The 55112-nt window shown below is 72.7% G+C and carries 55 protein-coding genes and 1 tRNA gene (1 of these 56 running past the window's edge); 32 read left to right on the top strand and 24 right to left on the bottom strand.

The features are described from left to right. From BM237_RS26170 to BM237_RS26145, 6 genes are all read right to left on the bottom strand, one after another. Positions 1-600 carry the beginning of a glutamine synthetase family protein gene (locus BM237_RS26170; protein ID WP_245794053.1) on the bottom strand. The gene continues 783 nt to the left of window position 1, outside the view, so the window shows 600 of its 1383 coding nt (coding positions 1-600); the start codon lies at positions 598-600; the stop codon falls past the left edge of the window. After that, positions 597-2486 (bottom strand): IucA/IucC family protein, encoded by a 1890-nt coding sequence (locus BM237_RS26165; RefSeq protein WP_093852209.1) that lies wholly within the window; start codon positions 2484-2486, stop codon positions 597-599. The genes BM237_RS26170 and BM237_RS26165 overlap by 4 nt, the downstream gene beginning before the upstream one ends. After that, positions 2483-3919: a lysine N(6)-hydroxylase/L-ornithine N(5)-oxygenase family protein gene (locus tag BM237_RS26160; RefSeq protein WP_093852208.1), complete on the bottom strand. Its 1437-nt coding sequence runs from the start codon at positions 3917-3919 to the stop codon at positions 2483-2485. The genes BM237_RS26165 and BM237_RS26160 overlap by 4 nt, the downstream gene beginning before the upstream one ends. Then, on the bottom strand, positions 3916-5814 hold the full coding sequence (locus BM237_RS26155) for an IucA/IucC family protein (protein WP_093852207.1): 1899 nt from the start codon (positions 5812-5814) through the stop codon (positions 3916-3918). The genes BM237_RS26160 and BM237_RS26155 overlap by 4 nt, the downstream gene beginning before the upstream one ends. After that, complete coding sequence (locus tag BM237_RS26150) at positions 5811-7526, bottom strand: pyridoxal phosphate-dependent decarboxylase family protein (RefSeq protein ID WP_342746261.1); 1716 nt, start codon at positions 7524-7526, stop codon at positions 5811-5813. Before BM237_RS26150 ends, BM237_RS26155 begins: the two co-directional genes overlap by 4 nt. A gap of 183 nt (positions 7527-7709) precedes the next feature. Further along, a complete protein-coding gene (locus tag BM237_RS26145; protein ID WP_217655933.1) occupies positions 7710-9032 on the bottom strand; it encodes a type III PLP-dependent enzyme domain-containing protein in 1323 nt (440 codons plus the stop codon). A 381-nt stretch (positions 9033-9413) separates the two neighbouring features. Between BM237_RS26145 and BM237_RS26140 the strand changes: the two genes are divergently transcribed. From BM237_RS26140 to BM237_RS26125, 4 genes are all read left to right on the top strand, one after another. Next, positions 9414-9749, top strand: coding sequence for a hypothetical protein (locus BM237_RS26140; RefSeq protein ID WP_093852206.1), 336 nt, complete (start codon positions 9414-9416; stop codon positions 9747-9749). A gap of 207 nt (positions 9750-9956) precedes the next feature. Then, a complete protein-coding gene (locus tag BM237_RS30140; RefSeq protein WP_245794052.1) occupies positions 9957-10241 on the top strand; it encodes a hypothetical protein in 285 nt (94 codons plus the stop codon). Positions 10242-10491: 250 nt separating this feature from the next. Continuing rightward, complete coding sequence (gene gdhA / locus BM237_RS26130; protein ID WP_245794051.1) at positions 10492-11817, top strand: NADP-specific glutamate dehydrogenase; 1326 nt, start codon at positions 10492-10494, stop codon at positions 11815-11817. Positions 11818-12026: 209 nt separating this feature from the next. Continuing rightward, positions 12027-14081, top strand: a complete 2055-nt coding sequence (locus BM237_RS26125; protein WP_093852205.1) for a TerD family protein — start codon at positions 12027-12029, stop codon at positions 14079-14081. Between the two features lie 135 nt (positions 14082-14216). On the opposite strand, the gene BM237_RS26120 is transcribed toward BM237_RS26125, so the two are convergent. Both BM237_RS26120 and BM237_RS26115 read right to left on the bottom strand, forming a co-directional pair. After that, on the bottom strand, positions 14217-14969 hold the full coding sequence (locus tag BM237_RS26120; protein WP_175541138.1) for a sulfite exporter TauE/SafE family protein: 753 nt from the start codon (positions 14967-14969) through the stop codon (positions 14217-14219). After that, positions 14966-15466, bottom strand: a complete 501-nt coding sequence (locus tag BM237_RS26115) for an FBP domain-containing protein (protein ID WP_093852203.1) — start codon at positions 15464-15466, stop codon at positions 14966-14968. The genes BM237_RS26120 and BM237_RS26115 overlap by 4 nt, the downstream gene beginning before the upstream one ends. A gap of 253 nt (positions 15467-15719) precedes the next feature. Here BM237_RS26115 and BM237_RS26110 point away from each other — a divergent pair, with 253 nt between their 5' ends. Continuing rightward, on the top strand, positions 15720-17054 hold the full coding sequence (locus BM237_RS26110) for a hypothetical protein (RefSeq protein ID WP_093852202.1): 1335 nt from the start codon (positions 15720-15722) through the stop codon (positions 17052-17054). A gap of 43 nt (positions 17055-17097) precedes the next feature. Here BM237_RS26110 and BM237_RS29450 read toward each other — a convergent pair whose 3' ends face one another. Next, a complete protein-coding gene (locus BM237_RS29450) occupies positions 17098-19191 on the bottom strand; it encodes a SpoIIE family protein phosphatase (RefSeq protein ID WP_175541137.1) in 2094 nt (697 codons plus the stop codon). 13 nt (positions 19192-19204) lie between these two features. Then, positions 19205-20425 (bottom strand): acyl-CoA dehydrogenase family protein, encoded by a 1221-nt coding sequence (locus BM237_RS26100; RefSeq protein ID WP_217655932.1) that lies wholly within the window; start codon positions 20423-20425, stop codon positions 19205-19207. 563 nt (positions 20426-20988) lie between these two features. Between BM237_RS26100 and BM237_RS26095 the strand changes: the two genes are divergently transcribed. Continuing rightward, entirely contained in the window at positions 20989-22530 is a 1542-nt protein-coding gene (locus BM237_RS26095; RefSeq protein WP_281253974.1) for a hypothetical protein, read from the top strand. Positions 22531-22597: 67 nt separating this feature from the next. Here the strand turns inward: BM237_RS26095 and BM237_RS26090 are convergent, their stop codons facing one another. From BM237_RS26090 to BM237_RS26075, 3 genes are all read right to left on the bottom strand, one after another. Further along, positions 22598-24766, bottom strand: a complete 2169-nt coding sequence (locus tag BM237_RS26090; RefSeq protein ID WP_107415260.1) for an FtsX-like permease family protein — start codon at positions 24764-24766, stop codon at positions 22598-22600. Then, entirely contained in the window at positions 24763-25485 is a 723-nt protein-coding gene (locus tag BM237_RS26080; protein WP_093852197.1) for an ABC transporter ATP-binding protein, read from the bottom strand. The genes BM237_RS26090 and BM237_RS26080 overlap by 4 nt, the downstream gene beginning before the upstream one ends. Before the next feature lie 139 nt (positions 25486-25624). After that, positions 25625-25978, bottom strand: coding sequence for a hypothetical protein (locus BM237_RS26075; protein WP_093852196.1), 354 nt, complete (start codon positions 25976-25978; stop codon positions 25625-25627). Positions 25979-26238: 260 nt separating this feature from the next. Between BM237_RS26075 and BM237_RS26070 the strand changes: the two genes are divergently transcribed. The 5 genes from BM237_RS26070 to BM237_RS26050 all read left to right on the top strand — a co-directional run bounded on the left by BM237_RS26070 (position 26239) and on the right by BM237_RS26050 (position 30032). Further along, positions 26239-26907, top strand: a complete 669-nt coding sequence (locus tag BM237_RS26070; RefSeq protein ID WP_175541136.1) for a helix-turn-helix transcriptional regulator — start codon at positions 26239-26241, stop codon at positions 26905-26907. A gap of 281 nt (positions 26908-27188) precedes the next feature. Beyond that, a complete protein-coding gene (locus tag BM237_RS26065) occupies positions 27189-27773 on the top strand; it encodes a potassium channel family protein (RefSeq protein ID WP_093852194.1) in 585 nt (194 codons plus the stop codon). Positions 27774-27935: 162 nt separating this feature from the next. Next, positions 27936-28340, top strand: coding sequence for a VOC family protein (locus BM237_RS26060; protein ID WP_093852193.1), 405 nt, complete (start codon positions 27936-27938; stop codon positions 28338-28340). Between the two features lie 33 nt (positions 28341-28373). Beyond that, entirely contained in the window at positions 28374-29231 is an 858-nt protein-coding gene (locus BM237_RS26055; protein WP_139238184.1) for a hypothetical protein, read from the top strand. Between the two features lie 372 nt (positions 29232-29603). Continuing rightward, the gene (locus BM237_RS26050) at positions 29604-30032 is read left to right on the top strand and encodes a hypothetical protein (RefSeq protein WP_139238183.1); all 429 of its coding nucleotides are present in this window, start codon (positions 29604-29606) and stop codon (positions 30030-30032) included. Between the two features lie 167 nt (positions 30033-30199). Here the strand turns inward: BM237_RS26050 and BM237_RS26045 are convergent, their stop codons facing one another. Beyond that, the gene (locus tag BM237_RS26045) at positions 30200-30988 is read right to left on the bottom strand and encodes a GntR family transcriptional regulator (RefSeq protein WP_093852190.1); all 789 of its coding nucleotides are present in this window, start codon (positions 30986-30988) and stop codon (positions 30200-30202) included. 126 nt (positions 30989-31114) lie between these two features. Between BM237_RS26045 and BM237_RS26040 the strand changes: the two genes are divergently transcribed. Then, complete coding sequence (locus tag BM237_RS26040; RefSeq protein ID WP_139238182.1) at positions 31115-31357, top strand: hypothetical protein; 243 nt, start codon at positions 31115-31117, stop codon at positions 31355-31357. 154 nt (positions 31358-31511) lie between these two features. Here BM237_RS26040 and BM237_RS26035 read toward each other — a convergent pair whose 3' ends face one another. Then, the gene (locus tag BM237_RS26035) at positions 31512-31952 is read right to left on the bottom strand and encodes a hypothetical protein (protein ID WP_093852188.1); all 441 of its coding nucleotides are present in this window, start codon (positions 31950-31952) and stop codon (positions 31512-31514) included. Between BM237_RS26035 and BM237_RS29445 the strand changes: the two genes are divergently transcribed. The 3 genes from BM237_RS29445 to BM237_RS29045 all read left to right on the top strand — a co-directional run bounded on the left by BM237_RS29445 (position 31932) and on the right by BM237_RS29045 (position 34107). Beyond that, positions 31932-32093: a hypothetical protein gene (locus BM237_RS29445; RefSeq protein ID WP_175541135.1), complete on the top strand. Its 162-nt coding sequence runs from the start codon at positions 31932-31934 to the stop codon at positions 32091-32093. The two genes, BM237_RS26035 and BM237_RS29445, sit on opposite strands and share 21 nt — an antisense overlap. A gap of 72 nt (positions 32094-32165) precedes the next feature. Continuing rightward, complete coding sequence (locus tag BM237_RS26030) at positions 32166-32495, top strand: deoxyxylulose-5-phosphate synthase (protein WP_093852187.1); 330 nt, start codon at positions 32166-32168, stop codon at positions 32493-32495. Positions 32496-33258: 763 nt separating this feature from the next. Further along, complete coding sequence (locus BM237_RS29045; RefSeq protein ID WP_139238181.1) at positions 33259-34107, top strand: hypothetical protein; 849 nt, start codon at positions 33259-33261, stop codon at positions 34105-34107. A gap of 539 nt (positions 34108-34646) precedes the next feature. On the opposite strand, the gene BM237_RS29040 is transcribed toward BM237_RS29045, so the two are convergent. The 5 genes from BM237_RS29040 to BM237_RS26005 form a co-directional block, all read right to left on the bottom strand. Beyond that, positions 34647-35177 (bottom strand): DUF8453 domain-containing protein, encoded by a 531-nt coding sequence (locus BM237_RS29040; RefSeq protein WP_139238180.1) that lies wholly within the window; start codon positions 35175-35177, stop codon positions 34647-34649. 368 nt (positions 35178-35545) lie between these two features. Next, a complete protein-coding gene (locus BM237_RS26020) occupies positions 35546-35833 on the bottom strand; it encodes a hypothetical protein (RefSeq protein ID WP_093852185.1) in 288 nt (95 codons plus the stop codon). Further along, on the bottom strand, positions 35830-36141 hold the full coding sequence (locus BM237_RS26015) for a hypothetical protein (RefSeq protein WP_093852184.1): 312 nt from the start codon (positions 36139-36141) through the stop codon (positions 35830-35832). The genes BM237_RS26020 and BM237_RS26015 overlap by 4 nt, the downstream gene beginning before the upstream one ends. Next, positions 36135-36560, bottom strand: coding sequence for an ATP-binding protein (locus BM237_RS26010; RefSeq protein ID WP_093852183.1), 426 nt, complete (start codon positions 36558-36560; stop codon positions 36135-36137). Before BM237_RS26010 ends, BM237_RS26015 begins: the two co-directional genes overlap by 7 nt. 46 nt (positions 36561-36606) lie before the next feature. Beyond that, a complete protein-coding gene (locus BM237_RS26005) occupies positions 36607-37014 on the bottom strand; it encodes an NUDIX hydrolase (protein ID WP_093852226.1) in 408 nt (135 codons plus the stop codon). 110 nt (positions 37015-37124) lie between these two features. On the opposite strand from BM237_RS26005, the gene BM237_RS26000 reads away from it, so the two are divergent. The 11 genes from BM237_RS26000 (at position 37125) to BM237_RS25955 (ending at position 44298) form a co-directional block, all read left to right on the top strand. After that, positions 37125-37913 carry a GntR family transcriptional regulator gene (locus BM237_RS26000; protein ID WP_093852182.1) on the top strand — a complete coding sequence of 263 codons (789 nt, stop codon included), beginning with the start codon at positions 37125-37127 and terminating at the stop codon, positions 37911-37913. A gap of 205 nt (positions 37914-38118) precedes the next feature. Continuing rightward, positions 38119-38469: an SCO3933 family regulatory protein gene (locus BM237_RS25995; protein WP_093852181.1), complete on the top strand. Its 351-nt coding sequence runs from the start codon at positions 38119-38121 to the stop codon at positions 38467-38469. A gap of 3 nt (positions 38470-38472) precedes the next feature. Then, complete coding sequence (locus BM237_RS25990) at positions 38473-39852, top strand: FtsK/SpoIIIE domain-containing protein (RefSeq protein WP_093852180.1); 1380 nt, start codon at positions 38473-38475, stop codon at positions 39850-39852. Positions 39853-39937: 85 nt separating this feature from the next. Beyond that, positions 39938-40576: a DUF2637 domain-containing protein gene (locus BM237_RS25985; protein WP_093852179.1), complete on the top strand. Its 639-nt coding sequence runs from the start codon at positions 39938-39940 to the stop codon at positions 40574-40576. Between the two features lie 15 nt (positions 40577-40591). Continuing rightward, positions 40592-40768 carry a hypothetical protein gene (locus BM237_RS29440; protein WP_175541134.1) on the top strand — a complete coding sequence of 59 codons (177 nt, stop codon included), beginning with the start codon at positions 40592-40594 and terminating at the stop codon, positions 40766-40768. A 5-nt stretch (positions 40769-40773) separates the two neighbouring features. Beyond that, the gene (locus BM237_RS25980; protein ID WP_093852178.1) at positions 40774-40965 is read left to right on the top strand and encodes a mobile element transfer protein; all 192 of its coding nucleotides are present in this window, start codon (positions 40774-40776) and stop codon (positions 40963-40965) included. Between the two features lie 13 nt (positions 40966-40978). Next, positions 40979-41173 carry a hypothetical protein gene (locus tag BM237_RS25975; RefSeq protein WP_093852177.1) on the top strand — a complete coding sequence of 65 codons (195 nt, stop codon included), beginning with the start codon at positions 40979-40981 and terminating at the stop codon, positions 41171-41173. A 15-nt stretch (positions 41174-41188) separates the two neighbouring features. Further along, positions 41189-41449: a SpdD protein gene (locus BM237_RS25970; protein ID WP_093852176.1), complete on the top strand. Its 261-nt coding sequence runs from the start codon at positions 41189-41191 to the stop codon at positions 41447-41449. 139 nt (positions 41450-41588) lie between these two features. Further along, on the top strand, positions 41589-42914 hold the full coding sequence (locus BM237_RS25965; protein WP_093852175.1) for a replication initiator: 1326 nt from the start codon (positions 41589-41591) through the stop codon (positions 42912-42914). Further along, positions 42911-43123 carry a helix-turn-helix domain-containing protein gene (locus BM237_RS25960; RefSeq protein WP_093852174.1) on the top strand — a complete coding sequence of 71 codons (213 nt, stop codon included), beginning with the start codon at positions 42911-42913 and terminating at the stop codon, positions 43121-43123. The genes BM237_RS25965 and BM237_RS25960 overlap by 4 nt, the downstream gene beginning before the upstream one ends. Then, a complete protein-coding gene (locus tag BM237_RS25955; RefSeq protein ID WP_093852173.1) occupies positions 43123-44298 on the top strand; it encodes a tyrosine-type recombinase/integrase in 1176 nt (391 codons plus the stop codon). Before BM237_RS25960 ends, BM237_RS25955 begins: the two co-directional genes overlap by 1 nt. A gap of 61 nt (positions 44299-44359) precedes the next feature. Here BM237_RS25955 and BM237_RS25950 read toward each other — a convergent pair. After that, positions 44360-44433, bottom strand: a tRNA-Gly gene (locus BM237_RS25950). A gap of 233 nt (positions 44434-44666) precedes the next feature. Between BM237_RS25950 and BM237_RS25945 the strand changes: the two genes are divergently transcribed. From BM237_RS25945 to BM237_RS25935, 3 genes are all read left to right on the top strand, one after another. Continuing rightward, positions 44667-44855, top strand: a complete 189-nt coding sequence (locus BM237_RS25945; RefSeq protein ID WP_093852172.1) for a hypothetical protein — start codon at positions 44667-44669, stop codon at positions 44853-44855. A 102-nt stretch (positions 44856-44957) separates the two neighbouring features. Beyond that, positions 44958-45533: a dCTP deaminase gene (gene dcd / locus BM237_RS25940; protein ID WP_093657735.1), complete on the top strand. Its 576-nt coding sequence runs from the start codon at positions 44958-44960 to the stop codon at positions 45531-45533. Positions 45534-45561: 28 nt separating this feature from the next. Continuing rightward, positions 45562-46059, top strand: a complete 498-nt coding sequence (locus BM237_RS25935; RefSeq protein ID WP_093852171.1) for a phosphoribosyltransferase — start codon at positions 45562-45564, stop codon at positions 46057-46059. Between the two features lie 103 nt (positions 46060-46162). Here the strand turns inward: BM237_RS25935 and BM237_RS25930 are convergent, their stop codons facing one another. Together BM237_RS25930 and BM237_RS25925 are read right to left on the bottom strand one after the other, a co-directional pair. Beyond that, complete coding sequence (locus tag BM237_RS25930; protein ID WP_093852170.1) at positions 46163-47206, bottom strand: Yip1 family protein; 1044 nt, start codon at positions 47204-47206, stop codon at positions 46163-46165. Between the two features lie 198 nt (positions 47207-47404). Then, complete coding sequence (locus BM237_RS25925) at positions 47405-48877, bottom strand: FG-GAP-like repeat-containing protein (RefSeq protein WP_093852169.1); 1473 nt, start codon at positions 48875-48877, stop codon at positions 47405-47407. Between the two features lie 222 nt (positions 48878-49099). On the opposite strand from BM237_RS25925, the gene BM237_RS25920 reads away from it, so the two are divergent. Continuing rightward, positions 49100-49615 (top strand): hypothetical protein, encoded by a 516-nt coding sequence (locus BM237_RS25920; protein WP_093852168.1) that lies wholly within the window; start codon positions 49100-49102, stop codon positions 49613-49615. Positions 49616-49759: 144 nt separating this feature from the next. On the opposite strand, the gene BM237_RS25915 is transcribed toward BM237_RS25920, so the two are convergent. After that, entirely contained in the window at positions 49760-52024 is a 2265-nt protein-coding gene (locus BM237_RS25915) for a (Fe-S)-binding protein (RefSeq protein ID WP_093852167.1), read from the bottom strand. 293 nt (positions 52025-52317) lie between these two features. On the opposite strand from BM237_RS25915, the gene BM237_RS25910 reads away from it, so the two are divergent. After that, positions 52318-53544, top strand: coding sequence for a PP2C family protein-serine/threonine phosphatase (locus tag BM237_RS25910; RefSeq protein WP_175541133.1), 1227 nt, complete (start codon positions 52318-52320; stop codon positions 53542-53544). Between the two features lie 252 nt (positions 53545-53796). Then, positions 53797-55112 (top strand): molecular chaperone DnaK (gene dnaK, locus BM237_RS25905; RefSeq protein ID WP_093852165.1); only part of this gene is annotated, 1316 nt, incomplete at its 3' end.

Raw genomic sequence — 55112 nt, 5'->3', positions numbered from 1 at the left:
CATCGCGCGGCGGATGCGGCGGGCGACCGGCTCGACCTCCTCCAGGCCCTGGAGGGAGTAGTCGGTGTTGTAGCGGGCGGCGGGGCGCAGGCCGGTGTAGCGGCGCTCCCAGGCCTCCCGGTAGGAGGCGGTGAACAGCAGGAACTCCAGCTCGGTGCCGGCGTACGCGGTCAGGCCGCGGGCGGCCAGCCGGTCGAGCTGGGTGCGCAGGACGTGGCGGGGGGCGACGGCGACGGGCTCGCGCTCGTGGTTGTGCTCGGGGCCGGCGCCGGGCCACACCGCGTCGGCCAGTACGAGGGCGGTGCCCTCGTCCCAGGGCAGGAGGGTGCGCAGGGTGGCCGGGTCGGGGCGCAGGGCGAAGTCGCCGAAGCCGCTGTCCCAGGCGTCGACGGCGTAGCCGGGGCCGGTGTCCATCTCCACGTCGGTGGCGAGCAGGTAGACGCAGGCGCCGAAGCCGTCGCGGGCGGCCTCGTCCAGGAAGTAGGGCACGGACAGGCGGCTGCCCATCAGCCGCCCCTGGAGGTCGGGCACGGCGACGATCACCTCCTCCACGCGTCCCGCCTCGGCCTCGGCGCGCAGCCGCTCGTACGGGTCGGTCACCTGGACTCCTCGGTGGAAGCGGCTGGTTCGGCTGGTTCGGCGGGCTCGGCTGGTTCGGCGGGTTCGGTGAGGGGCGCCGCGTCGGCCAGGGGGTTGGGGACGGTGCCGTGGACGACGTCGAAGCCCTCGTCGCGTTCGGCGCGGTCGTGGAAGCCGCCGCCCAGTAGTTGCTCGCGGTTGAGGGCGACCCGGTCGAAGGACGGCGCGAGCAGGTCGAACTCCTCGAACCGGTCGGCCAGTTCGGGGAAGCGGGCGTGGTAGCGGACGGTCTCGGCGCGCACCAGGGACCAGAAGTCCGCCTCGGGGACGCCCAGATGCTCCTCCACCAGGGGCGCCAGGAAGCGGAAGTGGCCCGCGAAGACGGCGCTCAGCAGCGAGTGCGCCAGCTCGTGCGCCGGCCAGCGCAGCAGTACGGCGTCGGCGCGCGGCGGCAGCCCGGCGTACTCGGGGCGGCGGCCGGGCAGCAGGTTGACGTCCTCGGCGAAGTCCTTGAGCGCGATGCCGACGGGTACCTCGGAGGCGTCGTGGAGAAGCACGGTGTTCTCGCCGTGCGGGCAGAAGGCGATGCCGTGGCGGTACAGGCAGTGCAGCAGCCCGGGCAGCAGGGCGGCCAGGAAGCGGGCCAGCCAGGCGCGCGGGGGCAGGCCGGAACGTTCCACCAGTTCGGCGACCAGCGCTTTGCCGTCCGAGCCGGTCTTGAGCAGGGCGGCCATCGTGCGGGCCCGCTCGCCCTCGCGCAGCAGGGCGGTCACCGGCTCGCGCCACACCGCGCCCAGCAGCTCGTGGTAGCGGTAGGGGGCGTCGGTCACCGACTCGTACAGCGGGTGGCGCACGGCGACGGAGGCCACCTCGCCCAGGGGGTGGAAGCGCAGCTCTTCGCGGAGGTAGGGGTCGCCGTCGCGTATGGCGTGCAGCCAGGCGCTGATGTCGGGCGCGGCCCGCGTCGGTTCGGTGGACAGCCCGCGCCACACCAGGGTGTTGCGGATCAGCAGCGGCACCTTGACGTTGCGGCGGCCGGGGTGGTCGAGGTTGGCGAGGGTGCGGATCGACTGCAGGGGCCGGTAGCGGTCCGGGCCCTCGCCGAGGGGGACGATCCGGCTGTCGGCGAGGTAGGGGGCGAAGAGGGTGGCCACGGCCTCGTCCCAGTGGAAGGGGTGGACCGGCAGCCAGACGAAGTCGCCCGGGGAGTGGGGGCCTTGGGCGCAGGCGTCGGCGAGGGTGGCGGTGAAACGTTCGCGCACGGCCGCGTCCAGCTCCTCGGACAGCAGCGTGTCCGCGTCCAGGCCCGGTGCGCCCGGATACCCCGAATACGAGGCCAGGGTGGTGTGGACGGCCGCCCAGCGCAGCCGCACCTCGCCGGCCGCCTCGGGGGCGTAGGCGGCGGCGTCGGAGGCGGAGAAGCCCAGGCGGCCCTTGTTGAGCAGCATGCAGGGGTGGCCGTCCTGGTGGGACTCCAGTTCCAGGTAGTCCAGGTCGGCCAGGCCGGCGGCGGGCAGGTCGCGGGATATGACGTGGGCCTCGGCGCGGCGGGTCGCGGTCAGCTCGCGCAGCACCTCGGCGGTGGTGGGGCCGTCCCAGCCCAGCACTTCGCGGGCGTCGAGCAGCAGCCGCTCCGGGCCCGCCTCCCCCGTCTCCTCCCCCGGGCCGCCGCCGGGTGCGGGCCGGCGGCGCAGGGTGCCGGGGACCAGGCGCCAGGAGCCGAAGGAGCCGCGGGCGGCGCGGAAGGTCCAGCACACCCCGCCCTCCAGGTCCAGCCGGTACGCGTCGGGGGAGGCGGCGGGGTCGGGCTGGGGGACGAGCAGCTCCTCGTAGGCGAACTCCTCGACGGCCCTGGTCAGCAGTCTGCGCCCGGCCTCCAGCCAGGCGTCGCGGGAGACGGCGCTCATCGGGCCGCCTCCCCGGCGCGCGCCCCGGGCTCGGGAGCGCCGGGCTCGCGCGCCCCGGCCCCGGGAGCGCCGAAGGTCGTCCAGGCAGCCCGGTCGGGCACGGGCAGCACGGTGCGCCCGGCGGCGGAGTTGAGGATCACCGCCGCCCGCCAGGCGCCGAGGGTCAGGTCCGGCGCGCCCACGCCGTGGGTGTGCATCTCGGCGTTCTGCACGTACAGCGCGCCGGTGACGCTCTCGTCGAGCGCGACGCGGTAGTCGCCGCCGACGCGGTAGCGGCCGCGCGCGTCCCAGTCGACGAGCTTGTCCAGCGGGTCCAGGCAGGCCGGGCGCACGGCGGCGTAGCCGGTGGCCGCGACGACCGCCGAGGTGCGCACCTCGAACTCCGTGCCCTGCCCGGTGTGGCGGCAGCCCAGCACGTAGCCGCGGCCTTCGGAGTCCTCCACGGGGCGCACGGCGGTGATCTCCACGCCCGGGTGGAGGTCGGCGCGCGGCCGGCCGCCGCCGATGGTCCGCTCGTACAGCTCGTCGTGGATCTCGCCGAGGGTCTGCTCGCTGACGCCCTTGTAGAGCTGCCACTGCTCGCGCACCAGCCGGTCGCGGACGGCCTCGGGCAGGGTGCGGAAGTAGCGCACGTAGTCCGGGGTGAAGTGCTCCAGGCCGATCTTGGAGTACTCCATGGGCGCGAACGCCGGGGTGCGCGCCAGCCAGCGCACGTACGGGCCGCCGCGCCCCTCGCCGTCCTGGTGCCGCAGCAGGTCGAGCACGACCTCCGCGCCGGACTGCCCCGCCCCGACCACCGTCACGTCGTCCCTCCCGGCGAGGGCGGCGCGGTGGGTTCGGTAGTCGGCGCTGTGCAGCACGCGCCCGGCGTGCGCGGGTGTGAGCAGGGGGCGCAGCGGCTCGGGCACGACCGGGGTGGTGCCGACGCCGAGCACGACCCGCCGGGCCAGTACGCGCTCCTCCCGGCCGCCGTCCCGGTCCCCGCCGGAAGGCGCGCCGGAGGGCCGGTGGGTGACGGCGAACGCCTCGGCCGAGGCGTCCCACTCCACCGCCGTCACCTCCGCGCCGAAGCGGCACGAGGGCAGGCGCTCGGCGACCCAGCGGCAGTAGTGGTCGTACTCGCGGCGCGGGATGTGGAAGCGCTCGGAGAAGAAGAACGGGAACAGCCGCCCGTGCTCGCGCAGGTAGTTCAGGTACGACCAGTGGCTGGTGGGGTCGGCCATCGTCACCAGGTCGGCCATGAAGGGCACCTGCAGGACGGTGCCCTCCAGCAGCAGACCGGGGTGCCAGGAGAAGGCGGGACGGCGGTCCAGGAAGAGGGTGCCCAGCCCCGGCACGCCGTCGCAGAGCGCGGCCAGGGAGAGGTTGAACGGGCCGATGCCGACGCCGACGAGGTCGTGCACGCCGTGCGGCGGGGTGGAGTGGTCGGTCACCGCTGTGCCTCCGCGAGGGGGTTGGGAAGGTCGATGTAGACGGACTGGGTGTGGACGTCGCCGACCAGCTCGTCGAGCCCGTCCACACAGGTCAGGAAGTTGGCCTTGCAGCGCAGCGACGGCGCGTCCAGCAGCGTCTCCAGCAGGCCCTTGGCGCCCGGCTCGGCGGCGCGCAGCCGCTCCAGAGCGCCGCGCAGCACGCGCAGCAGGCGCTCCTCGCGGGCCAGGCCGAACGAGCCGAACGCGCCCACCAGGCCCAGCAGGTTGCTGATCCCCAGGTAGTAGGCGACGCGCTCGTCGACGAAGGAGTCCTCGAAGACCAGCTCCACCCCCTCGTACAGGCCCGGCACCAGCCGCTCCAGCGAGGCGGCGCGGGAGGCGGCGACGTAGTAGCCCTGGCTGTCGCGGTAGCGGCCCGCCACCGGCAGCCCGTCGGAGCCCAGCGCCACCAGGGTGTTCTGGTGGTGCGGCTCCAGGGCGATCCCGTGGTGGGCATGGAGGCGGATCAGGGGGACGGCCAGCACGTCGAGGTAGCGCAGCAGCCAGCGCTCGGCGGCCTCGGCGGCGGAGACCCCGTGGGCGCGGGCGGTGCGCGCCACCGCCTCGCACAGCGCGGCGCGGTACGGCGGCGGGGAGCCGTCGCCGGGGCCGGTGCGCTCGGCCAGCAGACCGGCCACGCACAGCGCCTCGCCGGCTCCGTTCCCGGTCCCGTTCCCGGTTCCGCCCCGGAAGGGGTTGTCGCGTATGGCCGTCTCCAGCCCCGTCTCCGGTCCCGCTTCCGGGACGCCGCCACCGCTCCCGCCATCGCGGCCCACCGACACCCAGGCGAAGTCGCGCAGGATGCCGAACTCCGGGTGCTCGGCGCGCAGCCACCCGCCCGGACCGGGGCAGGCCGGTGATCCGGCGGCCAGCAGCCGCGCGGCCCGCACCCCCAGCCGCAGCTCGCCGCGGAGGTTGTTGCGGCGGGAGTTGGTGATCCGCATGCCGAGCGACAGCTTCAGCATCGCCTCCGCGTCCGGCCGGTGCACCGTCCGCAGCGAGGAGGTGGGATACCAGGCGGGGCCGGCCGGCCCCAGCGGGCGCAGCAGCCCGGCCTCCAGCAGCGCGGCGGTCTCCGGGCGGCGTACGGCCTCGCGCGCCTGCCAGGGGTGGGCGGGCACCGGCATCATGCCGGCGGGCACCTCCACACCCGCCGCCAGGGACCGCAGCAGCTCGGGGACAGGGCGGCCGTCCGCGCTCTCGCCGACGACCGCGTCCGGGTGCGCGGCGAACCAGTGCAGCGGGAAGGAGCCGCGCAACTCCGGGGAATACGAATCCAGTTCGGCGTCCGACGCCTCCCCCCGGCTCTTGGGCGCGGGATGGAGGGGGTGGCCCAGCAGCAGCGCCTGCTCGGCGTCCAGGAACGGCGTCGGGCCGGCCGTGCCCGGGGGCTCCGCGCGGCGCCGGGCCAGATGGACGGCGGTACGGCGGGCCGAGTCCAGCACCCGGGCCACCGCGTCGCCCCCGTCCAGGAGGGAGCGGCCGCGCCGCAGCGTGTGCTCCCGGACCAGCCCCGCCGCCGCCAGCGCGATGTCCGCCGGGAGGCTGCCGCCCCGCTCGGAGGTGACCACGCGCGCCTCGCCGAAGCGGTGCCAGCCGGTCGCGGACCGGTAGCGCACCGGGACGCGCAGCGTCATCCTGCTCAGCGGCAGCACCAGGTGCAGCGACTGCCCGGCGGCCGGTACCTCGGTGCCGGTCTCGCGGACGTACGCGCGCAGCAGCCGCTCGGTCGCGGCGGTGGCGGCGGCGCGCTGCGGGTCGGGGTGGTCGAGCGGGTCGGGGCCGCCGTGCGGGCCGGGGCCGTGCGGGCCGCCGCCGTGCGCGGGCGGGTTTCCGCCCAGGGGGCCCGGGGTCACCGGGGGTCCTCCCCGGCCCGCTCCTCCGCCAGGCCCGCCCCGGCGACCGCGTCCAGCAGCCGTTCGACGTCGGAGGGCGTCGCGTGCGGGTTGAGCAGGGTGAGCTTCAGCCGTACCCGGCCCGGCCCCTCGCCCGGCAGCTCGGTGCGGCCGACGACCGCGAGGCCCTCGCGCAGCAGCCTGCGCCGCAGGGCGGCGTTGATCCGGTCGGTCCGCTCGGGATCGCTGTGCCCGGGACCGCCGTGCCCGCGCGGCACGTAGCGGAAGAGGAACGCCGTCAGCACCGGGTCGGCGTGCAGCTCCAGCCGGGGGTGGGCGCGCACCGCGGCCGCCCCGGCCAGCGCGAGGTCGTGGCAGGCGTCCACCAGCCGTCCCAGGCCCTCCCGGCCCAGCGTGCGCAGGGTGACGGCGATGGAGAAGCCGTCCGCGCGGCGGGTGGTGCGCAGCGACAGGCCGAGCAGGCTGGGGTAGCCGGCCTCCTCGTCGTCGCCCGGGTTGAGGTAGGCCGCGCGGCGGGCGAGCGAGGCGTACGTCTGCGCGCGCCGGACGAGGAAGACGCCCGCCGCGACCGGCTGCCAGCCCAGCTTGTGCCAGTCCAGGGAGACTGAGTCGGCCAGCTCGACGCCGTCCAGCAGCGGGGCCAGGCGGTCCGACAGCAGCGCGCCGCCGCCGTAGGCCGCGTCCACGTGGAACCAGGCGCCGTACTCGGCGGCCAGGCGCGCGCACTCGGGCAGCGGGTCCACCGTGCCGGTGTCGGTCGTCCCGGCGGTGGCGACGACGGCGACGGGCAGCTCGCCGGCGTCCGCGCACCGCCTCAGGGCGCCGGCCAGCGCGCCGGGCTCCATGCGCTGGGCGTGGTCGATGCCGACGGGCACCACCGCGTCCTCGCCCAGGCCCAGCAGGGCGGCGGCGCGCTGTACGGAGAAGTGCGCGGCGGCGGAGGTGAACACGCGGGGGCGCGGGCCGGTGCGCGGCACGCCCTCCAGCTCGATCTGCCGCCCCGATACGCGCCCCATCACCCGGTCGCGGGCCAGCATCAGGCCCATCAGGTTGGACTCGGTGCCGCCGGAGGTCAGCACTCCGGCGGCCTCCTCGCCGTACCCCACCAGCCCGGCCAGCTCCGCCAGCAGCAGCGTCTCCAGGGTGGTGGCGGCCGGCGCCTGGTCCCAGGAGTCCTGCGAGGGGTTGAGCGCGCAGACGGCCAGGTCGGCGGCGACGGCGACGGCCAGCGGCGGGCAGTGCAGATGGGCCGCGCACAGCGGATCGGCCGGATCGGCGCTGCCGTACGCCAGCAGCGAGGTCAGCCGGGGCAGGGCCGCCGCGCCGCGGGCCGCCGCGTACTCCCCGGCGACGCGAGCGGCCAGCTCGCCGGGTTCGAGCGCCGGCACGGGGCCGCCCCGCCGGGCCGCGCCCTCCTCCAGCGCCGCGAGCGCGGCGCGCAGCAACGGCTCCAGGGCGCCGGGGCCGTCCACGGAGCCGGACAGGGCGGAGCCGGGCAGGGCGGTGCCGGGCGGCGGGGCGGTGGCGCGCGGTTCGGTGCCGGGAGGTTCGGTGCCGGGGGGTTCCGTACCGGTGTGGGCGGCGGACGCCAGCAGCCCGTCGACGAGGGCGCGCAGCGCCTCGGCCCGGCCGCCGGCCTCCCGGGCGCCCGGGACGGAGGCGACGCCCGGCGCCGGGGAGCCCGCCTCCGCCGCGCGGACGCGGCCCGTCACGCCGCCCGCCCGGTGGGCGCGGCAGCGGGGCCGGTGGCCACGGGGCCGGTGGCCGCGGCGGCGGCCGGTGTCGGAGGTGCGGTGGGCACGGTCATGGCGTTCTCGCTCCGTTACTCCGTCGCTCCGTCGGGAGGAAGGCGTCGGCGGTACGGCCCGGCGGCCGTCTCCGGGGGTGGTCGGTGGTCACAGCAGGTGGCGTTCCGCGACGGGGTGGCCGAGGAAGCCGTGCATCGCGAACTCCCAGCCGTAGGAGCCCGCGTAGGGGAAAACGACCAGATCCCCCGCTCGGACTCGGTCCACCCGGACATCGCGCAGCAGGGTGTCCTCCGGAGTGCACAGCTCGCCGACGACGGTGACGCGCTCACCGGCCGCCTCCGGGCGCGGCAGGCCGTCGGGCCAGCGGTCGACGGGCAGGACGACGATGTTGTGCACCAGGTCCCAGGAGGTGGGGAGCTGGAAGTGGTTGATGCCGCCGCGCAGTACGGCGAAGGCGGTGCCGTAGCTGTGCTTGACGTCGGTGACCTCGGCCGCGTACCAGCCGCAGTCGGCCACCAGGAAGCGGCCCGGCTCCAGGACCACCCGCACGCCCGGCGGCGGCTCGCACTCCGCGACCAGCTCGCCGAAGCGGGAGACGTCGAAGGGCCGCTCGCCCGCGAGCTCCTCGAAGGCCACCCCTATGCCGCCGCCGACGTCGACCATGCGCAGGTCCACGCCGTGCCTGCGGGCGGTCGCCGCGCTCCACTCCACACACCGGCGCAGGTGGGCGGCCTGGGAATCGGCGTCGAGGTTGTTGGAGGCGGCGTGGACGTGGAAGCCCGTGACGTCCAGGCCCGGCAGCCGCAGCGCCTGCTCCAGTACCCCGGGCACGTCCGGCTCGGGCACCCCGAACTGCGACGGCCGGCCGCCCATGCGCAGCGATCCCGAGGCCGGAGCGGCGGTGGCACCGGCAGTGGGGGCGTCGGCCGGGTTGACGCGCAGCGCCACCCGGGCGGTGGTGCCCTCGGCGACGGCGATACGGCTGATGCGGTGCAGCTCCAGCAGGCTCTCGGCGTTGATCGCCTCGACCCCGGCGCGCACCAGGGCGGTCAGTACGGGCACGGACTTGGCCGGCCCGGCGGCGACGACGGGAACGACGGGAACGACGGTGGCCGGGGAGGCGGGGGAGTCCGGCGTGCCCCCGAGACCGTCCCGCTCCCGCAGGGCGGCCAGGGCCAGCTCCAGCTCGGTGCGGGAGGCGACCTCGAAGCCGTCCACGTACGGGGCCAGCGCCCGTACGACGCCGGGGAAGGAGTTGGCCTTCACCGCGTAGTGGACGGCCGCCCACTTCGGCAGCGCCGCGCGCAGCTCGCGGGCGCGCGCGGCGGCGGCCTGACCGTCGTAGAGGTAGGCGGAGACGGGCGTCTCGCCCTCCGCCAGCTCCAGCAGGCGCCGGCGGACCGGCTCGGGCAGGACCTCGGAGGGGTAGGCGGAACGCGGGGCGGCGGAGGGCGGGAGAACGATGGACACGGGCTCTACCTCGCTGGGTGCGGCACGGTCGGGGAGGCGGTGCGGTCTCGGGGGAGGCGGTGCGGTCGTCCGGTGCGCGGCGTCAGCCGCCGTCGGAAGCGCTCACGTCCCCTCCCTCCGGGTGCGTGCCCGGGCCGCCTGAGCGACCGTCAATTTAGGTGAGGCTAACCTAATGGCTTCCCTCGGCCCGTCCAAGAGCGCCGCGCGGCGCGCAGGCGCTCGTACCCCGCTTCCCGCGCGGGTGCCCGCGCACGCGCGCCGGAGACCCCAAAGACTTCGAATCCCTTACCAGCCGGAGCGTTTGTAGTCCTGGGTGGCAGTCACCGGTCGGTGCCGAGGAGAACGCGACGCAGGGCGTAATACGCGTCCTGCAATGCATTCATGGCCAAGACGAGGATCGGCATCAGCCTGGACGGCGAGCATGCCGAGCGCATCAGAGCCCATGCCGAGCGTGCGGGCATGGACGTCTCCGCCTGCCTGGTCAACGCCGCCACACGGCAGGTGGCGGAGACCGAGGCCATGGAGGGCCGGTTCTCCCACATCGACGCGGTGATCGCCGCGGCCGAGGCGGAGGCCGCCGAACTGCCCGCGCTTCCCGAGCCCGGCGACGACGATCTCACCGGGGCGGAGCGGCGGGGGGTGCGCGAAGCCGTGGGACTCGTTCTCGGGGGTGACGCGCCCATCAGGGTCGACAGCCACCCCGGGAACGCGGCGTGACCGCACGGGTGCCGGTGTACGACACCGGAATGCTCGTCGCGCCGGCCGACCGCAAGGCGAAGGCGGCACGCCTTCACGCCGCCATGGGGGAGGCGCCGCACCGGGCCGTGGTACCCGGCCCGGTGCCGGCTCGGGTATGGCGTCCCAGTCCGGCGACGGTCCACGCGCCGGCTTCGGCGCTGAAGGGCTGTACGGTTCCGCAGGCGCGTGGCTGACGAGCCGGCCATGCGTCCCACCGAGGTCGGCCGGACGGCGTGCATCACCTGCGTGACGGGACCGGACCTCGCCGACCGGCGGCGTATCGGCGCGGCCCTGGGGAAGGCGGAGCTCCCGCCGAGGAAGCGTCCGGACGCGGTGGACGCGGTGGACGCGCTGGTGGCGCTGTCGGCCGTCCGGCACGGCAGCGCGGTGGTCTTCACCAGTGACCCTGGCGATATCGGGGCGTATCTCCAGGTGATGAACGCCCATGATGTCCATATCGTTCCGGTCTGAGGCGGTCCTGTGTCCCGGTGCGGCGTCCGCGCCGCCCCGCCGCACCGGTTTCCGGCCATGGGGCCGGGGTACCCGGGGCACCCCGGGAGGAATTCGCGGCCGAGGCGTGTCACGCTTGAAGTCCGCCACGTCGACGAAGACGCCGAGCACCCGATTTCCACAGGGGTGCTCGGCGTCATGCGTTTCACGGGTTCCGCAGGGGTCAGCGGAACCGGCGGGACAACAGGAGCCGCACCTTCTAGGAGTACGCGTGATCGAGAAGATCTACGACCGGATACTGCATCGCAATCCCGGCGAGAAGGAGTTCCACCAGGCCGTGTGGGAGGTCCTGGAATCCCTCGAACCGGTCTTCGCCCGGCGTCCCGAGCTGCTGGACGAATCTCTCATCGAGCGCCTGTGCGAGCCTGAGCGGCAGATCATCTTCCGCGTCCCGTGGAGCGACGACTCCGGGAGGACCCACGTCAACCGCGGTTTCCGGGTGGAGTTCAACAGCGCCCTCGGCCCGTACAAGGGCGGCCTGCGCTTCCACCCGTCCGTCAACCTGGGGGTCATCAAGTTCCTGGGCTTCGAGCAGACCTTCAAGAACGCCCTGACCGGCATGCCGATCGGTGGGGGCAAGGGCGGCAGCGACTTCGACCCCAAGGGCAGGTCGGACGCGGAGGTCATGCGCTTCTGCCAGTCCTTCATGACCGAGCTCTACCGCCACCTGGGTGAGTACACGGACATCCCGGCGGGCGACATCGGGGTCGGCGGCCGCGAGATCGGCTACCTCTTCGGCCAGTACCGCCGGATCACCAACCGCTGGGAGGCCGGCGTCCTGACCGGCAAGGGCGTCCTGTGGGGCGGGTCGCAGGCCCGTACCGAGGCCACCGGCTACGGCCTGGTCGTCTTCACCGAGGAGATGCTCAAGACGCGCGGCGAGACCCTGGAGGGCAAGCGCGTGGTCGTCTCCGGCTCCGGCAACGTGGCCATCTACGCCATGGAGAAGGCGCGGCAGCTCGGCGCCGTCCCGATCGCCTGCTCCGACTCCGGCGGCTACGTCGTCGCGGAGCAGGGCATCGATCTGGAGCTGCTCAAGCAGGTCAAGCTCACCGAGCGCGGCCGGCTGTCCGAGTACGCCGAGCGCGGCGGGGCGCGCTTCGTCCCCGGCGGCCGGGTCTGGGAGGTGCCGTGCGAGGTGGCGCTGCCCTCTGCCACCCAGAACGAGCTGGACGAGAAGGACGCCGCGACGCTGGTGCGCAACGGCGTGCAGGCGGTCGGAGAGGGTGCGAACATGCCCACCACCCCGGGGGGCGTACGCGTGCTGCGCGAGGCCGGCGTGCTGTTCGGCCCCGGCAAGGCGGCCAACGCCGGCGGTGTGGCCACCAGTGCCCTGGAGATGCAGCAGAACGCCTCGCGCGACTCGTGGACCTTCGAGCACACCGAGGCCCGGCTGACCGAGATCATGCGGCACATCCACAACCTGTGCCACACCACCGCCGAGCGCTACGGCCGCCCCGGCGACTACGTGGCCGGCGCCAACATCGCCGGCTTCGAGCTGGTGGAGGAGGGCATGGTGGCGCAGGGCCTGATCTGAGTCGTATGACGGGCGGGTGACCGACGGCCCGGGGCGGGAACCGAGGCCTGTCCCGGGCCGTCGTCCGCACCACTTGCCCGGTTCCCCGGCGGAACGCGGCTTTCCGGATTAGGGTTCACCCTGCGCACAAGGGGAGTGTGCGCCACGTCACGGAACAGCGAGCGGTCGGTCGCCGGTGCCCCGGCGCGGCCGTGTACTTGGGGGGGCACATGCACAAGATGGTCAAGGGCTCCAACGTCGACCTGGCGGCTCTGAGCGAGGACACGGGCTCCGTGGTGCTGAGCCTGAACTGGAGCAGCGCCACAGGGGACGGGGACGCGGACGTCTCGGTCCTGCTTCTGGGCGCCGACGGCAAGGTGCGCAGCGATGCGGACTTCTTCTTCTACAACAACCCGGTCGCCGCCGACGGCGGCGTTCAACTACTGGGGAAAACTCCGACGGCGAACGGCAGCGAGGACCGCATCAGCCTCGATCTGGCCGCGATGCCAACGGACGTGGAGCGCATCGTCGTCGGGGCGAGCCGCTACGGCGGTGCCCGGTTCGGCGCCCTCGAAGGCCTTGGGGTGGTGCTCGCCGACAGTACCGGCGAGGCCCTGCTCGAATTCTCGGTCGATGACGCCGGTGCGGAAAGCGCCTTCATCTTCGGTGAGCTCTACCGGCGAGGAGGGGGCTGGAAGTTCCGGGCGGTCGGTCAGGGCTATGAGACCGGCCTGGCGGGTCTGGCGACCGATTTCGGAATCGACGTCGAGGACGACGCGGCTGAGGACGACGCGGGCGGGGAGGGCGTGGTCGGGGACGAAGCGCCGGAGCCCGAACCGGGACCGCGGACGGACACCGCGGTGGGCGCGGAGGCTCCCACCGGGCCGCTGCCGGGCGTCCCCGGACAGGCGACTCGCCGGGAGTCGGCGCCGGTGGCGGACGAGTCCCCGGCACGACGCCCCCGCACGGCCCGGAAGAAGATCACGCTGCCCAGGGTCGCCAAGAAGTCCCTGGCCGAGAACGAATCCTGGAGGCCCGCCCGACTCTTCCCCGTCTCCTCGCTGAAGAGCGACAGGGAGCGTGAGACGCGGGCGACTTCGATCCTGCTGTCGGTGATGGCCCAGGTACCGGAATTCGGCCGCCGCATCACCGCCGCCTTCGGCGCCCCGGCAGGCCGGATGGAGACGTTCACCGAGGTCTCGCTGCCGCACGGGGACTCCCCGAAGCGGCCGGACGGCGTGATCAGGGTCGAGCGCGCGGGCAGGCTCTGGACAGCCCTGGTGGAGACCAAGACCAACGGCAACCCGCTCAGGGCGGAACAGGTCCAGGACTACATGGACATCGCCGCACGGCGCGGCTACGAGGCCGTGATCACGCTGTCCAACGACGTGGCCCTGGAGGGCAGCCCCCTGGTCGATGTCAGGATCGACCGCCGGCGCAAGCACAAGGTCGCCCTGCGACACCTGTCCTGGGCCGAGGTGGCGCACCAGGCCCAGATGCTGATCCGCCACGAGGGCGTCGGCAACGCCGCTCACGCATGGCTTCTCCAGGAGCTCCTGCACTATCTCCAGCACGAGAACTCCGGCTGCCACGGCTTCCAGAACATGGGCCCGGCCTGGGTGCCGGTACGCAACGCGATCGACACAGAGACCCTCTGCCAGGGCGATCAGCGCGCCTTGGAGGTCATCGAGAGCTGGGAGCGGCTCGTCCGCCAGGTCTGCCTGCGGCTCGGCGGCGAACTCGGGCAGAAGGTCCTGCCTGTCCAGCGTGCCCAGCGCGGTACCGAACCGAACTCCCGCCGTGCCGCTCTGGCCGACCGGTTCTGTGAGGACGGTCGTCTGCACGCCGAACTGCGCATCGAGGGGACACCGGGGATCCTCGCGCTCACCGCTGACCTGCGCACCGGCAAGCTGCGTACGTCCATCGAGATCCCCGCACCCGAGCAGGGCTACCCCCTCAGCTGGGCCAAACGACTGGTGAGGCAGCTCGCCGGAGCTCCGGCGGATCTCCACGTGGAGACTCTTGTCGAAGGCCAGGGTGGAGGGCCGCGCGGCACTCTGGAACGGCTCCGTCCGGAACCGGGTGACATGCTCCCGAGGGACGGTGCACGGATCACCGGCTTCCGGATGTCCCTCTTCAAGGGCATGGGCGTCACACGGGGCAATGCTGAGACGGGGTTCATTCGCAGCGTCGACGATGCCGTGCACCGGTTCCACTCCGGTGTCGTCACCCACCTGGAGGGCCGTCCGCCTCGTCGGCAGGGGACCGGAGTGTCTGCGGGCTGACCCTGGGGCCGTCCGGAGGAGTCGGGACCGCTCCGGGCTGTTCCTGCCGGAACCGGAAACGGGCGTCCCGACGAAGGGGCGGCGGAGGAACGGTTCGCCGCCCCGGTGCCGGGCCGGTCACCGACGCAGGGCGTGCTACAGCAGGGCGCCCAGGGCGGCGAGCAGGACGGAGACGGCGACGACCGCGCCGTTGACCGCCGCCAGGCGGGCCGGGGAGACGCGGCGGGCCAGCCGGGCGCCGGCCAGGAGCCCGGCGAGCTGCGGCGGCAGGCACACCGCCGCCAGCAGCAGCGCGTTTGCGACCTGCGCGTCGTCGCCGACGACGAGGAACGTGGCGACCCGCACCACGGCCGCCACCAGCAGGACGCGCGTCACCACCGCCCTGAGGTCGTGCGGGGTCAGGACGCGCTGGAGGTGGACGACGAGCGGCGGGCCGCCGATCCCGGTGAGGCCGCCGACGAATCCGGCCAGCAGGCCGGCCGCCCCGTCACGGGCGTCCAGCGGCCGGGACTCGCCCACCGGGCCCCGCCGTCCGGCGTCCACCACCGCCGCCAGGCCGGCGAGCACCGCCAGCACCAGGGCGGCGGCGGCCACGGCCTCGGGCACGCGGGTCAGGGCCACCACCCCGGCGGCCGTCCCCGCCGCCATGAACACGCCGGTCAGCAGGCCCTCCCGGCCCCGGCGGACGCGCCGGTCCGCGGCGGTGAGCGCCGCGCCGGAGGTGGCGTCCAGGACTCCGGAGGCGGCCACCGCGGCCGGCTGGCCGAACAGCAGCGACGCCACCGGTACGAAGAGCGTCGCGGGCCCGAAGCCGGTGAGGCCCTTGAGGCCGTGGGCGACCAGGGCCAGGAGGGCGACGGCCGCGAGCTGCTCCGGGCCCGGGCTCACGCGTGGAGCCGGTCGAGGAAGGCCAGGAGGTTGGCCCTGGTGCGCTCCGCCTGCTCCTTGACCGTCAGCGATTCCTCCAGGCGTCCGCCGCCGTCGGGGACCTTCCTGCCGCGCATGTACAGCGAGCAGGCCGGATCGGCGCACATGTACAGCCCGACCGAGTCGCCCTCGCGCCCGGCCCGCCCGGCCTTGGGTGCGGCCATCAGGGCCACGCCGTCGGCCGGGTGCGTGGTCAGGCACAGTGAGCACATGCCGCCGCCGCGGCGGGTACGGCCCGGCGGCCGGGCGGGGGAGCGGAGCGCCACGCCCGTGAGCAGGCGGCCGCGTTCGACGACGACGCAGCGGCGGTCGGGAGCGGCGGGGTCGCGCCGGCCGAGGAAGTCCAGGTCCTCCCAGGGCTGTTCGGTCAGGTCGCGCGGCAGCGCCATGCGTCTGGCCTCGCCCTTGGAGCAGTTGACGAACGAGGCGCGGATGTCCTTCTCGGTCACGGGTCTCATGGCGGGCAGCCAACCATTCACGGGGAATCTCAGGCAAAAGGTTAATACTCACGGGAACGCCCGGCGTTGGCGCGGTCCGGCGCCGCGCGCCGGTGCCGTGCCGAAGCCGCCTGACGGCACGTCACGGAGGCCGTGCGGAGGGGCGGGCGGGACGGGCGTGCGCGTGTCTGAACGGCTAAAGGTCCGAAATGATCCAGAATGGTGGAAAGTGCTCCATGTTGACCATAGTTGTCCCGTTGCCGAGGAGCGTGGCATGCATGTTCGCGAAGGGCTCCCCGACCAGCCCACCCGCGTCGGCCGCATCGACTGGCCCAAGGAAGGCGACAACGGTACGCACCTGCGCCTGAGGAGCGGGCACGTCGTCGTCTTCGACCGGCAGCCCTGGCGGATCCTGGAGATCGACGAGTACCGGGACCACCCCTGGCCGCTCTCCTACGAGCAGGCCTGGCGCGAGCACCTCGAACTGTGGCGGCACTCGGAGGACCTGCGCCGGATGAACGGGCGGCTGAACGCCCAGCCCCCCGAGCGGGCCGACTTCTACAAGCGGCCCGTGGTGCTGGTCCTGCGCAACGAGAACTATCCGCGCTCCGCGCCCAAGCACTGGTGCGCGCCCATCAGCCACGGCTGGCAGGTCCTGCCGGAGCACTACGCGGTCTGCCGCACCTGCGGCGAACTGCCGCCCTGCGGCAACGGGGAGTACCGCGGGGAGATCGGCCCCCGCGCCGCCGCGCAGAAGGAGGGCGCGGGGCTGTGCGTGCCGGCGGGCTGCTGCATCGGCTGCGCGGAACCCATCAAGCCCCGGATGCGGACGGTGCGCTTCCCCGGCCCGAACCTCTGGTACCCCGACCTGGGCGAGGGCAGCGCGATCTTCCACGCCCGCACCGCCTGCGCCGACCAGGTCGAGTGCTACCGGCTGCAGTGGAAGGCCGAGCACGTGCCCACCGCGCCGCAGCCGACGGCGCCGCTGTGGTCCCCGGGCACCGCCGAGAACGTACTGCCGCCGCAGACCAGGCTCTCGCCGGACGCGTCGAGGTCCGCCGGCGGGTGGAACGCCCCGGCGGCCGGCGGCAGCGGTGCGGGCGCGGGTGCGGGCGCGGGTGCGGCGGAGGCCGCCCCCGCGGCGCCCGCCACCCCCGCCACCTCCGCCCCGTCGGAGGCGTCGGGGGTGCCGGGGGTGTCGGGGGCGGCCTCCGCGCCCGCCGCACCCCGGACAGAGCCCCAGGCCGCGCCCGCGCAGCCGGCCCAGTCTGCTCAGCCCTCTCAGCCCGCGGAACCGGCGCCCGCACCCGCTCCCGCACCCGAGCCCGTACCCCTCGTCCCGGCGACCCCGGCCGCGCCCGTCGCACCGGCCCCGGCGGCCCCTTCGAACCCGCCGGCGGCGTCCGAGGCGCCCGCTGTGCCGCCTGCCGAGGAGCTGGACGCGATGCGCCGGCTCACCGAGGACCTCAGCAGTTCCCTGTCCGCGTCCGCCGACCGGCCCGCCTTCCACGACGCCGAGCAGGCCGCCCGGGTGATCGAGGAGCTCACCGCCGCGGTCCGCAACATCGCCCTGTGCCTGAACGGCACCAACCTCCGCGCCCGCCCCTGAGGGCGGGCTTCTGAGAGCGGGCTTCTGGGGGCGGGATCCGCGCTCAGGCCAGGCGGGTGAGCGCGAGGACGGCGAGGTCGTCGCGGAGCCGCTCGCCCCACCAGGCGTGGGCGTCCTCCAGCAGGGCCGCCACCACGCGGTCGGCGGGACGCCCGTCGCCGGGCGGCGGCGAATGCCCGGCGAGCAGGGCGGCGAGGTCCTCGGGCTCGCGGCGGTCCTCCGCCCCGGCGCCCTCGGTGAAGCCGTCGGTGTAGAACACCAGGGTCTCGCCCGGCCCCAGCTCCACCTCGGTCACCGGGTGGTGCAGTTCGTCCAGGACGCCCAGCAGCGGGCCGCGCACCTCCAGCGGCACGGCACGGCCGTCGGCGCGGAGCAGCAGCGGGGCGGGGTGCCCGGCGGAGGCGATGCGGACGCGGGCGGTGCCGGAGGGGCCCGAGGTGCCCGCCGGATCGGAGGGCGGTTCCAGAACGGCGTAGGCGAGGGTGCAGAAGGGGGTGTTCTGGCGCCGCAGCGCGTTGTTGACCAGCCCCAGGACGTGCTCGGGGTCGGTGGTGTGCTGGGCCGCCGCCCACAGGGTGTGGCGCACCAGGCCGGTGATGGCCGCGGCGCCGGGCCCCTTGCCGCAGACGTCGCCCAGGGCCAGGACGTACCGGCCGTCGGGGGCGGCGAAGGCGTCGTAGAAGTCCCCGCCGATGTGCAGGCCGCTGCCGAAGGGGTGGTAGCGGGCGGCGAGGTCGAAACCGGGCAGCTCGGGCAGGCGGGGCGGGAGCAGCGGGCGCTCCAGGGCCTGGGTGGTGGTGCGCAGCCGGTGCAGCAGGCGGTCCCGCTGGATGCCGACGGCCACCTGGTCGGCGATGTTCTCCAGGATGGACAGTGTGGAGCCGGGCAGGGCCAGCCGGGTGCTCAGGGTCAGCACGCCGATCAGCTCCCCGCCGGAGACCAGCGGATAGCCGGCGAAGGACCCGGCAGGCCGGCCGGACCCGGCGCGCCGGCCGCCGGGGGGCGTGAGGTCCAGATGGGGGCGCTGCCGGGCGGCGATCCGCCCGACCAGCTCCTCGTCCGCGTGCTCGGGGTGGAGGCGGTCGGCGGCGGTGGTGCGGTCGACGTCGGCGCAGGCGGCGGGCTCGGGTCTGCCGGACGGCGTCAGGGTCCACAGGCAGGCGCGGTCGGCGCCCAGCCGGTCCGCGGTGGCCCGTACGCAGCGGTGCAGGCGCTCGGCCAGCGGCCCGGAGGCCGTCATGGCGGCGGCGACCTCCGCGCTGAGCAGGGCGTGGCCGGTGCGCTCGGCGAGTTTGCGCTGCGCGTGCAGGCGGTCGGTGACGTCCTCGGCGAGCACCAGGACGCGCTCGCGCCCCCCGGAGTCCGTCACCCTCTGGGGGGCTATGCGCATGGCCTGCGAGGTGCCGTCGGACCTGGTGCGCTCGAAGACCACGTCGGGGCCGGGGGCGGACTGCTCCCGGGCGGTGGCCAGGTGCTGCCGCAGCGTGGCGCGGGCGTCCGGCGGGAACAGGTCGGCCAGCGGACGGCGGAGCGAGCCGTGGTCGTCCAGTTCCAGGACGTCCGCGGCCCGGTGGTTCCAGGCGAGCACCGCGCCGTCGTCGTCCAGCATGAGCGCGCCGATCGGGGCCTGGGTGAGGAACTCGCCCAGCAGCCGCTCCCCCAGCTGCCGGCCCATCACCGCGCCGGTGACGAGCTGCCGCTGGGCGGCGGCCCGCACCGCGGTCTCGGCGCGCCGCCGGGTCACGCCTTCCAGCAGTTCGCGGGCCGTCCGCGGCAGCAGGTCCGCCCGCGCGTCCGGGACCCGGCGCACGAGGTCGGCGGAGAAGAGTATCGGCAGCGTGGTGAGCCGGGAGTCGGTGGCGGAGGTGGCGACCACCACCGCCGCCAGGTCCGCCGGATGGGGACGCAGCGCGTGGATCAGGCCGACCGGGGCCGGCACCCGCCGGCCCACCACCGCCACGGCGGGCCGGCGTTCGCCGGGGGTCCCCTCGGTGTGCTCCAGGACGCTCGCGGCCGTGACGTGGACCAGTTCGGCCTCCTCGCCGGACGCGGCCCCCTCGCCGAACGCGGTCTCGAAGTCCTCCGCGGTCTCGGGGAGGACGTCCACCAGCAGGATGCGGGCTCTCTCTCCGGGCATCGTCAGCACACCGTCAGCCTTCCAGCAGCGGTTCGTCCAGCAGCGCCTTGCCGGCCCAGGTGCGCAGCACGTCGGTGACCGGGGCCATCACATGGGCGGCGCGGGCGTCGCGCAGCATCCGCTGCAGCGGCGAGTCGGTCCCGTAGCCGATCCCGCCGACCAGGGTCAGGGCGTCGTTCACGGTCGCCTCGACCGCGTCGGCGACCTCGGCCTTGGCCGAGGCCAGCCCCGGCAGGGCCTCGCCGCCGCCGAGCTCCGCCTCGGCGGCGGCGTGGTAGATCAGCCGCCGGGTGCGCTCCACCCGGGCCCACATCGTGCCCAGCCGGTGCTGCACGACCGGGTTGCCGGCCAGGGCGCGGCCGCCGCGCGTGCGCCGGCGCAGCAGGTGGGCGCGGGTCTCCTCCAGGGCGGCCGCGGCGATACCCAGGTAGGTGCCGGACATGGCCATCAGGAAGTAGGGGGCGACGACGTTGAACATGTACCAGATCTCGTCGCCCTCCTGCCCCAGCAGGCACTCGGCGGGGATCTCCACCTCGGGCAGCTCCAAGCCGCGGGAGGCGTTGCCCCGCATGCCGAACCCCTGCCACTCGGGTCCCCACTCCAGGCCCGGGGTGCCGGCGTCGACGACCGTGCAGGAGAACTGGCCGGGCGGCGTTCGCGGCCCCACGGCGACGGTGGACAGGACGTAGGAGTCGGCGCGGCCGCCGTTGGTGACGAAGCTCTTGGAGCCGGTCAGCCGCAGCCGGTCGCCGCCGGGGTGCTCCACGCGCTCCATGTGCGTCTGCGGCAGCCAGAACTCGCCGCCCGTCCCGGGCTCGGACAGGGCCAGGGTCGTCAGGTGCTCCCCGGCGGCGATGGGCTCCAGGTACCGCTCCCGCTGGACGGTGTCGGCCTGCGCGGCGATCACCGCCGAGCCGACCAGGTGCATGCCGAAGCAGATCGACGTCGAGGCGCAGGCCCGGCCCGTCGCCTCGCCGACCTGTGCCACGGCCAGCAGCCCGTGCCCCATGCCGCCGGAGTGCTCGGGCACCACCAGCCCGCCCAGCCGGGAGAGCAGGGCCGCCATGCCCTCCTCCGGCCACCGCTGCTCCGCGTCGACCGCCGCCGCCCGCGGGGCCAGGACCTCCTCGGCGATCTCCCGGGCGACGGACACCGCGGCCCCCAGTTCGATCCGCACCACCGCTGTACTCCGCTTCTTCGTACGAACCCGGTCGACAGCATCGGCGGGCGTCACGGTCTTTGGCATCCTTGCCGGACGGCAACGGTGCCGTAGCCTACTTGAGACATCCTCCGGATCGGGAGGCCAGGAATCCGGCGGGCCCGGACCCGCCTCGCGGCCCGTCCGGCCCCCCGCCTCGCGGGCTCGTCCGGCGATCGTCCGCGCCCGGTTCACGGCAGGCGGCGCCGGTGCGTCCGGACGGCCGAAACCCCAGTTCAACAGCTGTTCTCCGGTTCCCTCGCGCCCGGCTGCGGGCAGGTCCGTGCCTCCGCCGCCGACGGCGGCGGGCCGAGCGTATGGGGCGTGCGTCACAGCGCACGGGTCTTCCCGCGCGCCCCCTTACTCCCTCCGCTTGTGGCGCCCCGCACCGACCCGCACCGCCCCCACCGCCCCCACCGCCCCCACCGGTCTTCGGCGCGGACGCGGCCGCGGCCGTAGGCTGGCTGCCGTACGGCCGTCGTCCGATCGGTGCGGCCGCCGCGCGGGCGCGCGCCGCCCCGGCCGGCGCGCTGGTACAACGGCGGGCGGGGGGCAGACCGCAGGCCGCAGGACGACCGGGTGGAGGCCTCGTGAACGCCATGCCGGGCAGAACGCCGGGCAGAGCACCGGCCTTCGGCCGCACGGTGCCGGCCCCCGGCGGGCTCCTCGCCCCCGGAGGAATCAGCGGGCTCGGCCGCGTCGGCACCGGCGCCACGGCCGCCGCGCCGGGCTCGCCGAGCGCCCTGCGGCGGGAGGCCCGCAAGCTGGCGGCCGTCTGCGTCCTGCTGGCGCTGTCCGCCGCCCTCCTGGTGCCGCTCACCCTGCCGCTCGGCTGGGACGAGACGGTCTACGCCAGTCGCTTTCCCCCCTACGGCCCCCCGACCCCGTTCAGCGCACCGCGCACCCGCGGCGTCCCCCTGCTGCTGTCCCCGGTCGCCTCCTGGAGCGACTCGGTGGTGCTGCTGCGCGTCTGGCTGCTGGCGCTGTCGAGCGCCGCGCTCTACCTGGGCCTCCGTCCCTGGCTGCGGGTGGTGCCCCGGCCGTCGGCGGTGTGGGTGGCGGCGGCGCTGTACGGATCGCTGTGGACGGCGCTGTTCTACGCGGGCGCCGCCATGCCCAACCACTACACGGCGATGGGCGCGCTCGCGGCGGCGGGCTGCTTCGCGGGACGCGGACCCGGCCGCGGCGCGCGGTACGCCGCACTGGCCGCCGGACTGGCCGTGACGACCCTGATGCGGCCCAACGACGGCGCGGCCCTCACCGCGCCCCTGCTGCTGGCCGCCGTCGCGGTGCCCGCCTGGCGCGGCCGGGGCAGGGTCCTGGCCGTCGCCGCGGGCGTCGCGGCGGGCGCGCTGCCGTGGCTGGTGGAGGCGCGGCTGCGGTTCGGCGGAGTGGCGCGGCGGCTCGCCGAGGCGAGCGAGGTCCAGGGCGGTATGCGGCCGGTGCTGTCGGTGGCCGACCACCTCACCACGCTGGACGGCCCGCTGCTGTGCCGCCCCTGCACGGGCGACGGCGTGGGGTGGGCGGCCGCCGCCTGGTGGCCGCTGCTGGCGCTGCTCGCCGCGCTGGGACTGCTCGCGGCACGCCGCACCCGTACCCCGTGGGGCATGGCGGGCACGGGGGACGCGGCGCCGCTGTGGCTGGCCGCGGCCACGGCCGGCTCGCTCACGGCGCAGTACTTCTTCCTGCTGCCCTACGCCGCCCCGCGCTTCCTGCTGCCCGGCTACGCGCTGCTGGCCGTACCCGCCGCCCTCGGCCTGCTCCGCATCGCCGACCGGGCCCGCCGCTCGGTGCCGGTGGCCGTCGTCCTCACCGCGGTGCTGGCGGGCCATCTGGCCGTCCAGGCCGGCCTGGCGCACACCCACGCGGGCATCCAGGAGCAGGCGCGCGAGGACTGGCGGCGCATCGCGGCGGTGCTCCACGCGCACGGCGTACGCGCCCCGTGCGCGGTCACGGGCAACGACTCGGCGATCCCCGTCGCGCACGCCGCGGGCTGTACCAGAACGGACCCGCGCGCCCCCGAACGGTCCGACGCGGTGGTCATGCGCCGGGCGGACCCGCCGCCCTGGGCGCGCGACTGGCCGCGCCACCCGGTGCCGGACACCTACAAGAGCGGCTGGACGGTGTCGGTCCGCCCCTGACGACTGGGACGCCCCGGGCGGACCGGCGACCGGCGGTGGACCGGTCGCCGGGGCGCCGGGCCCCAGGTCAGTCGGCGGTGGGGCGCCAGCGGACGGCCTGGACGGCGGCGGAACGGGAGCCCCAGAACCAGAAGAGGACGGCGAGGATCTGGGCGAGGACCAGGAGCGAGGCCAGGAAGGCCCAGGTGAGGACCGCGCCCTTCGCCGTCATCGGGGCGGCGAGCCACAGTGAGACCAGGACACCGAGGGCACCGGCCGCGGCCAGCGGCACCAGGATGGTCCATACGGCGGTGGCGTAGAAGACGCCGCGACGGCTGACCAGCACGCTCAGAGGGGCGAGAGTGTGGCCGAAGCGCAGGAAGTCGCCCAGGTTGTTCGCGGCCGCGGCGAAGGCGAGCAGGCCCACTCCGATAATGCCGAGGAACAGCGTCCACGCGGCGGGCTTCTGGAGTTCGGCGGCTCCGAACAGCCACTCCCCGGCGACCACCATGACCTGGGGGGCCGGCAGTTCCCGGAAGGCGGCTTCCTTCACCTCGCCGACCACCAGTTCACCGCTGTCGCCGACGACCAGGAGCCGCTCGGCGTCCCGGGCCAGCCGTTCCGCCGGGTCGGCACGGTGCAGGACCACGTCCGCCGCGTCGCCGCCGAACCAGGCGGCCAGCTCCCGCACACGCGGGTCGGCCGGGTCGGCGGTGCTCGTGCCGCAGGGGGCCTCCAGCGCCCGCAGTGCGGCGCAGTCGCCGTAGAGGCCGAGCGAGCGTCCGTCGGAGTGCGCGACCTCCATGGCGAGCCCGTGGGCTCCCTCGGGCAGGGCCCGGAGGAAGGCTCCGTTCTGTTCCCGGTCGGCGGCCGAGCTCACGGTGAGCATGGAGTCGCCGATCCGCTCGTGCGTGGCCTTGGCGGCGATCATCGCGTCGTCGAGCAGACTGGTGTTCAGCTGGATCTGGGTGACCAGGCCGATGGCGACCACCACGCTGGCCACCAGCCGGGCGGTGACTCCCGGCTGGGCGACCGCCCGGCGGCCGGCGATCAGCGCCCCGGGGCGGCCGTACCGGTTGCCCGTGCGGACCAGCAGGCGTCCGAGCGCCGAGACGGCGGCGGCGACCAGTGCGGGCAGGGTGGCGAGTGTTCCCACCACACCGGCGGCATAGACGAGGAACCACAACGAGCCGCCACCCGCCAGCAGATCCGGGCCGCGTGTGGCGACGACCAGGAACACCGGGCACAACCAGGCCAACCGGCGGGAGGTGAAGCGGCCGCGGGTGCCGGGCCGGGCGCCCTGCCCCGCCCGGTCGGTGCGGTGCAGCAGCGTCACGGCCGCCAGTACGGTCAGGGCCGCGGCGAGGACCGCCGCGAAGAGCAGGGAGGCCCAGCGACGCAGGTCGGCGGCGGGCAGGACGAAGTCCACGACGGGCACGGTCGGGTTGGACGGCAGCGCGAGACCGACGGCGGCGGCCGCCGCGACCGCGCCGAGCGCCACCGGAAGAGCCGCCTCACCGGCGTTCACCACGGCCCGGGCACGCGCCCCCGCGCCAAGGGCACGCAGCAGCGCGACCCGGCGGTCCCGTCCCGCGGCGCCCGAGCGGGCCGCGACGACGACGAGGACGACCGCGGGGAACAGCAACATCCCCACCACCAGGGAGATGAACGCGGACAGCGGTGGGACGGTCGCCCGGTCGCCGTAGACGGACCGCTCGTCGGAGCCGAACCCCGCCGCCGTGGTCATGTTGCCCGGATCGATGAGGCCGGGCGCGGGGCGCACGTACGCCAGACGCTCCCCCGGCACCTCGAGCCCGGACTCGGAGATGGACCCGGCCGGCTTCCCGTACCTGTCGGGGGAGCCCTCCCGGAGGAGGTCCGTGCGCAGTGCTTCGGAGAGCACCACCTCGCCGGGTGCGGGCCACCGCTCCACGCCCGGGGGCGGGGCGACGCCTTCGTCGCGGGGGTCGAGGAAGACGACGGACCGCTGGACGCCGCCCACGTCGTCGTAGGCGACCTGCACGAGCAGGGGGGCCCGTTCGGGGTTCTCCACGCCGACGTACCGCGGTGCGCGGGCGGATCCGCGCAGTTCGCGGCCGTCGTAGACGGCGAATCCGGCGGCCAGCACGGCCCCGGTGAGGGCCAGGGCGAACGTCGCGCACAGCAGGGAGGTGAAGCGCAGTCCCCGCCCCGCCGAGCCGCGGCCCGCGGCACGGCCCACCGCGAACAGGCGCGTGTAGGTGGCGAGCGTGTTCACCGGGCTGTTCCCCCGGCCGGGGCTCCGGTACCGGGAAGTACGGCGCCGGCATCACCGAGGCGCCCCTGGCTCAGATGCAGGTGCCGGTCCGCGCGCTCCGCGACGGCGGGGTCGTGGGTGACGACGACGAGACCGCAACTCCACTGCCGCGGGACCGAGAAGAGCATCCGTGTCACCTCGTCCCTCGTGCTGCCGTCCAGCGCTCCGGTCGGTTCGTCGGCCAGGACCAGGGACGGCCGGTTGATCAGCGCACGCGCCACCGCGGTGCGCTGCCGCTCACCGCCGGACAGCTCCGCCGTCGGGGTGCCGTTCAGCGGTACGCCCAGTGTGGTCAGCAGTTCTTCGGCGTCCGCGTATGCCCTGCGCCGGGGAGTGCCCGACAGCAGCGCCGCGAGGGCGGTGTTCTCCAGCGGGGTGAGTTCCGGAAGGAGTTCGCCGAACTGGAAGACCACGCCGATGTGGTCTCGCCGGTGCCGGTTCAGCGCGCGCTCACGCAACCGCGTGATGTCGGTCCCGGCCACCGTGATCCGCCCGCCCTGCGGCCTGACCAGACCCAGCAGGCACATCAGCAGGGTGCTCTTGCCGCTGCCGCTCGGACCGGTGATCGCCACCGACTCGCCGGCCCCGACGGAGAGGTCCAGCCCGTCGAGCAGTAAGCGCCCCGCGATCTCGTAGCGCACACCCGAGACCGCGAGCACGGTCCGATCGGTTTCCGTCATCACTGTCTTCCCGTTTCTCCCGAAGCGATCGCCGCCGAGCCGGACGACATCGACGGGCTCGGTCGGCGGGGGCGGTCCGACGATCGAGCCGTCGGACCGCCCCCCGCCGCGGAACCCTCGCGAAGGGTGCTCCCCGTGCTTACGGGTTGGAGACCTTCCCCGAACACCGGTCGGGCCGGAAGTCCAGCGACACGCAGGCCTTCTGGTCGAGGATCTTGCTGCCGGTGCCGCTCGTGGCGTGCGTGCCGGAACCACTCTTGTTGTGGAGGGCGCGCTCGGTCGAGGGGCTGGCCTGACGATGGTAGAGGCCGTACACCGAGTTGCTGTCGCCCTTGGTGTCGTAGACCCGGATGTACTTGTAGCCCTCGGTCTTCTTGGTGCTCGCCCTGGCTCCGTCGGTCTCGGCGGAGAGCGCGAACGCCGGGGAACTGCCGGCCAGCATGGCCACACCGAGGACGCTGAGGGCGATACGGCGCTTCCTTGTGCTGTTCATCTGCCTCTTTCCGGTTTCGGAGCGCGAACCGCCAACACCTGTGAGAGACAGGCGGATTCACGGCCGATGGGGGTTGACCGCACATGACCTAAAGGCGATGTGCGGGTGAACGAAGAAGATGTAGCGTTCACGGTGACAAGCATCGCCGCGGCCGACTGCGTGCGCTCCCCGCTGACCAGGGGAGCTTTGCGGAACTCCCCTCCGAAGGGGGATGGACCGACGGCTCAAGGGGGGGAGCACGATTGATACGTGTTGGAGTCGTGGCGGACCAGGAGTTCGAAGGCATCGGAATCCGGACCACGTTAGAGGAAGACACGCAGCTCAGGGTGGTCGATCCCGGCCGACCCGTGGATGTGGGGCCTCTGTTACGGGCTGCTCGGCTCGATGTCCTGATCCTCAGCTTCCGGGAGGAGGACGAGGCGGTCGCCGCGCTGAAGGACGTCGGGAGACGTACCTGCCCGCCCGCAGTGGTCGTCCTGGCACATGACGTCACGCCGTCCAGTGTGCAGCGGCTGCTCCTGCACGGCGCGAACGGTGTTCTGCGTCATATCTCCGCGTCTGCCCACCTGGTCTGGGTCGTGCGGGCCACCGCCGGGGGTGCGCTTGCCCTCTGCCCGGACCTTGCCGTTCCTGTGGTGGATGCCTACCTGAAACCCGCACGCCGGCGGCAGCGCAGAACCTCGGCCCAGAGGCTCATCGCCAGACTCTCCCCGCGTGAGCGGGAGGTGCTCCTCCACGTGGTCGAGGGACGGTCCGACGCGCAGATCGCGATCAAGCTCTCACTCAGTCCGTACACGGTCAAGGATCACTTGCGCAGCATTCGCGGCAAGCTGGGCAGGGACAGCCGTCTGGGGATCGCCCGGCTTGCATGGCAGGCCGGTTTCGAGGGCGAACTCACGACGGATGGTCTGGAGCCGATCGGCGCATAGCGCGTGACTTCCCCGCCGTACGGTGCCAGGACGATCGGCGGGACCGCGTGGAAAGGGTGGCGCGATCGCCGTCATCGGGCATCCGGGTTGACGCGGCCGGCGGAGCCCGCCACGCCCTCCACGTCCCGCACCGCGTGCCCCGTACCGAACCCGGGCCGGCCGACGCGCGCCGATCGGGTGACCGGCCGCGCCGGTGGGCGGGAACCGCCCGGCGCGAGCCTATGCTGCCGCCTGCCCGCCGGGGCCCTCGCGGGCCGCGACCGAACCACCGGAAGACGCGCATGCCGCCACCCGACCCGCCCCACCGGCCGTCCCCGGACGGCTGGGAGGGCGTCCGCGACGTCCGCTCCGCCCGCGGCGTGCCCGCGGTGCTCGCGGCGGCGCGGCTGGCCCTCATCACCGCCGCGCTGCTGACCGCGTACTACCTGCTGCCCGTGGACGAGGAGTTCACCGGCGGCACGGCCGTCATCCTCGTTCTGGGGCTGCTCGCCGTCCTCGCCCTGTTCCTCTGGGAGATCCGCGAGATCGAGCACTCCCCCCGCCCGATCCTGCGGGCCGCCGAGGCGCTGGTGAGCGTGGTGCTGCTGTTCCTGCTGCTCTTCGCGACCGTCTACCACCTCCTGGAGAGGGCCGAGCCGGGCAGCTTCGACGAGCCCCTCACCCGCACCGACGCCCTGTACTTCGCGCTCACGACGTTCGCCACCGTCGGATACGGCGACATCACCGCCCGCTCCCAGCCGGCCCGGATCATCGTGATGGTCCAGATGACCGGGGGCCTGCTGCTGGTGGGCGTCGCGGCCCGGCTCGTGGTCGACACGGTCAAGTCGGCGCTGCGCCGCCGGGCGCCCTCCGGGCCGGAGGCGTGAACCGCGCGCCGCGCGCCGCCAGGTCCACGCCGCCCGGCCGGGCCCCTCGTACCGGGGGAGCAGGACCGGCGGCCGATACCCGCCGCGCTCCCCGGCCGATAGCGTGGCGGGTGCTTCCAACCGTCAAAAGACCGCTCTCACAAGCCTGTTGAGGAGAACGCCGTGCGCGTCATCGCCTTCGACCACCTGGTGCTCAACGTCGAGGACGTCGAACGGTCCCTCGACTTCTACTGCGGCCCGCTGGGCCTGGAACCGGTCCGTGTGGAGGAGTGGCGCACCGGGAAGGCACCGTTCCCGTCGGTGCGGGTGAGTGACACGACCATCATCGACCTGGTCGCCGGCCCCCGCGACGGCTCCAACGTGGACCACATCTGCCTGGTCGTCGAACCGCTGGACTGGCAGGAGGTCGTGGACTCCGGTGCCCTCACCGTGGTGGACGGCCCCGGTCCCCGCTTCGGCGCGCGCGGCACCGCCCAGTCCGTCTACGTCCTCGACCCGGACGGCAACACCGTCGAACTGCGCTGGTATCCCCAGGACCGCTCCCCGGCGGGCTCCCGGGACGCCTGACAGGGGCAGAGGAGCCCTGCCATCCTGGACGTCATGTCAAGGGGGAGTGACGAAGAGGACACCGAGCGCGGTCTCGTGCGCCGCCGGCGCTGGACGGGGGCGGCCGTCACCTGCGTGGCGACGGCGCTGGCGCTGGTCCATGTGCTGCGTCCGGACCTGAGCATCGACAGCACGGCGGTCGCACTGCTCGTGATCGCCCTGGTGCCGTGGATGGGCGACCTGTTCCACAGCATCGAACTGCCGGGCGGCGCACGGCTGGAGTACCGGCGGCTGGAGGAGCGCATCGGCGCGGCGGAGGAGCGCGCCACGCGCCTGGACCAGCAGGTGGACGGAGCCGCGGCGACCGCCCGCGTGGCCCTCGCCGCGGCGGGCAGCCCCGACCCGGAAGGCTGGGAGGGAACGGGGGGCGACGCCTCCTGGGCGGCCGGCACCCTCGAACGGCTCGTCACCGAGTACGCGCAGGTGCGCGAGCGGATGCCGAGCAGCTCCCTGCGCACCGCACGCCAGGAGCGGATCTTCGGCGAGATGCTGAAGGTGGTGCCGCACGTACCCGGCTTCGACGCCGACACCATGCTGGCCTCAGAGGAGCCCGGCGAGCGCCTGGCCGCCCTCGCCCGCCTCTACGTCGAACCGGACCCGACGAAGCTGGAGGCGCTGCTGGACGCCACCGCCCGCGAGGAGTTGCCGTTCCTCATGTACTGGTGCGCCAACACCACCGACCGCCTGCTGAGCGGCACGGCCGCGGACACGTACTCCGTCCCCGTCGGCCTCGTCCGCCGCCTGCGCACCCGTCTCGCCGAAGTGCCCGACGGCAGCGACCGCGCCCGTTTCCTGCGCCGCGTCCTGCGCCACCTCGACCCGTCCGGCCCCCGGCCCGCCGCCGGCGGCTGAGCCGGCCGGGCGGCCGGTGACCGTCGCTCCCCGGCGTCGCGGGACCCGTCACGGCCGGCCGGGTCCGACGGCGCCCGAGGGGCGACCGGCACGGGCCCCTTCCCCACATGCCGGAGGAAGGCCGTGACGGCCCCGGCGACCGGCGGCACCGGGAGGGGCCGAAGGCGCCTGACGACGGGTCCGTGTCCTCGGACCGAGCAGTGCCGCGACCTGTGGGCCGGTCCGGACGGCGAACAAGGCCCGGGCGCCGGCCCGAGCCCTCGTCATGGAGCGAGTGACGGGACTCGAACCCGCGCCCCGAGCCCGGGAAACAGTGCTCGTCCGGTCGCCGTTCCCGCGGTGCGGCGCGGCCGCTGCTCCTACGCTGCGTCCATGCGAACCGTGTTCCTGTTTCCCGCAGCCGATCGTGCCGACACAGTGGCCTGCCTGGACCGCCACATGGCGGGGGGCGACGGGGCGTGGACGTTCGCCGAACGCGTCCATGTCGTGATCGACGACGAGGAGACCGGCTGCTTGTTCCAGGACTGGGAGCCCGATGAGGTGGCCCTCCTCGACGCGGCCCTCGGGCATCACCCCACATGGGGAGTGCAGGCCGACATATCCGGGCGCATCGACGGAACCGCTGAGGTGCGCCGCCTCGCCGCGCTGTTGCTGGAGCGAGGCGGCGTCGCGTTCGACGACTACTCCGAGCATGCCTGGACCCTGCGGGAGATCGAGACGGAGGTCGAGGTCGAGGGCCTGCGCTTCTTCGACTTCCGCACGTACCACGAACGCCACCGCCACCGCCATCCTGGGCTGTGAGGGCGGTGAAGCGGCTTCGGCCGTGAGCCGCCGCGGAGCGCTGCTGCTCACCCGCCCCGGCCTCGTACGTCCGGCCGAGCCGCCGCCCGCGGAACCGGTCCGCGCGACGCTCCCGGCTCCCCGAGGCCAACGGCCTCCTGAACGCGCGCCGGGCTTCCAGGAGTTCGTCACCCGCCGGGTGGGGTCTCCCGGCTGCCGGGCGGGCGGTCGATGCCGAACTCGTAGGCGACCTCCCAGCGGGCGTCGGGGACCGTGATGTCGGCTGTTTCGACGGGACGGCCGCCGGTGTCGTAGTAGGTGCGCTCGATGTGGAGGACGAGGTCGCCCAGGGCGATGCCCAGCAGGTTGGCCTCCTCCTGGGTGGCGCGGGCCGGTCGGGGGATCTCCACGGCGGTGTCGACGGTGACTCCGATCGAGCGCATGCGTTCCACGACTCCGGCACCGGCCAGTGGACCTGCCTCGGGCAGTACGACGGGAGTGCCGTCGGTGATGGCCATGGGCTCCCAGGACCGGGAGAGCTGGACGGGCCGGCCGTCGGCGAGGAACTCGTAGCGGGTGACCACGCACAGGTCGCCGGGGCTGATGGCGAGCCGGTCGGCGATGTGCTCGGGAGCGGGAGTACGGGCCTGGCTGTGGGACTCCCAGGTGCCGTTCCTGCCGTGCTCGGCCATGTCGGAGCGGAACGGGGAGGTGCCACGGCGCTCGCGGTGGTGGGAGCGGACCATGCGCATCCGCTCGCGCGGCCTGCGCACGTAGGTGCCCGACCCGGCGCGGCCCTCCAGCAGCCCTTCGATGATGAGCCGGTCCATGGCGCGCTGGGTGACGTTGCGTCCGACGCCGTACTCGGCGGCGAGCTGGGCGCGTGAGGGCAGCTTCTCGCCGACAGCCCACTCACCTGCCTTGATACGGGCGCGCAAGGCGTCGGCGATCTGGAGGTAGGGCGCCTCTCGTGACATGGACTCTCCGTGTCGCCCCGGCGTGCGGGGCGGTGGGGCGGGTTCTCGGTCGATGTTGACAAGTTACTGCATCAGGTGAAAGCTACTGAAGTAGCAATACTCTTCGTATTTATTCGTTCACGGGGGATGCCTGTGCGCTCATGCGGTTTCACGGCGCGGTCCGTCGCGCTGGCCACCGGTCTCGCGGTGGCCTCGGGCAACGAGCCGCGCATTGCGAAGCGCCCCGGAACGATCCGTGTCGAGGTCGGGCTTCCCGGCGATCTCAGCGACACCCGATGGCGCGCCATCTTGGCGATCCTGGCCGACGCCGACCGCTACGGACACGTTCACGCCCGGCACGGAGCCGTCGTCTGGGCGGAGATCGACTAGGAGGAGAGCGCCCCATGACCGCGACCGTTCCCGGCGGTTCCGCCCCGGTCGGCGCCTGCGGACACCAGGAGTGGAGGTCCTTTGTGAGGACGAACCCGACAGAAGAGCGGCGGAACGCACCGCCCGGCGAGAGTGCCGGGCCGGGGCCGGTTCCCTACATCGCCTCGTGGAGCCGGGAGCGGGCGCGCCGGCCTCCGCTGATGCGGCGGACGGGAGCGGACGGTGAGGGGATCGCGTATCCGGGGGAGCCGGCGCACGACCGGGACGGGCGCGGGGTGCTGTGGGTGCGGCAGTCCATCGCGCAGGGCCGGGGCAGGCCGCAGTACCAACTGGTGCACGCGCTGCGGCAGCGGCGGGCGGTGCGGCGCATGCTCTGCCAGGTGTGCGGCGGGCCGACGACGAACGGCGGGCCGTGGCTGTTCGTACTGCGGGACGTGGGCCGCCCGGTGGAGGAGGGGGAGCGGACGACGGCGCCGCCGGTGTGCGTGCCGTGCGCCCGGATCTCCGTACGGGCCTGCCCACGGCTGCGCGAGGGGTACGTGGCCGCGCCGGTGGGCCGGGCACGGGTGTGGGCGTGGCCGGGACCGTCCACCATCCGGCCACCCTGGAGCCGGTCGCCGCCTCCCTGGAGGAGGTGCCCCACGACCACCCGGCGATCCGGTGGACGGTGGCCCACCGGCAGGTCCTGGCCCTCCACGACTGCACCCCCGTGGACCTCCACGACCTCCCCGCGTGACCGCCCGCCGTTCCACTCCGTCCGGTCCGTAAATCCGTCGAGCCGCGAAGGCGGCGGGCCTACGCTGACCGCATGGGACACGCGAAGACCTCGTACGTCTGCCTGCCGTGCCGGGCCTCCTACAAGCAGCCCTACCCCGGTGACCACGAGCGGCGGTGTCCCCGGTGCGGTGAGGGGCTGGCCCACGTCGGTTCGGCCTTCGCGGCGCCCCGGAGGCGGGACGACGAGGGGTGGCGGGTGCTCACCGTGCTGGTGAACGCGGGGATCCACTTCCACAAGAGCTGCTGCGCCGGACCCGGCTACCGGCCGCGCACCCTCCGCGAAGTGCGGGAGCGGATGACCTACGCGGCACGCACCGGAGAACCGATCGCCCGGTCCCTCATCCGCCCCGAACTGCCTTGACCGCCCCCAGCGTTCCACCGAGTCCCCGCCGACCGGCATCCGGCCGCTCCGACCGCGAGAGGCGCGGGTCCGGACAACGAACAAGGCCCAGGTCGCTGACCTGGGCCTTCGTCATGGAGCGGGTGACGGGAATCGAACCCGCGCTCTGAGCTTGGGAATCACCGCTCGATCACCTGCGTATTACACCCCTGAACTGCGCAGATGCCCTCACAGCCCACGCTGAGGGAGGGTCTGAAGTGACCGCTGTTGACCGCTCCTCCCTGCCCGTTCTGGCACGCATCTGGCACGGGTTGCCTTCCGCTCGCCTGGGCCGCCGCTGGGCTGCGCTGGCCGCTCGTCCGCGGTGATCTCCTAGTTCGTAGCTCTACGCGAATCGTTCAGTGGCGGTCATACTGGCTGCCCTGTAGCCGTATGTGATTGCCACTCGGGCAGGGAGGTTACTGGGGTCGCAGTACTTCGCTGCTGTGTTGCTTCGCGTATGGAGAGAGCTGCCCTACGGCACTCCACGGTGTGAGAACCTGCGGAACATAGACAAGTTCGCGACACGTGGGGCGCGAGTCAAGCTCTCTGTGGAGGTCGGCCAGTTCACTGATGCCCCGCAACTCGGCACAATAAGTGTGTCATCGTTACTTGTCATCTAACCAGCTGTCCTACGAGACATGATCCAGTCATCGTATGGCACTCGCTGAAACGGCAAGTCGATGTTGCTCAGGGTGTCTTCTCAGTCGGGTGGCAAGCGCCAAGTCCGTGCCATGATTTCTGCATGACGACTCCTCACCGAGGTCTCAACTCCCCCCAGATGCAGAAGGGAACGCCTCTGGGGCAACCTGAGACCATCAAGCTCATCCTTGATCGCTCTCAACGTCCGACCCGTACAGTGCCGATCCGTCGAGCCTTCCTCCAGAAGGGGAAGAGCAAGGGCGGAGTGAAGTCGCCCGGTGCTCTGGCTGATCTGGTACGCCGCTCCGCTAAGCGCCCTTTGGACCTGTATCTGTTGCTCAGTGCTGTCACTAGTGGCGGAGACTTCTCCGTCACCGAGTGGTCCACGACATGGGCCCGGTCCGGGGGCATCTTTGATGAGACAGCAGGAACCACCGCCGTGTCTCGCGCATGGAAAGTCCTTAGGGAACTGCAACTCATCTCCCGAGCTCGCGGTGAAGGCGGCAAGTCAACCATCACGAAGCTGCATGAAGATGGCTCTGGGCGACCGTACACGTCGCCGGGCGAAAACCTAGGAGACCCCTACTTTCAGCTGCCTTACGAGTACTGGGAAAAAGGCTGGCACAACACGCTCTCTCTTCCAGGGAAGGCCATGCTCCTGATCGCCTTGAACCAGAGGAAGATCGAGTTCACTCTCCCCCAAGAGCGGATGCCCGAGTGGTACGGCATCTCCGCCGACACTGCCGGCAAGGGCATCAACGAGTTGCGGAGGCACGGCATCCTCGATCACCTCGACGACGAGTGGTTCGACACCCTCAAGACTCGATCAGGTAGGGGCTCGCGCCCCGTGTACAGCTTGTGGCCCCCCTTCACTCCTCGCGGCCTCGGAGAACCGACGGCCGACGAGCAGGCTGCCGCTGAGGTTCCCTCGGGCACGGTCCCGAAGAAATGAAGGCCGCACCGCTCCGCATGTGGTTGGCGCCAGGGCGGAGCGGTGCGACATCACCAGCACACATCACTGGATTTTCCGGAGTACCCCTTGAACAAGCACTCCCGCGGACTCCCCTCTACGGGACGTCCTACTCCACACTCTACGGCTCGGTGGCGCCGCCGTAGCCGTCGCTACCTGCGCATTTTTCTTATGAACGCCCTTAAGGGTGCCGCGTACACACTCGGTTGCGCGGTCGTCAGCTGGCTGATTTGGCGGATGCAGGTGGGCTGACCTCTTACCGAAAGAGCTGACTGCCCCTGAGGTCGACCATGCCTCGAACGAGACAGTCGTAAGCGATCTTGAAAATCGTCGTGGTGCCGACACCACCGTGCGTTCAAACCGTACAGCCTCCGCACTCCCACGGCCCCTGACCAGTGCATACGGTTGGGGGCCGTTGCCACACCCGCTGTCTGTCGGCAACCGCGACTCCCGGTGGTTCCCCGTCTGACAGGGCGTGGAAGGGGAGCGACCCGCTGACCCTACCGACCGCACAACTGTTGTCATCTATCGCGTTCTGCGATGTGCTTAGCGATCTTGTCTAGCTTGGCGACTACGGTTGCGCGGTCCAGCGCGGTGCCCTCCATGGCATCAAGATCGATGATGTAAGACATCTCCTCGACAGGGCCAGACGGCCCGTTGGCCTTCACTGTGACCGTATATTGACGGGGCAAGTCGGTCCTTTGGTAAAAACGTGGGGCAAAGGTGAAAAACCACTCAAGTCGCCGCCGTGGTGGCAGGTGAGAGATTTTTCTACCCAAGGCGCGACCGAGTCTTTCGTCCCACACATCTCGCTCTCCCCCCTTGAGTGGAGGGTCGATGCTTATCTCCACATCGCGGGCAACGGTGGGGCCGACGTTCTCTAGGGTGAAGACAAGTAGGCCAGACCCTCCCGCTCGGGGTTGGATGTCTGGCACGACGTAAGGCTGAGCAGCCTCTAGTTGGATGCGCTTGTTGAGCCTGAACTGTGCACCGCTGAAATAGAGAGCTACTAGGCTGACGACCACTGCTGCAGCCGCGATCAGGTTGCTCATGGCAGTGAGAGTACGGGCTGTCATCTGTGCAGCAAGGTCGGTGGAGCGGCTTTGGGCGGGAGCTGCCTTGGGGCGAGAGATCGGGGCCCGTACGCTGGCCGGGAATCGGGCTGGCTCCTCGCCTGCCCGCAATAGCCCGATGTGGGCCCCGATCTTCGAGGCTCGCCCCAAGGTGGCTGCCTAAAGCCGTGAAGCCGACCGGGCCCAGCCACGACGGCGCCTGGTCAGCAACCATGCGGCTTGCTGCTGGTGCGCGGCCGGCGGATGCCGGGGCGGAGCGGGGCGGAGACAGGAGCGCAGGCCCGGCGGGGAGCCGGGCCGCGCGCGGCGAGCGGAGCGAGCCGCCCTTGAACTCGTAGAGAAGGTTGTTACTCAGTCGGCTGGTTGGGCTGACGCTGACGGTCGTGTTCGATGGTGTAGGCGACCGTCTCGGCGCAGTGGATGACCATCTGGAGGCGGTTGAGCACGTCGCGACGGGCGGCCTCGATCAGGTCTTGGTGCGTGGGCGTCGGCTCGGTGCTGGTGTGGGGTGTCCAGAAGCCGCGGTGGCTGTGTTCGGTGACGATGTCCTGGCAGGCGCGGACCACGGCGTTCAGGGCTGCGGTGATCTCGTAGCGGTACAGCTGCTCGTTCCGGGCGGCTCGGTCGTGGTTCATGGGCGGGGCCTTGTGGTGGGGCGGGCGGTGAGCAGGTAGCGCACGGCGTCGTCGCAGATCGTGTGGCTGTAGGGCGTGCCGGAGGCGAGATCGGCCAGCGCGTGTTCGTGGGCCTGATCGTCGTGGAGCCAGGCCAGAACGGGGCGGGCTGCTGGTGGGTCGAGCTGGTCGCTGATGTGGCGGGCCCGTTGCTGGAGCCAGCGCAGGGCGAGGCGCGGTGAGCCGGCTGCGTGGGCGCCGAGCCAGAACGTGCGGCCGTCATTGGGGGTGTGGGCGATCGCTTCGCACCAGTAGGAGCGGGTCAGCATGGCTGGGCTTCCCGCGTGGTCGGCTGCGGTGCAGAGGCGGGGAGGTGAGCGGTCACCGTGTGGCCGTGGCCGTCGTGGTGAATGTCCAGCGCTGCGGCGAGGACGGTGACGATGGCCAGTCCTCGGCCGTGGGTGGTCCCCTCGTCGGGGTGGGTGATCCGCGGGTGCGTGGTGGCGCCGGTGTCGGTGACGGTGAGCGTCACGGCCTCGGTGGTGCGGGTGATGGTGACGCGGAAGGCGGGCCCGGTGGTGTGGGTGACGGCGTTGGCGCCCAGCTCGGTGACGATCAGTGCGGCGTCGTCGGCGCAAGGGCTGTCGTGGAGGATGTCGCGGGTCCAGCGGCGTGCGCGGCCGACCTCGGCCGGGAGTCTCGGGCAGGAGAGTTCCCAGACTCGCACCGTACTCGTATACTCGTCCATACAAGTTCCTTCGTGCTGGTAGGCGGCCATGGGCAGTGGGTGCGGGCTAGACGAGTTTCACGCCGTCGTGGGCCCGGACGGCCGGCGGGGCTGCCGCGTCCAGGGCGTCCAGGACGCGCACGGCGTATGCCTCGTCGGCGAGTTCGGTGACGTCCTCGCGGGTGGCCCAGCGCAGCGCGTACGTCTCGTCGCCGGTGGTGGGGGCGCCGTCGATCGCCTCGCAGCGGAAGACGAGGGAGACGATCAGGCCGGTCATGTTCTTGTAGACGCCGGTCAGGGTCGCCGGAAGGGCGATCTTGATGCCGGTCTCTTCGAGAACCTCGCGCTGGAGGGCCTCGGGGATGGTCTCGCCCGGTTCGAGGACTCCGCCCGGCGGCTCCCAGTGCCCGTTGTCCCTGCGCTTGATCAGCAGGGCCCGGCCGCGGTCGTCAACGATGACTCCGGCGACGCTCACGGAGTGGGGGCGTTCGGCAGTACTCACAGTCCTCGGCTTCCTCGGCTGACTAGGCTCTCCACCGTAGCAACGACACTCAGCCTCTCGTCTAGATATCCAAAGGAGTAAAGATGGCGTCCTCCCCCTCCGGTGCTCTCGGAGCGCTGGACCCGACCAGTGACCGCGCGGTGTTCCGGCAGATCGCCGACCAGATCCGCGAAGCCATCGACAAGGGCCGGTTCAAGGAGGGCGACAAGCTGCCGTCCGAAGCCGAACTGGTCGAGCACTACGGCGTCTCCCGGATGACCGTGCGCAACTCGCTGTCGATCCTCCAGACCGAGGGCCTGGTGGTCTCCGAGCACGGCAGGGGCGTCTACGTCCGGCCGCGCCCGCCGGTGCGGCGACTGGCCTCGGACCGGTTCGCCCGGCGCCACCGGGAGCAGGGGAAGTCGGCGTTCATCGTGGAGGCGGAGGCGGCCGGGAGCAAGTCGGAGGTGGACAGCCTGGAGGTCGGGGAGGAGCGGCCCAGCCAGGACATCGCCGCGCGCCTGGGCTCGCCGCGCCGGGTGCTGGCCCGTCGTCGCCGGTATCTGCTGGACGGGCGGCCGGTGGAGTTCGCCACCTCCTACCTCCCGCTGGACCTGGCGCGGAACACCCCGATCGCCCAGCCGAACCCCGGTCCGGGTGGCATCTACGCGCGGCTGGAGGAGTTGGGGCACCGCCTGGACCACTTCGACGAGGAGATCAAGGCCCGGATGCCCACCCCCCAGGAGGTGCGGACGCTGCGGCTGGCCTCCGGTGTGCCGGTCATCCACCTGATCCGCACCGCCTACGACACCGAGGGGCGCGCGGTGGAGGTCTGCGACACGGTGATGGCCGCCGACGCCTACGTCCTGTCGTACCGGTTGCCGGCCACCTGACGGCCGGGGGTGGCGAGGTGTGGTGCGGCCCGGTGCGCGGCTGGTTTCGACTCGTACACACCCAGACGCATACTCGTATAGACGAGTGGGCAAGCTGTATGGCACAGTGGTCCGCGTTCCGAACTGACTCGGGATCACGTCGACGCATCTTGTCTAGACGAGTAGGCGTCGGTGGTTCCGGTGCGATCCAAGGAGAGACAAGACGTTGCGCACCATCCGTGTGGAGACCTCGACCGCCACGATCCTGCTGACCGAAGCCCCTGAGCCCAAGGTCCGCGACCGGCAGACCGGCGAGGTGGCCAAGGACGCCGTGAGCGGCGAGACGCTGATGACGATCGGCGTCGTCTACATCGACGAGGGCGAGTCCGCGCTGATCCGGGTCACCGTGCCGGAAAGCGGCGTCGCCGAGGGCCTGGCCCTGGGCGCTCCGGTGTCCCTGCCGGGCCTGGTGGCCAAGCCGTGGGAGAACGTCTTCAACGGCCAGCAGCGGCACGGCATCGCCTACCGGGCCGCCGCCGTCACCCCCGGTGCCGTCCCGGCCGCGGTGGGGGCCTGACCAATGCCGGACCTGATGACGTGGCTGGAGGTGGGCGGTCCCGTTGCCGTAGCCGGTGGCGGGGCCGCCGCCTGGGCCAAGTCCCGGCACCCGGCGGCCTACTGGTCCACGGTGGGCCTGCCGGTGTCGGTGGCCCGGCTGGTCACCTCCTACGGGGCGGTCATGGACTCCTGCGGGCTGACCGTGCCGCCCTCCCGGCTGCGGGCGCTGGCCACCTGGGCGACCACCCGCCGGGAGGTGAGGCCGGTGCCGCCCCGCCGGGGCCTGATCCGCCCCACCTCGACCGGCCTGCGCCTGCGGCTGCGGCTGGCGCCGGGGCAGGAACCGGCCGACGTGGTGGCCTCGGCCGAACGGCTCCGCCACGCCTGGGGCGTGCACGCCGTCTACGTGGCGGGGGTCAAGCCGGGCGTGGTCGAGCTGCGGCTTGTCGGCTTCGACGTGTTGGACCGGGTGCGGATGCCGCGCGGTGTCGAGAGCGGTCTCCTTCGGGTGCCGGTGGCGCTGCGGGAGGACGCGACCGCCTTCGTCCGCGACTACCGCGCCATCCCGCACCAACTCACCCTCGGCGCGACGCTGTCGGGCAAGTCCATGTACCTGCGCAACCTCGTCGCGGGACTTGCCCGGCAGCCGGTGGCGCTGGCCGGGATCGACTGCAAGCGCGGGGTGGAGCTGGCTCCGTTCGCCCCGCGCCTGTCGGCGCTGGCCACCGAACCGGCGGAGGCGGCCGAGCTGCTGCCCGCGCTCGTCAAGGAGATGGAGGACCGCTACGACCTGATCAAGGCCCGGCAGGGCATCGCCCCCAACACTCCGGACGAGGAGATCACCTCCGACCTCTGGGGCCTGCCCGAGGATGAGCGGCCCGTGCCGATCGTCCTGGTCGTCGACGAGGTGGCCGAACTCTTCCTCACGGCCTCGAAGAAGGACGAGGAGCGGCGGGACGCGATGGTCACCCAGCTCATCCGGCTCGCCCAGCTCGGCCGGGCCGCCGGAATCTACCTGGAGGTCTGCGGGCAGCGCTTCGGCGCCGAGCTGGGCAAGGGCGCCACCATGCTCCGCGCCCAGCTCTCCGGCCGCATCTGCCACCGCGTGAACGACGAGGCCTCGGCGAAGATGGCACTCGGCGACATCGCCCCCGAAGCGGTGGAAGCGGCCTGCTCCATCGCCCCGGAACGGCCGGGCCTGGCCGTGGCCGGTGACACCTCCGGCGGCTGGTCCCGCATCCGCACCCCCTACCTGTCCCTCACCGACGCCGCCGCCGTCTGCCAGGACACCGCGCACCTCGCCCCCGACGTGCCCGCCCTCGACCCGTTCCGGCCGCACATTCCGCCGGCCCCGGTCGAGCATCCGGCTCCGCTGGTCACACCGCGCCCCGTAACCGACTGAACCACCCCGCACCACGGTCGGGGCGACCGCCCTCGCGCCACGTCCCTACCCCTGCCATGCCGAAAACCGAAAGGAGGTGCCACCCATGCGCCGCTCCCTGGCCCGCGTCGACGCCGTGCTGGTCCAGGCCGTCATCGCCGGTGCCCTGTCCTTCGCGCACCTGCACGACCTGGCCGCAGCGGCCGGACAGCACGGCTGGAAAGCCTGGGCCTACCCGATCAGCGTCGACCTGCTGATGGTCGCGGCCTGGCGGCGCCTGCGCTCCGGCCATGCCACAACGGCCGGATGGTGCTGGTTCGTCATCGCCCTGGCCGCCTCGCTCGGCGCGAACGTCGCCACCGCCGGACTCCTCGACCTGGACGACGTGCCCGCCTGGCTGCGCATCCTCGTCGCCGGATGGCCCGCCGTCGCCTTCCTCGGCGGAACCCTCCTCGCCCACTCGCCGAGCACGGCGGCACCGGATGAGCCGGACGAGAACACCGCCGAGCTGCCCGCGGCTGCCGACCCTGCGCCGGACCCCACACCCGAACCGGCCCGGCCTGCCGCACCTGCCCCGGCGCTCCCGGCGGCACCCGCCGTCCCGGCTGCCCTCGTCGAACACGCCCGGAAGGTCGCCGACGCCCACCGCGCCCGCACCGGTACGCCCATCGACACCGACACCCTGCGCACCCGCCTCGGCGTCCCGCCCGCCCTGGCCGACCAGATCGCCGCCCAACTCACCTGACAAGGAGGACCGCTCATGCGCCCGGTCATCCGCCTCGCCCTGGAGTGCTCCGCCCGGCTCACCCGCCGAAACCGCCTCGACGAAGCCATGGCCGTCGCCGAAGACGCGTTCCGGCGGGCCACCGCGGACGAACACCCCGAGATCGAACAGTGGCTCATCGACCACACCAGCGACTTCACCGGAGAGGACTGAGCCTCATGCCCGCCCGTCGCCGCTTCCGCCGCGTCGTCCGCATCGGCCCCGTCCAGGTCGGCACCGCCTACGACGGCCGGGGCCGCGAGAAGCACACCGCCGCCTGCACCGCGCCGCGCTGCGGCTTCTCCGCCGACTACGACAGCCGCGCCGCCGCCGAGCTGGCCGCCCGTACCCACCGCTGCCCCGTCCGCTGACCGGAGGTTCCTTATGACCGTCTCCCTGCCCCTGGTGGCCGTCCTGGGCGTCATCGCCTGGGCCGCGATCAAGTTCCTCGGCATCCGCCTGTGGGTCGTCGTTGTGATCGCCCTCTTCGGCTTCTACCTCTCCCAGACCTTCCTCGCCCCCGCCATCGACACCGGCACCCGCACCGGGGTCGAGGTCATAGGCGGCACCACCGACTGACAAGGAGAACCCGCCATGTTCCCGCGCCCGCAGCTCCCCACCACACCCCACCTCCCAGCCACCGCCGAGCACGGCCAGCCGCCGGCCTGCTCCTGCCACCCCGCCCCGGCCCGGCGGCCTGTGCTGCCTCCGGCCACGACCGGCGCGGTAGCCGCCGTGCTCGTCGGCGGCGTGGTGCTGACCGCGCTCCTGGCCGCCGTCGCCGTCACCGCCATATCCGTGGCCGTCGCGGCCCTCGTCCTGCGCTCCCTGCTCGCCTCCGGGCACCGCCGCTGAACGGCCGGTCGGGGCGGCCTCGATACCGCCAAGCATCCCGCCGCCCCGACCGGCCTCAACCCCTCGTCCGACCCGCAAGCCAGACAAGGAGAAGCCCATCATCCCCCGCACCACCGCACCGCCGCCGAAAGAACTCGGCATGCTGGCCTCCTGGGGCAGCCTGCCCGGCCTGGTCCGGCAACTGACCGGCCTGGGCGGCTGCGCGCGCCCGATCCGGCTGTCCGGCTACCGCGCCGAACACGCCCTCAACACCACCACCGGCGAGATCGGCCCCGAACTGCACCGCCTGGACTCCACCGACCTCCCGGCCGGGCACCTGCTGGTGCGCTGCAACAACCGCCGCACCACCCGGTGCGCCACCTGCGCCGAGACCTACCGCCGCGACACCTACCACCTGATCACCGCCGGACTGCGCGGCGGCAAGGGCACCCCGGAGCAGGTCGCCACGCACCCGCGCGTCTTCGCCACCTTCACCGCACCCAGCTTCGGCCCGGTCCACAACCGCCCCGACTCCGGCCGCTGCCGCTGCGGTGCCCGTCACCCGGCCGACGATCCCGCCCTCGGCACGCCGCTTGACCCCGAGCGGTACGACTACGAAGCGGCCGTGCTGTGGAACGCGCACGCCGGTGCCATCTGGCGGCGCTTCTCCATCTACCTGCGCCGGGAGATCGCCAAGCGCGCCGGACTCACCCAACGCGCCTTCCGCCAGTACGCGCGGGTGTCCTTCGCCAAGGTCGCCGAGTACCAGAAGCGCGGCGCGGTCCACTTCCACGCCGTCATCCGCCTCGACGGCCCGACCGGCGGCGACACTCCGCCGCCGTCCTGGGCCAGTGCCGAGCTGCTGACCGACGCCATTCGCGCGGCCGCGGCCGCTGCCCGGATCACCGGCCCGACCCTCGACGGCCGCGAGCACACCTTCGCCTTCGGCCGCCAGCTCGACATCCGCCCGATCCGCTCGGCCGACCTCGGCGGCGGCACCGAGCTGACCGATCGGGCCGTCGCCGCGTACATCGCCAAGTACGCCACCAAGGGTGCCGAGACCGCGACCGGCACCCTGGACCGGCCGTTGAAGTTCCTCGCCGAGCTGGCCGCCCTCGACCTCACCGACCACGCCCGGCGCATGATCCGCACCGCCTGGACCCTCGGCGCCCGCAAGGACCTGGAACACCTGCGGCTGCGGGCCTGGGCCCACATGCTCGGCTTCCGCGGTCACTTCTCCACCAAGACCCGCCGCTACTCCACCACCCTCGGGGCGCTGCGCACCGCCCGCGCCGAGTGGCAGCGCCTCCAAGCGGCCATCGCGCGCGGCGAGACGCCCCACGACCCGGCCGCCGAGCCGGAGGAGACCACCCTCGTCCTCGCGCACTGGGCCTTCGCCGGCACCGGCCTCACCGCGGGCGAGCAATGGCTGACCGACGCCCTCACTCCCAACATCACCAGCACGGAAGGGGAAACAGACCGATGAAAGACCGATATCTCAGCGTCGACCAGGTCGCCGAGCTGCTCGGCACCACGCCTCGTTTCCCCCGGCGGTTGGTCGCCGAACGGCGGATCACCTTCGTCAAACTCGGTCGCCACGTACGCATCCCGGAAAGCGCGCTGGCGGCCTTCATCGAGGCGAACACCGTGCAGCCGGTCCAGCGGCGCCGGGCTCGTCTGCGGAGGGCTGCCTGATGGCCAACAGGAAGGGCAAGCGCCGCCGCTTCGGGGCTGTGCGCAAGCTGCCGTCCGGCCGCTGGCAGGCTCGTTACCCCGGCCCGGACGGTGTGCTGCGTCCGGCCGACCGTACCTTCGACACCAAGGCGGACGCCGAGATCTGGCTGTCGCAGACGGAAGCGGACCTGACGCGCGGCGACTGGCAGGATCCGGACGCCGGGGCGGTCAACTTCGAGGTCTACGCCCGGCAGTGGATCGCCGAACGCGGCCTCCGGCCGACGACCGTGGAGCTCTACGAACGCCTGCTCCGCATCCACCTGCTGCCCGCCTTCGGGCACCGGGAGCTGGACGAGATCACCGCTCCCCGTGTCCGCACCTGGCGTACCGAGCGGCTGGAGGAGACCGGGGCGCCCACCACCGTGGCCAAGGCGTACCGGCTGCTCAAGGCCGTCATGGAAACCGCTGTGGACGACGAGCTGATCCGCCGCAACCCGTGCCGCATCAGGGGCGCCGGCCAGGAGCGGGCGCCCGAACGGCCCATCGCCACCGTGAAGCAGGTGTACGCGGTGGCCGACGCCATGGGGCCGCGGTGGCGGCTGATGGTCCTTCTCGGGGCCTTCGCGACCCTGCGGCCGGAGGAACTGGCCGAGCTGCGGCGCGGTGACGTCGACCTTGACACGGGGACGCTGCGGATCACGCTGGCCTCGCCCGAGCTGACGACCGGCCGCCGCGTCACGGGCGAGCCCAAGTCGGCGGCCGGGAAGCGCACGCTGATCCTGCCCGCGTTCCTGCACACCGATCTGCGGCGGCATGTCGAGTGGTTCGCCGACAGGAAGGACCGGGGCCCGAACGGGCTGCTCTTCGTCGGCGAGAAGGGCGCTCCGTTCCGGCGGTCCACCTTCGGGCGGAAGTGGCGCAGGGCGCGCGCGAAGGCGGGGCTTCCCGAGGGCTTCCGCTTCTACGATCTCCGCCACACCGGGAACACCCTGGCGGCGGACACTGGGGCCAAACTGAAGGACCTCATGGTGCGGATGGGGCAGTCGTCCGTACGGGCCGCGATGATCTACCAGCACTCGTCACTGGAGCATCAGCGGGAGCTCGCCGACGGCATCGACGCCCGGGTACGCGCGGCCCTGACGCCCCCGGAGAAGGGCGGCGGCCCTTCTGGCACGGATCTGGCACGGGACGCTTAGAAAGGTGCCGAGGGGTCCGGGCAACGAACAAGGCCCAGGTCTTTGACCTGGGCCTTCGTCATGGAGCGGGTGACGGGAATCGAACCCGCGCTCTGAGCTTGGGAAGCTCATGTTCTACCATTAAACTACACCCGCGAGGAGCGGACGATCACGTCGCTCACCGACGCACACTGTACCCCATACCGGGCCCCCGGCGCACAGCCGAGGGGTCCTTTTCGTCGTGTCCCCGGGGCGTGTGACGGGCGGGTTTCCGGGAAGCGGGGGAAGGGAGTTGGGGCGTACGGTGGGTGCGGAGCGCCGGGTGCGGGACTGGCCGATTGATCCCCTAATGTGGCTTTGGTCGTACACGTAGTGGGGAGAGGCAGGCGATGGAGTCCACCGTCGTTCAGTGTGCCGATGGGCATGTGTTCAGCACCTCGACGTTCCCGATGCAGAACCTCGGCAGCGGCCGGATCGGTCCGGGCCGGCTGCTGCGGTGTCCGCGGTGCGCGCGGCTGAGGCAGGCGGTGCCGGTGGCGCGGCGGGCCGTGACGGGCATGGAGGCCGTGCGGCGCTGAGAGGCCGAAGTGCCCGGGCGGCCGTGGTGAGCGGTCGTGACGGGTGAGGGCACGCGGGCCCGGTGCGCAGGCGCCGGGCCCGCGGTCTGTACGCTCGACGTCGTGCTTCTCTCAGACAAGGACATCCGGGCCGAGGTCGACTCCGGGCGGGTGAGGATCGATCCGTACGACCCGGCGATGGTGCAGCCGTCCAGCATCGACGTGCGGCTGGACCGCTTCTTCCGGGTGTTCGAGAACCACCGCTACCCCCACATCGACCCCGCGGTCGAGCAGTCCGACCTGACGCGGCTGATCGAGCCGGAGGGGGACGAGCCGTTCATCCTCCACCCGGGCGAGTTCGTGCTGGCCTCCACCTACGAGGTCGTCACCCTGCCCGACGACATCGCCTCCCGCCTGGAGGGCAAGAGCTCGCTGGGACGGCTGGGCCTGCTGACGCACTCCACGGCCGGCTTCATCGACCCCGGCTTCTCCGGGCACGTGACGCTGGAGCTGTCGAACGTGGCGACGCTGCCGATCAAGCTCTGGCCCGGGATGAAGATCGGGCAGCTGTGCATGTTCCGTCTCTCCTCGCCCGCCGAGCACCCCTACGGCTCCGCCCGCTACGGCTCCCGCTACCAGGGGCAGCGCGGCCCGACGCCCTCGCGCTCCTATCTGAACTTTCACCGCACGCAGGTCTGAGCGAGCAGCGAGGAGCGAGGAGAGGCGCATGGGCGACGAGCGGGAGAAGCTGACCTACGAGCTGTTCGGGCGGGCGATCCGGGAGCTGGCGCAGGCCGTCGCGGACGACGGGTACGAGCCGGACATGATCCTGTCCATCGCGCGCGGCGGGCTGTTCGTCGCCGGAGGGCTCGGCTACGCGCTGGACGTGAAGAACCTGCACGTGATGAACGTGGAGTTCTACACCGGCGTCGGCACGACGCTGGAGATGCCCGTCATGCTGCCGCCGGTGCCCAGCGTCGTCGACCTGAGCGAGAAGAAGGTGCTGGTCGCCGACGACGTCGCCGACAGTGGCAGGACGCTCAAGCTGGTACACGACTTCTGCGCCGAGCATGTGGCCGAGGTGCGGTCCGCGGTGGTCTACGAGAAACCGCGGTCGCTGGTGAGGTGCGAGTACGTGTGGAAGCGCACCGATCGCTGGATCGACTTTCCGTGGAGTGTGGAACCGCCGGTCGTGCGGCGGGAGGGGCAGGTCCTCGACTCCTGACATGCCTGACACGTGAAGGGGGCCCGCGCCGGTGCGCGGGCCCCCTTCACGTGCGGGCGTACGGGCGGGCGCGTGTGCGGGCGTACCCGCCGCGCCCCGCGCCCTACAGGGTGCCGAGCTTGAACAGCGCCAGCAGCGCGATCAGCTGGATCGCACAGGCGCCCAGCGCCTTCGGCCAGGGCAGGTCGTGCGAGCGGCGGACCATCGAGGTGAGCAGCACGCCCGCCGCGAGCAGGGTGATCCAGCCGACGACCTGGACGACCGTGGCGCTGCCGCCCAGGAACATCGCCAGCAGCAGCCGCGGTGCGTCCGTGATCGTCATGATCAGCATGGACAGGCCGACGGTCGGGGCCCACAGCCCCTCGCCGCCGAGCTGGCGGGCCAGGGTGTGGGTGACCACGCCCATCAGCAGGGCGGAGACGACGACGGCCACGCCGGTGATCAGCACGAACGGGATCGCGCTGGAGAGCGTGGAGTTGATCGCGTCCTCGCGGGCCTGGTCGAAGCCGAAGACGGCGAGCAGGCCGTAGACGAAGGTGACGATGAGCGCCGGGCCCCACACCGAGTGGTCGCGCATCTGCCAGAAGGTGCTGCCGGGGCGCAGCACGATGCCGCTCAGCAGCTGCTTCCAGTGCAGCCGCGGGCCGGAGGGCGCCACGGGCGGCTGCCCCGCCGTGTAGGTGCCGCCGTCGGTGTAGCCGTCGCCGGCCGGGTGGCCCGGCTGCGGGGGGTGGCCGTGGTCGGGGGCCTCGCCGAAGCTGAACATCTGGGTGTGCCCGGGGTTGTTGGCGGGATCGTGCGCGGGCGGACGCACCCGCCCGCCCTGCCCACCGTGTCCGGGGTGGTGTCCGCCGTGTCCGGGGTCGCCGAAGTACTCCGGCTCGCCGTGCCGTCCGCCGCCCTGGCGCCAGAGGGTGTGCCCGGGCTGTACGGGCTGCTGCCCCGGCTGCGCGGGAGGCGCGTACGGCGGCTGCCCGGGTGCGCCGGGAGCCTGCTGCGGGGGGCGGTGCCCTTGCTGTCGTGCGTTCCGGGGATCCCGGCCGTGTCCCATCCTGAATCCAGCCACGCCTTCGAACGTACCGTGTCCGGCCGTACGGGGTGCCGTGGGCCGGGCAGCGGGCCGCGCATTGCCGCCGAGCTGTGACATCCCCCAGGGGGACCCCGTGGGGGATGTCCCCGGGCAGGGGTGGGGCTGCCCGTAGGGGACGGCCGTGGGGCCCGGTCCGCCGGACCGGGCCCCACGGGGGCGCGTGTGCGCCGAAGCGCCGCCGAAGCGGCGCCGAAGCGCCGCCGAAGCGCCGCCGAAGCGGCGGCTGGAGTGGCGGCCGAGGTGACGCGGAGGGCGTCAGCCGGCGAAGTTGACGCCGAACAGCGGGGTGCCGGCCGTGGAGACGCCCACCCTGCTGACGGAGAGGAAGTAGCCGCCGCCGGCGATCTGCGTCCCGTCGGAACGGAGCGCGGTGACAGCGCCGTTGCCGTTGTTCTCGCCCAGGGCTCCGGCCGTCAGGTCCGCCAGGCCGTCGCCGTTCATGTCGGCGAGGTGGACGTCGCTGCCGAACTGGTCGTCGGTCTCGTTGCCACCGGGGACGCCGGGGGTGTCCTGGTGGATGAACTGCGAACCGGAGCCGGTGAGGCCGGAGCCGTCCGCCGCGCCGTACAGGACGACGACCGCGCCGGTGTACTGCGCGTCGCCCAGGGACTCGCCGGGTGCGCCGACGGCCAGGTCGAGGTGGCCGTCGCCGTTGACGTCGCCCAGGTCCAGTTCGGAGCCGAAGCTGTCGTACCGCTCCGAGCCGCCGGGGATGCCGGGGGAGTCCTGGGTGAAGGACTGGCGGTTGCCGTTGGGGCCGGAGGGGGAGCCGTGGAGGACGTTGACCAGACCGCCGGTGCGGCTGCCGGGGACGCCGGAGTCGGAGTCGAAGTGCATGCCGATGACGATGTCGCCGAAGCCGTCGCTGTTGACGTCGCCGATGTCGGTGATCAGTCCGGCGGGGAGCTTCTGCTGGCCGCTCGCGGTCAGACCGGAGGCGGAGCCGGGGACGTAGTAGTTGGCGTTCCAGTGGTACTCGCCGTCACTGGAGTCCCGCTCGAAGCCGTCCACCACCAGGTCGGCGATGTCGTCGCCGTTGACGTCGCCGGAGTGGAGGTTCTTCGGGCCGGTGTCGGCTCCGCTGAGGATGGCGGGACGGACACCGTAGGCGCCGCCGTGCTCCCCCTTGCCCTTGCCGAAGCCGCCGCGGAAGACGCGGACGTAGGAGGAGCTGGTGCCGACGGCCAGGTCGGCCTTGTCGTCGCCGTCGTAGTCGGCGGCGTCCAGTACGTAGCCGAAGCGGTCGTGGGAGCTCGGCGAGGGGTCGGGGACGGTGGTGCCCCCGTACAGACCCGAGGCGGAGCCCCAGATGATCTGGATCGTGCCGCCGTTGACGTCGTCGCCGACCTTCTCGTACGGGGCGCCGACGGCGAGGTCGGTGAAGCCGTCGTTGTTGAAGTCGGCCGCGGTGGTGTCGAGGCCGAAGCGGTCGCCGGCCTCGGAGACGCCGGGCACCCCGGGGCTGTCCTGGCTGATGACGGTGCGCTTGGAGGTGGTGGTGATGCCCGCGGCGGAGCCGTAGAGCACCACGACCTGGCCCGCGTTCTTCTGGCCGTCGACGGTGGCGAAGGGGGCCGAGACGGCGAGGTCGCGGTAGCCGTCGCCGTTGAAGTCGGCGGTCGGGCGGTCGCCTTCGGCGGCGGCCGTGCCGACGGCGGCGGCCATCAGACCGCCGGTCAGGGCCGCCACGGTCGCGGCCGCGAGGGCAGTGCGGAAACGATTGTGCACTCGGAACTCTCCTGCTGCACGAGGAGGATGCCGCCAGGCATCCCGGACTGATGTGGCCAAATCCGCCCGCTTCGCCGGGCGTTGGCCAGGAATTCACGCGGAGGTGGCCAACAGGAGACCTCCGGGGAGGTGCCGGGGTTGTACGGGAGGCGGAAGTTTCTTCACCGGCCGGGCACGGGACCGTCTGTCGCCGGTACGGGTTCGTCGGCCATACTGCCCGCCGTGGAACAGCTCAGAGGTCCGGTCATCCCGCCCGTAACCGCAGCCGGCACCGATCCGGCCTACATCCCCGGCCTCGCTCCGCCGAGCCCCGACCGGGCCGGTGAGGAGGCCGCCGACGAGGAGGTGGAGCAGAAGCAGGAGAGGACCCCTGCCGGGGAGTCCGCCTCGGAGGAGCCTGCCGAGGACGCCGCCGATGCGGCCGCCGGTGAGCAGGACGAGGACGGGGACGGGGACGGCGAACCCGCCTTCGAGGCGTCCGACCGCCGCGGCTCGATCGCCGCCGGCCGCTTCGGGGTGGTGTTCCGGCTGGACGGCGAGGAGGCCCGGTTCCCCTGGGACGAGATCGGCGCGGTCGAGACGGACCTTCCGCGCTTCGGGCGCCGGTTCTCCGTGTCGGTCTGCACGACCGCCCGCCGCTGGTACGAGGCCGACGTCGACGCCCCGTCCCGGAAGGTCCTGAAGGAGTGGGACGAGGAGTTCGACGCCGTCCTGGACGAGTGGTTCGGCGAGGACTGAGGAACCGGGAGAAGGGCCGGGCCGGGACGGCACGGCAGGAGGACGTCGAGAAGACATCAGAACGGCGGAGGCCGGTCCCGCGGGATGCGGGACCGGCCTCCGCCGTCTTGCGTACTGCCCGGCGTACCGCCCGGGGCGTGACCGCTAGGAGGCGGGCTCGGGCTCGGGAGCCGGCTCCGTGCCGGCCGGGCCCTCCGGCTCCGCCGGGGCCTTGACCGACTCCAGCAGGAGCTGGGCGACGTCCACGACCTGGACGTTCTCCTTGGCCTTGCCCTCGTTCTTCTTGCCGTTGACCGAGTCGGTCAGCATCACCAGGCAGAACGGGCAGGCGGTGGAGACGATGTCCGGGTTCAGCGACAGCGCCTCGTCCACGCGCTCGGTGTTGATGCGCTTGCCGATGCGCTCCTCCATCCACATCCGCGCGCCGCCGGCGCCGCAGCAGAAGCCCCGCTCCTTGTGGCGGTGCATCTCCTCGTTGCGCAGGCCGGGCACGCGGCCGATGATCTCGCGCGGCGGCGTGTAGACCTTGTTGTGGCGGCCCAGGTAGCACGGGTCGTGGTAGGTGATCAGACCCTCGACCGGCGTGACCGGCACCAGGCGTCCCTCGTCGATGAGGTGCTGGAGCAGCTGGGTGTGGTGGATGACCTCGTAGTGCCCGCCGAGCTGCGGGTACTCGTTGGCGATCGTGTTGAAGCAGTGCGGGCAGGTCGCGACGATCTTCTTCTTGGACCGCTCGACGGTGACGCCCTCGTCCTCATCCTCGCCGAACGCCATGTTCAGCATGGCCACGTTCTCGGCGCCGAGCTGCTGGAAGAGGAACTCGTTGCCCAGGCGGCGGGGGGAGTCACCGCTGCACTTCTCGTCGCCGCCCATGATCGCGAACTTCACGCCCGCGATGTGCAGCAGCTCGGCGAAGGCCTTGGTGGTCTTCTTGGCCCGGTCCTCCAGGGCGCCGGCGCAGCCGACCCAGTACAGGTACTCGACCTCGGTGAGGTCCTCGATGTCCTTGCCGACGACCGGGACCTCGAATTCGACCTCCTTCGTCCACTCAAGGCGCTGCTTCTTGGCCAGGCCCCAGGGGTTGCCCTTCTTCTCCAGGTTCTTGAGCATCGTGCCCGCCTCGGACGGGAACGAGGACTCGATCATCACCTGGTAGCGGCGCATGTCGACGATGTGGTCGACGTGCTCGATGTCGACGGGGCACTGCTCGACGCAGGCGCCGCAGGTGGTGCAGGACCACAGCACGTCCGGGTCGATGACGCCGTTCTCCTCCAGCGTCCCGACCAGCGGGCGCTCGGCCTCGGCCAGGGCGGCGGCGGGAACGTCCTTCAGCTGCTCCTCGGTCGCCTTCTCCTCGCCCTCCATGTCCTTGCCGCCGCCGGCCAGCAGGTAGGGGGCCTTGGCGTGCGCGTGGTCGCGCAGCGACATGATCAGCAGCTTGGGCGACAGCGGCTTGCCGGTGTTCCAGGCGGGGCACTGGGACTGGCAGCGGCCGCACTCGGTGCAGGTGGAGAAGTCGAGGATGCCCTTCCAGGAGAACTGCTCGACCTGGGAGACGCCGAAGGTGTCGTCCTCGCCCGGGTCCTCGAAGTCGATCGGCTTGCCGCCCGAGGTCATCGGCTGGAGGGCGCCGAGCGCCACGTCGCCGTCGGCCTCGCGCTTGAACCAGATGTTGGGGAACGCCAGGAAGCGGTGCCAGGCGACGCCCATGGTGATGTTGAGCGACACCGTGATCATCCAGATCAGCGAGACGCTGATCTTGATCATCGCGGTGAAGTAGATCAGGTTCTGCAGCGTGCCGGTCCCCAGCCCGTCGAAGGCCTCGACCAGCGGGTAGGAGACGAAGTACGCCGCCTCGTAGCCCTCGACGCGGTGGATCGCGCCCTCCAGGCCGCGCAGCACCAGGATCGCCAGGCCGATGGTGAGGATGACGTACTCGACGAAGTACGCCTGCCAGGCGGTCGAACCGGCGAAGCGGGACTTGCGGCCGGGGCGGGTGGGCAGGTTCAGCAGCCGGATCGCGATCAGCACCAGGATGCCGGCGACCGTCATCAGGCCGATGAACTCGATGTACATCTCGAACGGCAGGAAGCCGCCGAGGACGGGGAGGACCCAGTCGGCCCGGAAGAGCTGCCCGTAAGCCTGGGCCAGGGTCGGCGGAAGGGTCAGGAAGCCGATCGCGACGAACCAGTGCGCGAAGCCGACGATCCCCCACCGGTTCATCCGGGTGTGGCCGAGGAACTCCTTGACCAGGGTGATCGTGCGCTGCTTCGGGTCGTCGGTCCGACTGCCCGCCGGTACGGACTGGCCGAGCCTCACGAAGCGGTAGATCTGCGCGACGGCGCGTGCCAAGAGCGCAACGCCGACCGCGGTGAGTACCAGCGAGACGACGATCGCGGCGAGTTGCATGGCGGCTCCTCGAACCTGCGGGGCGGTGCCTGCGGCTGCAAGCTTACTAAGCGGTAACTTATCCGATCTGTTCGAGACTACCCATGAACAGAGGCCGTCTGTAGCCACTCGTACGGTGATCTGCGTCGCTGAGGCGGCCCTTGCCCGAGAGATGGCCGCGGGGCCTTGAGGGAGAGCCCGGGAACGGAAGGGTGGATCCATCCTATAGACCTCCCGTATACCATCCTCCGAATCGGTGTCGAATGCGGTAAAAAGGGATGCGTCCGTTTCCCGCGGCCGGGAAGGAAGTCCCTATGCGCACTCCGCGCGCGGGGCTCGCACGGGCCTCCGCGAGGCTCTGGGAGAGCCTGTGGGAGGGCCTGTGGGGACGGCTGTGGGTCTGGCTCCTCCTCCCCTGGCTGCTCGTTCTCGCGGTCGCCGTCATCGAGGTCACCGGCGGGCTCCACGGCCGCGTCGCGCACGCCGGCTCCCTGCTCACCCCGGCGCCCGCGCTCGCCGCGGTCCGCGGACGCCCGCGCGACGTGCTCGCCGTCTCCGCCGCCGCCCTGGCCCTCGGGCTGGCCACCTCCTTCGAACCGGTCACGGCCGAGACGGACACCTCCGCGACCGCACTGGTCGCACTGGTGGTGGTGAGCGCCGCCGGCCTGGTGGCGGCCGCGGTCCGGCGGCGGCGCGAGGGCCAGCTCGTCCGGATCCGGCAGGTCGCCGAGGCGGCCCAGCTCGCCCTCCTCTCCCCGGTGCCGCGCCGCACGGACGGGCTGCGCCTGGCGGCCAGGTACAGCGCCGCCGAGTCCGACACGCTGATCGGCGGCGACCTGTACGAGGTCGTGGTCCGCCCGGACCGCACCCGGCTGATCATCGGCGATGTGCGCGGCAAGGGCCTGCCCGCGATCCGTACGGCCGCCGCGGTGCTGGGCGCCTTCCGGGAGGCGGCCCAGTACGAGCCCGCGCTGACGACCGTGGCCGGACGCTGCTCGCGCGCGGTGGAGCGGTGCGCGCGGGAGGCGGCCGGCGGCGCCGGCCCGGACGCGGCGGCGGAGGCGGAGGAGCTGTTCGTCACCGCCGCGCTGGTGGAGATCGAGGGCGGGCGGCTGCGCGTCGTCGACCTGGGGCATCCCCCGCCGCTGCTGCTCACCGCCGGGGGCTGCGAGCCACTGGCGGTCGATCCGCTGCCGCCGCTGGGGCTGGTGCACGGGTTCACGGCCGGGTGGGACGACGAACGCGGTCTGACCGTCCACACCCGGTGGCGTCCCGGGGACCGGCTGCTGCTCCACACCGACGGCATCGACGAGGCGCGCGACGGCAGGGGGCGCTTCTTCCCGCTCGCCGAGACGCTGCGGGAGCTGCGCGGGGTGCCCACCGAGCGGCTGCCGGACGAGTTGCTGGATGCGGTCGCCCGGCACACCGGGGGGAGGCTGCGGGACGACGCGGCGGTCGTCGCCGTCGAGTTCTCGGCGGCCGGGGAAGCGGCCGGGGAGGCGGTCGGGGAGGCGGTCACGGGGGCGGAAGAGGGGCGGTGAGGGCCGGATGGATCGGGCGGCGCGGGGAAGACTGCCCCGTCCGGGAGCCAGGGCGGCCCGGCGGGCGTCCTGATTCCCCGGAAGGCCCCTGCGACCGGCGTTCCGCGGGCAGTTGAGACGGGAACCCCCGGCCATGAGTTCGGTCGCCGGAAGAGAGTTGAGTCGGCGCGACTCATGTCTCTTGACGCTGCCCGCCCTCCTGCTGCACTCTTGAGCCAGATCTACTCAAGGCATGAGCTGGAGGAACCCGAAATGGCACGAGCGGTCGGCATCGACCTGGGTACGACGAACTCCGTCGTCAGTGTTCTCGAGGGCGGTGAGCCCACCGTCATCACCAACGCCGAGGGCGCCAGGACCACGCCGTCCGTCGTCGCCTTCGCCAAGAACGGCGAGGTCCTCGTCGGTGAGGTCGCCAAGCGCCAGGCCGTCACCAACGTCGACAGGACGATCCGGTCGGTCAAGCGCCACATGGGCACCGACTGGAAGATCAACCTGGACGGCAAGGACTTCAACCCCCAGCAGATCAGCGCCTTCGTGCTGCAGAAGCTGAAGCGGGACGCCGAGGCGTACCTGGGCGAGAAGGTCACCGACGCGGTGATCACCGTCCCCGCCTACTTCAACGACCACGAGCGCCAGGCCACCAAGGAGGCCGGTGAGATCGCGGGCCTGAACGTCCTGCGCATCGTCAATGAGCCCACCGCGGCCGCCCTGGCCTACGGCCTGGAGAAGGACGACCAGACGATCCTGGTCTTCGACCTCGGCGGCGGCACCTTCGACGTCTCGCTGCTGGAGATCGGCGACGGCGTGGTGGAGGTGAAGGCCACCAACGGCGACAATCAGCTCGGCGGCGACGACTGGGACCAGCGGATCGTCGACTACCTGGTCAAGCAGTTCCAGTCCGGCCACGGCGTGGACCTGGCCAAGGACAAGATGGCCCTCCAGCGCCTGCGCGAGGCGGCGGAGAAGGCGAAGATCGAGCTGTCCAGCTCGACCGAGACCACCATCAACCTGCCCTACATCACCGCGTCGGCCGAGGGCCCGCTGCACCTGGACGAGAAGCTCACCCGGGCCCAGTTCCAGCAGCTCACCGCCGACCTGCTGGAGCGCTGCAAGATCCCGTTCCACAACGTGATCAAGGACGCGGGCATCCAGCTCTCCGAGATCGACCACGTCGTCCTCGTCGGCGGCTCGACCCGCATGCCGGCCGTCGCCGAGCTCGTCAAGGAGCTGACCGGCGGCAAGGAGGCGAACAAGGGCGTCAACCCCGACGAGGTGGTGGCCATCGGCGCCTCGCTGCAGGCCGGTGTCCTCAAGGGCGAGGTCAAGGACGTCCTGCTGCTGGACGTCACCCCGCTGTCCCTGGGCATCGAGACCAAGGGCGGCATCATGACCAAGCTGATCGAGCGCAACACCACGATTCCGACCAAGCGCTCGGAGATCTTCACCACCGCCGAGGACAACCAGCCCAGCGTGCAGATCCAGGTGTACCAGGGCGAGCGGGAGATCGCCGCGTACAACAAGAAGCTGGGCATGTTCGAGCTGACCGGGCTGCCGCCGGCGCCGCGCGG

This window comes from Streptomyces mangrovi (assembly GCF_900114215.1).
Classification (GTDB): domain Bacteria; phylum Actinomycetota; class Actinomycetes; order Streptomycetales; family Streptomycetaceae; genus Streptomyces; species Streptomyces barkulensis.
Note: the sequence above shows the minus strand (reverse complement) of the source record. Positions and strands in the feature narration are given on the sequence as shown.

Bases quoted from the DNA above. Each gene is read 5' to 3' on its own strand.
- BM237_RS26165 (WP_093852209.1), bottom strand. From the start codon at position 2,486: ATGAGCGCCGTCTCCCGCGACGCCTGGCTGGAGGCCGGGCGCAGACTG.
- BM237_RS26140 (WP_093852206.1), top strand. From the start codon at position 9,414: ATGGCCAAGACGAGGATCGGCATCAGCCTGGACGGCGAGCATGCCGAG.
- BM237_RS26125 (WP_093852205.1), top strand. From the start codon at position 12,027: ATGCACAAGATGGTCAAGGGCTCCAACGTCGACCTGGCGGCTCTGAGC.
- BM237_RS26115 (WP_093852203.1), bottom strand. From the start codon at position 15,466: ATGAGACCCGTGACCGAGAAGGACATCCGCGCCTCGTTCGTCAACTGC.
- BM237_RS26110 (WP_093852202.1), top strand. From the start codon at position 15,720: ATGCATGTTCGCGAAGGGCTCCCCGACCAGCCCACCCGCGTCGGCCGC.
- BM237_RS29450 (WP_175541137.1), bottom strand. From the start codon at position 19,191: ATGCCCGGAGAGAGAGCCCGCATCCTGCTGGTGGACGTCCTCCCCGAG.
- BM237_RS26095 (WP_281253974.1), top strand. From the start codon at position 20,989: ATGCCGGGCAGAACGCCGGGCAGAGCACCGGCCTTCGGCCGCACGGTG.
- BM237_RS26080 (WP_093852197.1), bottom strand. From the start codon at position 25,485: ATGACGGAAACCGATCGGACCGTGCTCGCGGTCTCGGGTGTGCGCTAC.
- BM237_RS26075 (WP_093852196.1), bottom strand. From the start codon at position 25,978: ATGAACAGCACAAGGAAGCGCCGTATCGCCCTCAGCGTCCTCGGTGTG.
- BM237_RS26065 (WP_093852194.1), top strand. From the start codon at position 27,189: ATGCCGCCACCCGACCCGCCCCACCGGCCGTCCCCGGACGGCTGGGAG.
- BM237_RS26055 (WP_139238184.1), top strand. From the start codon at position 28,374: ATGTCAAGGGGGAGTGACGAAGAGGACACCGAGCGCGGTCTCGTGCGC.
- BM237_RS26050 (WP_139238183.1), top strand. From the start codon at position 29,604: ATGCGAACCGTGTTCCTGTTTCCCGCAGCCGATCGTGCCGACACAGTG.
- BM237_RS26045 (WP_093852190.1), bottom strand. From the start codon at position 30,988: ATGTCACGAGAGGCGCCCTACCTCCAGATCGCCGACGCCTTGCGCGCC.
- BM237_RS26040 (WP_139238182.1), top strand. From the start codon at position 31,115: ATGCCTGTGCGCTCATGCGGTTTCACGGCGCGGTCCGTCGCGCTGGCC.
- BM237_RS26035 (WP_093852188.1), bottom strand. From the start codon at position 31,952: ATGGTGGACGGTCCCGGCCACGCCCACACCCGTGCCCGGCCCACCGGC.
- BM237_RS26030 (WP_093852187.1), top strand. From the start codon at position 32,166: ATGGGACACGCGAAGACCTCGTACGTCTGCCTGCCGTGCCGGGCCTCC.
- BM237_RS29045 (WP_139238181.1), top strand. From the start codon at position 33,259: ATGACGACTCCTCACCGAGGTCTCAACTCCCCCCAGATGCAGAAGGGA.
- BM237_RS29040 (WP_139238180.1), bottom strand. From the start codon at position 35,177: ATGAGCAACCTGATCGCGGCTGCAGCAGTGGTCGTCAGCCTAGTAGCT.
- BM237_RS26020 (WP_093852185.1), bottom strand. From the start codon at position 35,833: ATGAACCACGACCGAGCCGCCCGGAACGAGCAGCTGTACCGCTACGAG.
- BM237_RS26015 (WP_093852184.1), bottom strand. From the start codon at position 36,141: ATGCTGACCCGCTCCTACTGGTGCGAAGCGATCGCCCACACCCCCAAT.
- BM237_RS26010 (WP_093852183.1), bottom strand. From the start codon at position 36,560: ATGGACGAGTATACGAGTACGGTGCGAGTCTGGGAACTCTCCTGCCCG.
- BM237_RS26000 (WP_093852182.1), top strand. From the start codon at position 37,125: ATGGCGTCCTCCCCCTCCGGTGCTCTCGGAGCGCTGGACCCGACCAGT.
- BM237_RS25990 (WP_093852180.1), top strand. From the start codon at position 38,473: ATGCCGGACCTGATGACGTGGCTGGAGGTGGGCGGTCCCGTTGCCGTA.
- BM237_RS25985 (WP_093852179.1), top strand. From the start codon at position 39,938: ATGCGCCGCTCCCTGGCCCGCGTCGACGCCGTGCTGGTCCAGGCCGTC.
- BM237_RS29440 (WP_175541134.1), top strand. From the start codon at position 40,592: ATGCGCCCGGTCATCCGCCTCGCCCTGGAGTGCTCCGCCCGGCTCACC.
- BM237_RS25980 (WP_093852178.1), top strand. From the start codon at position 40,774: ATGCCCGCCCGTCGCCGCTTCCGCCGCGTCGTCCGCATCGGCCCCGTC.
- BM237_RS25975 (WP_093852177.1), top strand. From the start codon at position 40,979: ATGACCGTCTCCCTGCCCCTGGTGGCCGTCCTGGGCGTCATCGCCTGG.
- BM237_RS25970 (WP_093852176.1), top strand. From the start codon at position 41,189: ATGTTCCCGCGCCCGCAGCTCCCCACCACACCCCACCTCCCAGCCACC.
- BM237_RS25965 (WP_093852175.1), top strand. From the start codon at position 41,589: ATGCTGGCCTCCTGGGGCAGCCTGCCCGGCCTGGTCCGGCAACTGACC.
- BM237_RS25960 (WP_093852174.1), top strand. From the start codon at position 42,911: ATGAAAGACCGATATCTCAGCGTCGACCAGGTCGCCGAGCTGCTCGGC.
- BM237_RS25955 (WP_093852173.1), top strand. From the start codon at position 43,123: ATGGCCAACAGGAAGGGCAAGCGCCGCCGCTTCGGGGCTGTGCGCAAG.
- BM237_RS25945 (WP_093852172.1), top strand. From the start codon at position 44,667: ATGGAGTCCACCGTCGTTCAGTGTGCCGATGGGCATGTGTTCAGCACC.
- BM237_RS25935 (WP_093852171.1), top strand. From the start codon at position 45,562: ATGGGCGACGAGCGGGAGAAGCTGACCTACGAGCTGTTCGGGCGGGCG.
- BM237_RS25930 (WP_093852170.1), bottom strand. From the start codon at position 47,206: ATGTCACAGCTCGGCGGCAATGCGCGGCCCGCTGCCCGGCCCACGGCA.
- BM237_RS25915 (WP_093852167.1), bottom strand. From the start codon at position 52,024: ATGCAACTCGCCGCGATCGTCGTCTCGCTGGTACTCACCGCGGTCGGC.
- BM237_RS25910 (WP_175541133.1), top strand. From the start codon at position 52,318: ATGCGCACTCCGCGCGCGGGGCTCGCACGGGCCTCCGCGAGGCTCTGG.